We start from the raw sequence: 57,671 nt of genomic DNA on the forward strand, positions 1-57,671 counted from the left end.
AGCTTGCTGTGCATTAAGAAAGATTCGTACATTGTTTCTGTTAGGTACGCGAGACTTGCAAGACGGGCGACAAAAAATACCTGTTGTTTTTACAGCGTAATAAAATTTGTCATCATATGATGAATTATTGTGTACAATCGCTTGCCATCTTTCATCTGTCATTAAATCTTGATACTTAGGTGTTTCTTTTTGAATATTTTCATGGCGTGTTGATCTTTCGCTTTTCATATAACCACCTCTGAAATCAGTATATCCTGAATGGGGTACGTATGTACGGATTTATGAATGTAAGAGCAAGATTACAAAGATGAAATATAAAATTTTATAAATGTTATGCAAAGAAAAAAGGTGTATAAATGATAGGGACCTTTATTTGAATTTTAAAATTATTCTTAAAATAATTGTATTCTAGGCTTATATTTAATTAATAATCACTCTTATTTGATGAGGGGTTAAAAGATACTATGTGTAATAAGGGAAGTGAAGGAAATGAATTTCAATATTGACTAAGTGGAGTTCAAGCGACTAGGGAATACCATTATATGTAACCCCTATTATCACAGTGTATATAAAAAATTTTTCTTGACTTTTTATATGAACACGAGGAAAATAGTGAAAAAGGAAGGGAGGGGTAACGTTGGAGGAATATGTGCTAGATGTATATAATTTTTTGAGTACAACTGATTGGGAAGATATCATTTCAATTGTAAGTATTTTATTATGTATTCAATTCGTCCTTTTATATGCGCGAATGAATGGCGCTGAGTTTTCTTTAACGTCCCCATCCGACGTACAAGGGAAGATATCACTAAAGCAGACCAATATAAAACATGTATATTTCCCTTTAATCATTATTTTCTTTATCCGTTACATTACTGCTGTTGTAAAGAAAAAGAAGGAGACGACCACTGTAATCCGATTTGTCATTTAGATTTTAAATGAATGATAAAAGGAGGAGATTCGTATGTGGATTCGTTTTCTATTAATTGGATTCTTTTCATTAACAGCAATTTCTCTTATAAGCTTCCAAGTAATTGAGATGTTTCAAGCATATAGCGATATGTTTTTAAATAAAAACTAAAAAAGACATTATAATTTGAAATTTTTAGTGTGAAACGATACAATCCTTCTTAAGTGGTAAAAGACTTGAGGAGGATTTTTTATTTTTATCCTGCATTTGTAGATAGTAGGTCCCTTGTCTTAAGGGTTTGAGAAAACGAAAAATATAGGTGAAGATAACTACTTGTATTCGTTTGATTGATGAACATTTCACTTTATATAATTATTTCAAACATTTGTCACATTTACACTGTTGATAATATGTTAAAATAATGAAGTTACTATATACTTTAAGAAGAATAAGGGAGTGAACAATTTGACTGATCGTTCTGTTAAACAGAAGAGCTATGCTCCTGTTGTAATAACGCTTTCTGTGGTCGTCAATGCAATTATTTTGTTCTTATTTTTTGGACCGATTGGTTACAAAGGAGAAGTACATTTTGATGTAAAAATTTTGCCGATGTTAAATGCGATTTTTAATAGCTTTACATTTGTGTTTTTAATCGCAGCATTGTTTTCAATTATTAAAAAGAATGTAAATCTACATAAGGGATTTATTCTTGCAGCATTTACAACAACATTGTTATTTTGTGTTTCGTATTTAACGTATCATTATTTAGCACCAGCAACGCATTTTGGCGGAGAAGGAATCATTAAATATGTATATTTCTTTATTTTAATTACACATATTTTCCTTGCTGCTATTATTGTACCGCTTGCATTATTTTCTTTAGTATTCGGATTTACAAATCAATTGACTCGCCATCGTAAAATTGTACGTTGGACGATGCCGATTTGGTTATATGTAAGTCTTTCTGGTGTTATTGTATACTTAATGATTTCACCTTATTATTAAAAAGAGTCTCAGTTTTAACTGAGATTCTTTTTTGTATAAGCAAATATTTTTGTAAAAAGCTAAATATATGATATATAAAAGTATAGTTACTTTTTTTAAGGAAGGATGAAAAGTATGCAAAACTTTGTGTTTCGTAATCCAACAAAGCTTATTTTTGGAAAAGGTCAATTAGAGCAATTGAAAACAGAGGTGCCACAGTATGGGAAAAAAGTTTTACTCGTATATGGTGGTGGAAGTATTAAACAAAATGGAACTTATGATAACGTGATATCTATGCTAAAAGAAATGAATGCAGAAATTTTTGAGTTAAGTGGTGTCGAACCCAATCCACGTTTATCAACAGTACATAAAGGTATTCAAATTTGTAAAGAAAATGATATCGAGTTTATATTAGCTGTGGGTGGTGGCAGTGTAATAGACTGTACAAAAGCTATTGCGGCTGGCAGCAAATATGATGGAGATGCATGGGATCTTGTTACGAAAAAAGTTATTGCAACAGAAGCATTGCCTTTTGGGACAGTGTTAACTCTTGCGGCAACAGGTTCTGAAATGAATGCAGGGTCTGTTATTACAAATTGGGAAACAAACGAAAAGTATGGCTGGGGTAGTCCAGTGACATTCCCGCAATTTTCTATTTTAGATCCGAATCACACAATCTCTGTACCGCGTAATCAAACAATTTACGGTATCGTTGATATTATGTCGCACGTACTAGAGCAATATTTTCACCAAGGTACTAATACGGTGCTGCAAGATCGATACTGTGAGTCCATTTTACAAACGGTTATTGAGACAGCGCCGAAGTTACTGCACGATTTAGAAAGTTATGAGCACCGTGAGACTATTTTATATTGCGGTACAATGGCGTTAAATGGTATTTTAGCGATGGGTGTACGCGGAGACTGGGCAACGCATAATATTGAGCATGCTGTTTCGGCGGTGCATGATATTCCGCATGGCGGCGGCTTAGCAATTTTATTCCCAAATTGGATGAAACATGTTTTACATGAAAACGTAGATCGTTTTAAACAATTTGCGATTCGAGTATTTCATGTTCAAACAGAAGGTAAAACTGATGTTGATATAGCATTAGAAGGAATTGAAGCATTGCGTCAATTTTGGACATCAATCGGAGCGCCAGCGCGTCTAGCGGATTACGAGATTGGTGAAGATCAAATTGATGTCATGGCTGAAAAAGCAATGGTATACGGTGAGTTTGGACAGTTTAAAAAGTTGAACAAGCAGGATGTTTTAGATATTTATCATGCATCGTTATAAACAAACAAAAAACACTTCTTTTGAGAGGTGTTTTTTGTTTGTTAATTTTCCCACCAGGATATATTTGCGTTGGTAGAAAGCACACTGACAACTATTAAGGAAGCGCTTATTGTAATAGAAATAGCCTAATAATGAAGATTCATTAATATCAAATTAAAGATGGATGAAAAAATGGAAATTAGCGTAGAGAAACCTTTTGTTGAATAAGTTATGGGTCTGAAGTGGCAGAAAAGTACAGGATGAACCTAAAAGCCTCTTAAAAACAGTCGTAGACGAATTCTTAAACAATTAGATCAAGCTGGAAGATTATTTAGAATGGATATATCGTTCGGCCTGTCAAGATGTTATATGCGGTGTAAAACTGTGTTTGTATATATTCGGTCGTTTTTATATCTGTTTCTTCACTTGTAAGTATTGGATGAAACGAACGCAGTAAACAACTTAGTGCAAAGTATAATTCTTCCTGAGAGCAATTTTTTTCTTTTGTTGCTGTTGCTAAAATTAAATCTTCTAGTAACGAGCGAAAATCAATAGTAGCTTGTCCAACTTTCATAGTACCATCTCCGTTTTCATTTTTAACATGTATATGAAGTGATTGGACAAAACATGCAAAATAGATAATATTTTTAACAAGTGTATATAATTTCAATTACCGTAATAGGATAACTTGCATTTTGACTGTTAAAATTGGTAAGATTGGGTATAATAATCAGATGGATAACTTTAAATAAAGAGAGTTGAAGTGTATGGGAGAAGAAAAACGGGACAAAGTTATTGTTATTATTGGACCAACTGCAGTTGGAAAGACAAAGCTTAGCATTGAACTGGCAAAAGCGTTAAATGGAGAAATTATTAGTGGCGATTCAATGCAGATCTATCGTAATATGGATATAGGTACGGCGAAAGTTACGGAAGAAGAAATGGATGGAATCCCGCATTATATGATTGATATAAAAAATCCAGAAGATCCATTTTCTGTTGCTGAGTTTCAAGAACTTGTGCGCGGTCATATAGCAGATATTACAAAACGTGGTAAACTACCTATTATTGTTGGTGGAACAGGTTTATATATACAATCTGTGTTGTATGATTACCAGTTCTCTGATGAGCCGGGAGATCATGTGTACCGTAAACAGCTAGAACAAGAGGCGGAGGAATATGGTGTAGAGTATATACATAGGAAGCTAGAAGAGGTTGATCCGATAAGTGCAAAGCGTATTCATCCAAACAATGTGAGACGTGTCATTCGTGCTTTAGAAATTTTTCATACAACAGGGAAGACGATGAGCGATCAATTAGAACAACAGGAAAATGAGTTGCTATATGATGTTGCTTTAATTGGTTTAACAATGGATCGAGATTTATTATATAGTCGCATTAATTTACGTGTAGATATTATGATGGAGCAAGGTTTATTAGCTGAAGTTGAGCGTTTGTATGAAGATGGAGTTCGTAATTGTCAGTCTATTCAAGCGATTGGTTATAAAGAACTGTATGAGTATTTTGAAGGGAAAACTTCGTTAGAAGAAGCTGTGATGGCTTTGAAAACAAATTCACGTCGCTATGCAAAACGGCAGTTAACTTGGTTCCGTAATAAAATGGATGTTAATTGGTTTGACGTTACAAGCGGTGAAAAAAACATAGAAATTTTAGAGTATATAGAAGGAAAGCAACAACTTAAGTCGAATAATAAGTAAGTAGAGAAAAAGAGGAGGATTCGACATGAAGCAATCAATCAATATTCAAGATCAATTTTTAAACCAACTCCGTAAAGAGAATACGTTTGTCACGCTGTACTTATTAAATGGTTTCCAACTTCGTGGTCTAATTAAAGGCTTCGATAATTTTACTGTACTGTTGGAAACGGAAGGTAAGCAACAGCTTATTTATAAGCATGCAATTTCTACATTTGTTCCACAAAAGAACGTTTCAATCGAATTAGAATAGTAAAGAATTGTACATAGCAAAAAGAGCGAATCATTCGCTCTTTTTTTATGCTCAAAATATACAGGAATCCTAATGCGAAATCTTTTAATGGATACATAAGATAGAGAGTCTAGCTGTTGTGTCATCTATTTCGATGATTGGGAATGGATCTTTTTGATTGGAAATTTATCCCGTCCGTAAAAGCCCGATTGGTTCAACTAACCATCAGTAGTGGGGCTTCATCCCCTACGGATGGAAGTTTCACTTTATGTTGAAATGGATATTTTGAGCCGGCTTTACAGATTGTAAAGGTGTTGGCTTTTATTATACAGGTCGATGTTGAGGAATTAGATCCTGTTGGTCCTCGTTCCTTCGAAGTTTCTTATCTTCATACCCTTATTTTCCTAAAAGTTCGAGTCCATTCTGAAGTCCGAGTTCTTCTGAAAGTTCCTGTTCGTCTAAAAGTTCGAGTTCTTCTAACAATTCGAGTTCTTCTGAAAGTTCGAGTTCTTCTGAAAGTTCCTGTTCGTCTAAAAGTTCGAGTTCTTCTGAAAGTTCCTGTTCGTCTAAAAGTTCGAGTTCTTCTGAAAGTTCCTGTTCGTCTAAAAGTTCGAGTCCTTCTGAAAGTTCCTGTTCGTCTAAAAGTTCGAGTTTGCCCTGAAGGTTGAGTTCGTCTAGAAGTTCATGGTTACCTTGAAATTGGCCATTCATTCCGATTGGCGTAATTTGTAGTAAAGTTATTTGTAATTCTTCTGTTTGCTCAATGATATTTTCGAATCCATGATGATTCATCATAGATAATTTTGTAATATGCAGTGAAAAGTTGAGTAAATTTTGTAATTCAATATATACTGTATTTGCTGCAAAAGGTTTCTCGTTCAAAATGGTAATTAAATTTTCGACAATCGCAATGCCAGTTTCTTGCTGTGTAAGTGTTAAGTTTAAACGTTTCAGCCCCCCTTTTAGTATTTCTAATATGTTTATAAGTTTCTTCGTGTTAGATTGTGATGGGTTCGAAAATGCAGTTGGAATTATAGCAGTTAAGTCATTTAGTGTTTTTGAAAAAAGGTTGCCGTACGATTCTGGAGCAGGGGTGTAATGAACAGCTGGAAGTCGGTCGGATTGTTTTGGAAAATAAGGTTTTGAGATTTTTTTCTGATTGGCTTTAAAATAAGACATTGAAAGTCTCCTTCCTAATTGTGATAGTGAAAAACCTATCATAGTAGATGCAAGTAGCATATAAAAAGGAATAGGAGAACGAGCAGTTTCTATGAAAAATAACAAAAACGCCTATTATGAGGCGTTTTCTTTTTGCTTTGCATAGTTATAATATCTTTTTAATGAAATCTTTGATTTAAAACCAATTCGCTTCATAATTTCTTGTTCTGGAACATGGTTTTGGATGAGGCGTAAAATAAATGTATTTCGTAAATGTTGACCAGAAATTCCTTTTCGCAGCCCGGCGCGTGCTACTTCAAGCCGAATCATTTTTTGTACAGCAATTTCTGTTAATGCTTTTGGAGCGTCATTTTCGTATACCCAGCGGAATGTATTTCGGTTAAAATCAAAAGCTACAAATAATGGATCTGTGCTATGGTATTTTGGACGTACTGGTTCGGGAATTTTCTTGTAGTAATGATATAACTTTTTTTATCTTCTTCTGTTAATGTAATGATTCGTTCTATTCCGGATACAGCTGGAATAGATAATGTATTATTTTCAAAATGAACGTGATGCATATTTAGTGAAACGAGCTCTTGTAGTGATAAACCGTAATCAAGCAACATCATAATAATACATACGTTTCGATCCATGAGTAACGGGCGTACAGGACGTTGTTTGTCTGAAAGCCCTTCTAAAGAAGTTAAAATATATTTTAAACGCTGTTCTTCTTGTGTTGAAATAAAATCTTCATCTCGCAATGCTCGATCTGGCTGTATAACAAGTTCCATATTTTTTAGTGGGCTAGGTAGGTTTAAAAAATCATACAGTCGATTTAACACAATATAAACACGGTGCATTGTTTTTTCGGAGTAATGACGTTTCATTTTTAAGTCTGAAAAATAATCTTCATAGTCTTTTGTACAAAGAGTCCCCCATATATTATTAGAAGAAATTTTTTTGTTCTTTTGTAACCAATGAACAAAATCTTCAATGTCATAGACGTATCGCTTAATAGTTGAAGGCTTCCGACCCTTGTTGAATAAATAAGCAGAGAAAGCTTGTACTGTATCATCAAGTTCTTTTGTTGTCATAGTCCCACCACCCTAGTTTTCTTACATTATACCAAAATTTTCAGAAAAAGTTTATTTCTTGGGAAAGCGCAAATTTTGACAATAATCGTCAGTGAAATGATAAAGGTGAGGTGATTGTATGGAACAGTCGATGCGAAAGAAAAATAATAATCAAATTAACATTGTGCTAAATCACCGAAAGAAAGTTTCTGTTTCTTCGCCAGAACAAAAGCCAAATCTTTCAAACGAAACTGTTACAAAACATGAAATGTTACAACGGATTGAAGAAGAAATGAGCAAGCTTGTTGGAATGCAGGAAATAAAAAAAATTATAAAGGAAATTTATGCATGGATTTATGTAAATAAAAAACGGCAAGAAATGGGGTTGAAATCAGAGAAACAAGTCCTTCATATGTTATTTAAAGGTAATCCAGGAACGGGGAAAACAACTGTTGCTAGAATGATTGGGAAATTATTGTTTGAAATGAATGTTTTATCAAAAGGGCATTTAGTTGAAGCGGAACGGGCGGACTTAGTTGGTGAATATATTGGGCATACTGCACAAAAAACACGTGATCTTATTCGGAAAGCAATGGGCGGGATTTTGTTTATTGATGAAGCCTATTCGCTTGCGCGTGGCGGTGAAAAAGATTTTGGAAAAGAAGCGATTGATACGCTCGTTAAACATATGGAAGATAAGCAGCATGCTTTTGTACTTATTTTAGCAGGGTACTCACGTGAGATGAACCATTTTCTATCACTAAATCCGGGGCTACAATCCCGTTTCCCCTTCATTATTGAATTTTCTGATTACACGGTCAATCAATTATTAGAAATCGGAAAACGTATGTACGATGAACGGGAGTATCAATTATCAAAAGAGGCAGAGTGGAATCTTCGTGATCATTTAAATGCGGTAAAATATTCATCGCATATTACTTCTTTTAGCAACGGGCGTTATGTTCGTAATATTGTGGAAAAGTCCATTCGTACACAAGCAATGAGATTACTTCAGGAAGAAGCGTATGATAAATATGATTTAATTTCGATTTCAAGTAGTGATTTAACACTTGAAGAAGAAATACACGGTTTATAAAGTGAAATTTTTACTGCTTAAAAGTAGCAGGATAAATTGCTTAAAATAAAACACGAAGCGTAACGCTTCGTGTTTTATTTTGTATTCTTTGTTTTTGCGCGTTGTTCTAATTTACTTTTTGGGCTTTGATCTGCTACATCTGATGCAATTCCTTGTGGGTTAACGCTACTGTGTTGTCCTCGGTTGCTTTTGTTATTTCCTTTTGCCATCTTATATCACTCCTATTCTTCTTTGACTTTTTGTTGGTACTCTCTATGATATTTCTCCATTTTTTTGCTTTTTTCGTAAGCTGAATTTAAATCATGTCCAGATTGATCTACGGAACTTCTTTGTGCACCTTTATTTACGTGTTTTGTCATTTATCTCACCTCTCTTTAAGAAATAGTATTTACGGATAGGTACAAAAAACATGCAATAAAGTACAACTTCTATTAGTGGCATTTTTTTGTCACTATTGATGGTCAGCACTTTTAATTAAGATTTCATCTCTGGTTAGAGCAAAGGCGAATAGAAAAACCCTTTACAGAAGTAAAGGGTTGATTTGTTATTTATCCCGCATTAACGGGCAGTAAGACCTCCACCTTAAGGGTCAAAGAAAATAAAGAAGACAGGTGGAGATAACTTCTGATATGTGCCTGATTGGTTCAATTAATGATTAGTGTTAAATGGAATATTATCCCAACTGATTAAAGTTTCACTTTATCATTGAAATGTTCTATCTTTTCTACACTGCGATGTGGCAGATGCCATTTGTAATGAATAGAAATCATACGGAAACATACGATAAGAACGAATAAAGCGTATAATGCCCAGTCACTCGTAACGATTTTAGCTCCAATTAAAAAACCAGCTAAAATCGTCCAAAATGCATAAACCTCAGCTCGTAGTACGAGCGGTTTACGACGTGCCAATAAATCACGGATAATACCGCCGCCAATTCCTGTTAACACAGCTGCAACAATCGTTGCACTGATTGGTAAGTTTAGTTTTTGTGCATATAATGCACCTTGAATTGCGAAAGCGGATAAACCGATTGCATCAGTGATATTTTCCCAGCGTTTCCAATGTTTGATAAGTTTATTCGGGAATAAAAATATAATAGTCATTGATAAAATTGCAATTTCAAATAACATATCTTGTTTCCAAAACGCATCAATTGGATAACCGATTAATAAATTACGCAGTGCTCCTCCCCCGAATGCAGTTGCCATTCCTAAAATATAAACCCCAAAAATATCGTATTCTTCTTCCATCGCGATGATTGCTCCGCTTAAAGCGAAGGCAATTGTACCAACGATGCTAAATAAATCCCATGCCATGAAATTCTCCCTCACTAACTAGATGAAATGTTCTTACTCTGCTATTATATTAGAAGGTTTAATTTTCGAAAAGGATGAGTGAGCATATTTGATAGAAGAAAAAGAAAAAGTGATACTAGTTGGCTGTCAATTGCCGCAAGATGATGATGAACGTTTTGAACACTCGATGGAAGAATTAGCATCATTGGCGAAAACAGCACAAGCAGAAGTGTTGGTTTCAACGATGCAAAAGCGTTCTAAGTTTCATCCGGCAACGTATGTTGGGAAGGGGAAGTTAGAAGAACTTTCTCTGCTTGCAGAAGAACTAGAACCAGATGTTGTTATTTTTAATAATGAATTAACACCGAGCCAAATTCGAAATTTATCAGCACAGTTAGATGCGAGAGTCATTGATCGTACACAGCTTATATTAGATATTTTTGCTCAGCGCGCGAAATCAAGAGAAGGTAAATTACAAGTGGAACTTGCGCAGCTTCAATATGCGTTGCCTCGTCTTGTGGGACAAGGACAAGCTTTATCTCGTCTTGGTGGCGGTATTGGTACAAGAGGTCCAGGGGAAACGAAGTTAGAAACGGATCGTCGTCATATTCGTTCTCGTATCGATGAGATTAAAAGGCAGCTTTCTGGTGTGGTAGAGCACCGCAAGAGATATCGTGAACGTCGTAAAGAAAATCAAGTCTTTCAGGTTTCTTTAGTTGGATACACAAACGCTGGGAAATCTACGTTGTTTAACAGATTAACGGCGGCTGATACATTCGAGGAAGATTTATTGTTTGCAACACTTGATCCGACGACGCGTAAAATGCAGTTGCCGTGTGGATATACAGTCTTATTAACAGATACAGTTGGATTTATTCAAGATTTACCAACATCGTTAGTTGCAGCGTTTCGTTCCACGCTAGAAGAAGTAAATGAAGCAGATGTTATTTTGCATGTTATTGATTCAGCTGATTCAAATTACATCGGGCATGAGGAGACAGTGAAAAAATTACTGCAAGATCTTGAGTTTGACCACATTCCAATAATTACAGTGTACAATAAAAAAGATAAGTTACATCCGAACTTCATCCCATTCCCAAAGAATGATTTTATTATGACGAGTGCTTTTGATGCGGCGGATTTAGAGAAATTAAAAAAAGTTGTAGAAATAGAAATGATGAAGCGGATGGATTCATATGAATTAATGATTCCGGTAAGTGAAGGCAGATTGTTGACGCTTTTAAGAACAGAAACAGTATTAACAGAAATGACGTTTCAAGAGGAGAAGCAAGTATACGAATGTACAGGGTATATTTTTGCTCATTCTCCGCTAAACGGACAAATCAATAGATATTCAGCAAGAAAAGGAGAAGAGAAAGAAGATGTTTAATCGATTGAAGAATGGGGAAAAGATTGCTCCAATTGTAAAAGAAGTTGAAATGCAAATTGCAGACATACATAGACGCATTGATGAAGTAATTGAAAGTAATCAATTTCGTGTGTTAGAAAGTTTTCGTAGTCATAAAATTAGTGACTCACACTTTATTCCGACAACAGGGTACGGCTATGATGATATCGGTCGTGATACGTTAGAAAAAGTGTATGCTGATGTGTTCGGGGCAGAAGCAGGTCTTGTACGACCGCAAATTATTTCTGGAACTCACGCAATCTCTACAGCGTTGTTTGGGATTTTACGCCCTGGTGACGAATTGTTATATATAACTGGGAAGCCGTATGATACATTAGAAGAAATTGTTGGTGTTCGCGGGAAAGGTGTTGGCTCATTTAAAGAGTATAACATCGGTTACCAGGCGGTTGATTTAACAGAAGAGGGCCGTGTTGATTTTGCTGCAGTGCAAGCGGCGATTCATGAAAATACAAAAATGATTGGTATTCAGCGTTCGAAGGGATATGCAACTCGCCCGTCATTTACAATTGCCGAAATTAAAGAAATGATTGCATTTGTAAAAGAAATTAAGCCGGATGTCGTTGTGTTCGTTGACAACTGTTACGGAGAATTTGTAGAAGAGCTTGAACCGTGTCATGTCGGAGCAGATTTAATGGCGGGTTCACTTATTAAAAATCCAGGTGGCGGCATCGTGAAAACGGGCGGTTATATTGTTGGGAAAGAGCAATATGTAGAAGCATGTGCATATCGTTTAACATCTCCAGGTATCGGCGCAGAAGCTGGTGCATCTTTATATAGTTTGCAAGAGATGTATCAAGGATTTTTCTTAGCGCCTCATGTTGCTGGTCAAGCATTAAAAGGTGCAATCTTTACAGCGGCCTTTTTAGAACAGCTTGGTATGAATACATCGCCAACTTGGAATGCACCGCGAACAGATTTAATACAATCTGTTCAATTTGATGATAAAGAACGCATGATTGCATTTTGCCAAGCAATTCAATATGCTTCACCAATCAATTCGCATTTTACGCCGTATCCGAATTATATGCCTGGATATGAAGATGATGTGATTATGGCTGCAGGTACATTTATTCAAGGTGCCAGTATTGAATTATCAGCAGATGGTCCAATTCGTCCGCCTTATGTTGCGTATGTACAGGGGGCTTAACGTATTCGCATGTGAAGATTGCGATTTGTTCTGCTATTGATGCGCTTATTGAAAAAAATCTATTAGTAATTTCTTAAATGAAAGCTGCCAATTTTGGTAGCTTTTTTGTATATAAGTAGGTAATTGAGACATTTTAATAAGTGTGAAAAAATTTTTAAAAAATCATGTAAGAAAAACTAACATCTGTTGACAGGATACATAACATGATATAAAATGAGAATCAAGTTAAGGCGAAGGAGGAACTGAAGTGACACAACATGATCGACGTTCTGCCCCGCTGTTTCCAATAAGTATAGTTATGGATTTAACACAATTATCTGCGCGTCAAATTCGTTATTATGAAGAACATAAATTGATTTCCCCAACCCGTACAAAAGGAAATCGTAGATTATTTTCATTTAACGACGTAGATAAATTGTTAGAGATTAAAGATTTGTTAGATCAAGGTTTAAACATGGCTGGTATTAAGCAAGTACTACAAATGAAGGAAAATCAATCAGAAGTAATACAAGTAAGAGAAGAAGTGAAAGAAATTTCGAAATCTGAGCTTCGTAAAATTCTTCGAGATGAACTGCAACATACAGGCAGATTTAATCGAACGTCTTTACGACAAGGTGATATTTCAAGGTTTTTTCATTAATGATTGATAATTTCGAAAATGTTTAGAGGGACTAAGGAGGAATTTAAAATGGCAAAGTACACAAAAGAAGATATTTTCCGCTTGGCGAAAGAAGAGAATGTAAAGTATATCCGTCTACAATTTACGGATCTTTTAGGAAGTATTAAAAACGTAGAAATTCCAGTTAGTCAGTTAACAAAAGCTCTAGATAACAAAATGATGTTTGACGGATCGTCTATTGAAGGATTTGTTCGTATTGAAGAATCTGACATGTACTTATATCCAGACCTAGATACATGGGTAGTATTCCCATGGACTGCTGAAAAAGGAAAAGTAGCGCGACTAATTTGTGACATTTACAATGCAGATGGTACACCGTTTGATGGTGATCCACGTAACAACTTAAAACGTATGCTAAAAGAGATGGAAGAATTAGGATTTACTGATTTCAATCTTGGACCAGAACCAGAATTCTTCTTATTCAAAGTTGATGAAAAAGGAAATCCAACATTAGAATTAAATGATAACGGTGGATACTTCGACCTTGCACCGATGGATTTAGGAGAAAACTGCCGTCGTGATATCGTTCTTGAACTTGAAGAAATGGGCTTTGAAATCGAAGCATCTCACCATGAAGTTGCACCAGGACAACACGAAATTGACTTCAAATATGCAAGTGCAATTAAAGCGTGTGACGATATCCAAACATTTAAACTTGTTGTAAAAACAATCGCGCGTAAACATGGTTTACACGCAACATTCATGCCGAAACCGCTATTTGGTGTAAACGGCTCTGGTATGCACTGTAACTTATCACTATTCAAAAATGGTGAGAACGTATTCTATGATCAAAACGGTGATTTACAATTAAGCGACGATGCTCGTCACTTCATCGCAGGTATTTTGAAACACGCATCAAGCTTTACAGCGGTAACAAACCCAACTGTAAACTCTTATAAACGTTTAGTACCTGGATATGAAGCACCTTGTTACGTAGCATGGTCTGCGCAAAACCGCAGCCCATTAATCCGTATCCCTGCATCTCGCGGTGTAAGTACACGTGTAGAAGTACGTAGCGTTGATCCAGCTGCAAACGCATATTTAGCAATGGCTGTATTATTAGCAGCAGGTCTTGATGGAATTAAAAATAAACTAGCGGTACCACCTGCAGTAGATCGCAATATTTATGTGATGACACCAGAAGAACGTGAACAAGCAGGTATCATTGACTTACCAGCTACATTAGCACAAGCACTAAATGAATTAAAATCAAATGAAATTATTTGCGGTGCATTAGGTGAACATTTACTTGAGCATTTCATCGAAGCAAAAGAAATTGAGTGGGATATGTTCCGCACACAAGTTCACCAATGGGAACGCGATCAATATATGACTCTTTACTAAGAGTTTCAAACCCTTGACACATAACGTGTTGAGGTTTTTTTTGTTTTTATAACTGCCTTAATCAAAAATAGAAAGATTCTTTGGGACATCTTCATCATAAATTGTCTTTTGTAGACCCTACATCGTAGTACAGTTTGAACTATAACAAAAGGCCTTGAATTTATATCTAAATTAGAAAATATTCATTTAGTAGAAAGAGTAATTCTATTATACCTTTCGAGAGGACTCCCACCTCTAAACGTATGTGAAGGTGGCGAGGTGAATCGAAAAAGTGTATCTTATTTTCAGAAATTATAGAAACGTATGTTCCTTCTTGGTATAATCTTCTTAAGAAGGAGGTGAAAAGATGAAAAAGAATCAGGAACAACAATTCAACTATCAAACATTTCAAATTTGGATTAAAAAAGGACATCGTATGTATGCTTACTTTCAAGAATCTTGTCAGAATGCCAAGAATATGTACAATACGACCAACTTTTATATACGTCAGGTGTATACAGGACTGACACAAGAAAAAGAGTTACAGCCCCTACAAAAAGAAGTGTTGGATATTATAGATCAATATATCGAAAAGATGAATGATACGCAGCTTCTTGCCTATCGAAAGAAATTAGCAAAAGAGAAGATGAAACCGAAAGAAAAACAGAAAGAAATCAAATGCAATTTGTTTTCCAAACCTACGAAAGAAAATCCTCATGTAGATTATTATTTTCTAGATGCCTTGTTTAAAGCTATGCTTCAAAAAGATTATCGTTCTTTACCTGCACAATCCAGTCAATCCATCATGAAAACTGTATTTCAAAACTGGCATTCCTTTTTTGCAAGCTTACGAGATTATCAACAAAATCCAAACAAATATACAGGAAAACCGAGAATTCCTAAATATATTCGTTCTGTGGAAAAAGAGGTGCTGTATACAAACCAAGACTGTGTCATTAAACATCATACCTTTTTAAAATTTCCAAAGACAAAATGCCAATTAAATATTGGGAAATTAGGTTGTGCCAAAGGCAAACTGAAACAAGTTCGTGTGATTCCTAAATATCATGCATATGTAGTGGAATTGGTGGTAGATGCTCCTTCCAAAATACCATCCGTTGAAGAGAATGGACGTTATATGGGAATTGATTTAGGCATTGATAACCTTGCAACTATTGTCACAAACACAGGTATGAAACCTGTTCTTGTGAAGGGCAAGCAGATCAAAAGCATCAATCAATTCTACAACAAATTAAAGAGTGATTTTACAAGTATTCTTCGACAAGGGAAACAAACAAACGAAGGACCTTATACTTCGAAAAGATTAGAAAAACTTCATCAAAAACGTTATTTGAAAATCAAAGATCTTTTTCATAAGGCAAGTCATGAGATTGTAAAACGAGCACAGGAAGAAAGAATTTGCAAAATCGTAGTTGGTCAGAACAAAAATTGGAAACAAGAAAAGGATATGGGAAAGAAACAGAACCAAACGTTTTGTCATATCCCACACAGTGTATTGATTCGAATGATTACATATAAAGCAAAAAAAGTAGGTATCGAAGTGATTGTAATCGAAGAATCGTATACATCCAAAGCAAGTTTTTGGAGCTTGACTTCATTCCAACGTATAGAACAAATGACAAGCATGCAACTTTTTCAGGAAAACGAATCAAGCGTGGTATGTATCGTTCTGCGAAGGGAATCTGCATTAATGCAGACGTAAACGCTGTGGCTAATATTTTACGAAAAGCATTCCCGAATGCATGGACAAACGGGATAGAGGGGTTAGGTGTGAAACAGCTCACCAGTGTGTTAACTCCACTAACGTTAATCCTCCGTTAGGTCGAAACGTTAGAAACCCCCACTTCCAGCTCCGCTAAGTGGGGAGTATTCATTAGCTCCATAATGTATAAATTTTTGATGATTCATCTTATTTATCCTGTTATTCACAGACAGTGAGATCCCGCCTCAAGATTCTGAGAAAACAAAACAGATAGATGGGAGATAATTACCTGTAAGAGCCTGACTGATGAGAACTTTTCCTGAGTCGGGATGAAAACAATCTCCTACTGACGGAAGTTTTACTTTATATTGCTAATTTAATGTTTTTAAAAACTTTACAAAAAATCTATATTTGTAGAGGGTAAATACAGAGGATTATTAGAAGATTTAGGAGAAGAATTAGGTAGGAAATAAAGTTTCTCAACTTTTCGGTAAAAAATGGTAGGATAATAAAATAGAAAATGATATATTATGAGGAGAAAAGAAAGAATTTGCAGAATAATTTATATTGACTTGTTCTATATAAAGAACTAAAATCTATTTTAAATAGAACATATTGTGTTTCATTCGATGAAGTGATGTTCTTGTGTATGAAAAGTTTTTCAACATTTTTCTAAAATATCTGAATAAAAATGTTTTTATAGGGTGGAGTAGTTTGGATATTCTAAAATCGATAAGTAGTGCTTAGTATATTTATAAAAAAATTTTGCGGGGGAAACTATGGAGAAGGAAATAAACCTTAAAAATTTATTTGCTGTTATAAGAAGACGACTATGGATTATGGTTGTACTTACACTCACCATTACATTGGTAGGAGCAGCTTACAGTATTTTCTTTAAAACCCCATTATACGCATCTTCTGCAAGAATACTCATTCCAGCAAATAATGACACTGTGAACACGCTTAAAGTAATGATAAATGAACCAGTTGTGATGGAGAAAGTAGCTGCGGAATTGAACATTAACAGATCGGCAAGCGCGTTGAGTGGACAAATAAGTACTGAAAGTGTACAAAACTCGCAAATAGTAAAAATTACTGTGGTTGATACGGATTCCAAACTTGCAGCTAAAATTGCGAATTCTACAGCAGCTGTTTATAAACAAGAGGCTGCAAGTATATTAAATTTTAATAACGTTAGCATCTTATCTGAAGCAACAGCATTGAAAAATTCTGTACCAATAAACATAAATCATACCAATACGATAATGATTGCCTTCTTTGTTGGTTTGGTATTAAGTATCGGCTTCATTTTTTTACTAGATTCTTTGGATGATAGGATTAAATCGGAGCGAGCTATCGAAAAATTATTAGATATCCCTACTTTAGGAAGTATTTCTAAAATGAATAAGAAAAACATAGTAGACAAATATAGCAAAAAAGGATCTGTATCCTTATTAAGGGGGAGCAAGAATTGGTTTACAAAAGTAGAAGAAAAAGAGACAACATCAAGGAAGAAAGCCTAGTTACTTATGCTGCGCCCAATTCCAAAATTGCTGAAGATTATCGTACGATTCGTACGAATCTTCAGTTTTCATCTTTTGCCACTAAGGATAAGACCATCGTTATTACCTCTCCAAGATTTGGCGAAGGAAAATCAACTATTACGGCTAATCTTGCTGTGTCCATAGCTCAACAAGGTGAAAAAGTATTGGTAATTGATGCTGATTTACGGAAGCCAACAATACATAAAATATTCCAGCTTGAAAACACGATTGGACTGACAAATGTCTTGAGTGGCAAAACAACAATGGAAGGGGCTGTAGTGCAAACAGGAATTGGAAGGCTCTGTGTGCTAACAAGCGGTCCAGTACCGTTTAATCCAGCTGAGCTGCTTAGTTCAGCAGCAATGGAGACTTTAATTCAAAAAGCAATGGAGCAATATGACATCATATTATTTGACTCTCCGCCAATTTTAGAAGTAACAGATACCAGCATTTTAGCTGGCCGGAGTGACGGGGTAGTATTAGTAATAGGATATAATCATACTGTGAATGAGGATGCAGTGGAATCTAAAAGAATATTAGGATTCGCAAGAGGAAAATTAGTGGGGACTATTTTAAACAATAAGGTATAAGGATTATTTCGGACTATTCCGTTCTTTATAAAGAACATAAATGTTATTTATAAAAGGAATGTGGTAATGTCTCCTTACCAGTATCAATGGAGGCACTCGATCATGCTGTGGGTTGGATAAACCTTAGATGCTAGTCATCAAGAGTGTGATGTGAGGGCGGGTTAGATGCCCGAATTTTATTAGATTAAAGCTTTTAGCTATGAGTTTTTGAAAAGACCTCGTAGTTAAAAGCTTTAATTTTTTTAAAAGTAATGATTGAAAACGGGGGAAGGTTTATGACATATCAGCAGAGGCTATCGTTATTGCTTTTAGTGGATTCGTTCATTGTATTAAGTGCAATTTTCTTTAGTTATTTTTTTGTAAATGCCAGTTTCCATGTTATTACATTATCGTCAGTAATTAGTTCTATAACTTTACTACTTAGCCATCATTTTTTTGCGTTCATTTACAAGTTGTATAAAAAGGCATGGGAATATGCAAGTATAGGGGAATTATTAATTATTTTTAAAGCTATTACATTTTCTATTATCACTACAGCTTTTGTGCAACAAGTAATGATACATAAGATTTACTTTCGTTTGCTTGTTGTAACTTGGATGATGCATATTTTATTAATTGGCGGATCACGTTTTGTTTGGCGGATGTATAGAGATGCGTATTTTAAAAAGGATGATACAAAAAAGAGAACCTTAATTATTGGCGCTGGTTCTGCAGGAACAATGATAACAAGACAATTGTTAAAGAACAATGATACAGAATTATTACCCGTTGCATTTATTGATGATAATGTGAAAAAACATAATCTTGATATTCTAGGGATTCCAGTAATCGGTGGAGTGAATCAAATTGAGCGTGCTGTTCAAGAGCTAAATATCGAGAGTATTATAATAGCAATTCCTTCGCTAAGTAAAAAAAGCTTGAACTCCATTTTTAAAGAGTGTTCAAAGACGAAAGCGAAAACTCAAATTCTTCCTATGCTAGAAGATTTAGTAACAGGAAAAGTTTCAGTTAATGAATTCCGTGATGTTCAAGTAGAGGATTTGCTAGGACGAGATCCGGTTGAATTAGATATGAATAGCATTTCAGAATACATAACCGACAAAGTTATTTTAGTGACTGGTGCCGGTGGTTCAATCGGTTCAGAAATTTGTAGACAAGTTGCAAAATTTAATCCAAAGCAATTAATTTTATTAGGCCATGGCGAAAACAGTATTTACTCCATTGAAATGGAATTGAAAGAGTTATATGGTAACGCGAAGATTACATTTATTTCAGAAATTGCAGATATACAAGATAATAAGAAGATGATGTCGGTGATGAAGAAATATCGTCCGCATGTTGTCTATCATGCTGCTGCCCATAAACATGTACCGTTAATGGAACATAATCCAGAAGAAGCTGTAAAAAACAATTTAATTGGCACGATGAATATTGCAGAAGCAGCAAGCTGGCATGATGTAGAGACGTTTGTCATGATTTCTTCTGATAAAGCAGTGAATCCAACTAGTGTCATGGGAGCAACGAAAAGGCTGGCTGAAATGATTATTCAACAGAAAGATAAAACGAGCCGTACAAAGTTTGTTGCTGTTCGTTTTGGCAATGTATTAGGAAGTCGAGGCAGTGTAATTCCGCTATTTAAAAAACAAATTCAAAAAGGCGGACCAGTTACAGTTACTCATCCAGATATGGTTCGTTACTTCATGACTATTCCAGAAGCATCAAGGCTTGTTATACAAGCTGGAGCTTTAGCTAAGGGCGGAGAAATTTTTGTATTAGATATGGGAGAACCAGTAAAAATTGTCGATCTTGCCAAAAATTTAATCAAACTATCAGGAAACTCTATTGAAGAAATTGAAATAGAATTTACTGGAATGAGGCCAGGGGAAAAACTTTTTGAAGAGTTGTTAAAAGATGATGAAATCAATGAACAACAAATTTATCCGAGAATTTATGTAGGAAAGGAAACTAATATTTATATAGAAGAAATTGAAAAAGTCATTTCTACTTACTCTGAATGGGATAAAGAGGAATTGCGAACAAAGCTACTATATTTAGCTAATAATCATGATATCTCAAAAATACCAATATCTATCTCTGGTTAAATGACTGTGAAAACTGTACCTTAATTGAAAATATAGTTGAATGGGTGTGTGATCTAAGTGTCTAAGAAAGTGTTGTTTTGTGCAACAGTAGACTATCATTTCAAAGCATTTCATTTGCCATATATGAAATGGTTTACAGAGCAGGGCTGGGAGGTACATGTTGCTGCAAACGGCAATATAGAGCTTCCGTATGTAGATGAAAAATATGACATTCCTATCCAAAGATCACCTTTTAAACTCCAAAACTTTCATGCATACAAGGAGCTTGCATCAATCATCAATAAAAATAAGTACAGCATCATTCATTGTCATACACCTATGGGAGGAGTACTTGCCCGCTTAGCTGCAAGAAAAGCGAGAAAACAAGGAACAAAAGTCATATATACAGCACATGGATTTCATTTTTGTAAGGGTGCCCCGCTCATAAACTGGCTTGTATATTATCCAATTGAAAAAGGACTAGCTCCTTATACAGATTGTCTCATAACAATCAATAAAGAAGATTACAATCTTGCCGTGGATCATCGCTTTAAAGCAATGTGCATTGAGCACGTTCATGGGGTAGGGGTCGATATAGAGCAATTTAGACCGGTAAAAGAAGTGCATAAACGCAATATGAAGATGCAACTTGGTTATAAGCCAGACGATTTTTTAATGTTTTATGCTGCAGAATTTAACAAAAATAAAAATCAGCAATTGTTGATTCATTCGTTAGCTTTAATAAAAAATGAAGTTCCAAATGCAAAGCTTTTACTTGCAGGGAATGGCCTATTAATGGAAAGTTGTAAGACACTAGCTGTTCAGTTAGGAGTTGCCGAGATGGTTCATTTCCTCGGTTATCGAACTGATATTGCTTCATTATTACCAATGTGTGATCTTGCTGTTGCATCTAGTCTGCGTGAAGGTTTACCAGTTAATATTATGGAGGCCATGGCTTGCGGCCTTCCAGTTATAGCTACTGATAATAGAGGACATAGGGAACTTATTCTCAATAATGAAAATGGTTGGATCATAAGTCATAACAATCTAGATGAGATGTCCGATAAGATAAAATACCTTGCTCAAAATCCCAATTTGAGTATTCAGTTTGGGAATACCGGGCGTATTATGATTGAAAATAAATATGCCATTAATGAAGTGTTAGAAGAAAAGAAAGACCTTTATGCTATGTTCACAGGTGAAACGGAGGAGTTAAAGTGGGCTGTCCATTAAGGATATTACACGTAGTTGTGAATATGAATCGAGGCGGTGCTGAAACTCTAATTATGAATTTATATCGAAATTTAGATCGATCTAAAGTTCAATTCGATTTTCTGACCTGTAAAGAAGGCGTGTTCGATGAAGAAATAGTAGAGCTGGGCGGAAAAGTCCATAGAATTCCATATATTACAGATGTGGGGCATACGGGATACATGAAAGCTTTAGACACCTTCTTTGTATCTCATCAAGAATATAGGATTGTGCACTCGCACATGGATAAAATGAGTGGGTTTGTACTTCGTTCAGCCAGAAAAGCAAGTATACCAATTCGAATTGCTCACAGTCATAATACGAGCAGCGAGGGTGGTATTGCAGCCAAAATGTATAAATGGTACGGAGGGAAATTTATTTTATCATGTGCAACACATTTGCTAGCATGCTCAAATGCCGCTGCCCATTGGTTATTCGCAACTAAAGCAGATACAGCCAAAATCTTAAAGAATGGCATTGCATGTGATAAATTTGCGTTTTCTCCAGAAATTAGAAAAGAAGTAAGAGAGGAACTACACCTCCATCAAGATACTTTTGTAGTTGGACATGTCGGAAGATTCGCGCATCAAAAAAATCATTCTTTTCTTATAGACATATTTGCGCAATTAATCAAGTTGAAGCCGGACTCTATTCTTCTATTAGCGGGAGATGGTCCACTTCGCTTAGAGATTGAAAAAAAGTAGAAGAATTGAACTTAGGGAACAATGTAAAGTTTCTTGGGATACGAAGCGATGTAGAAAAGCTACTTCAGGCATTTGATGTGTTTGTATTCCCGTCTATTCATGAGGGATTGCCGGTTACTCTTATAGAGGCACAAGGAGCTGGATTACCTTGTATGATATCGGATGCTATTACACAGGAAGTTGATATGGGAATGAATTTAGTTGAACATTTCCCTCTGACTGACAAAAAGATATGGATAGAAAAATTAAGCAGTATATCAGTTAGAAATTTACCAAGGGATATATCAGATCAAGCATTATCTAAAAAAGGGTACGATATAAAAAATACTGCGGGATTAACGCAAGATTTTTATTTAGCAGTGTCGAGGTGAATTATTTGAAGAAGTTAACTATTTTTACCCCTACTTATAACAGGGCATACTGTCTTCACAATTGTTATGAGAGTTTGAATCGTCAAACATGCAAGAATTTTGTATGGTTAATTATAGATGATGGCTCTAATGATAGCACAAAAGAGTTGGTGAGTAGCTGGATTGCTGAAAATCGAATAGAAATAAAATATCATTGGCAACAAAACCAAGGCATGCATGGTGCTCATAATACAGCGTATGAGATGATCGACACGGAACTAAATGTATGTATTGACTCTGATGATTACATGCCGGATGATGCCGTAGAAAACATTCTTTCTTTCTGGGAGAAACATGGAAGTGATGAAGTCAGTGGCATAATTGGACTTGACTCGTACACAGATGGACGAATCATTGGTTCGAAGTTACCAGAGAATATTAAATGCTCAACACTTTTTGATCTCTATAATAAGCATGGTGTAACGGGTGATAAGAAACTTGTATATCGTACGGAATTGACGAAGAAGTATCCGTACCCAGTTTTCAAAAATGAAAAGTATGTAGGACTAGCATATAAGTATTATATGCTCGATCGGAAGTACGAGATGTTACTGATGAATGAGGTCCTTTGCTGTGTTGAATATTTGCCTGATGGATCATCAATGAACATGCTAAATCAATATCGTAGAAACCCAAAAGGCTTTGCTTTTTATCGGAAGGAGCTTATGAAATTGCCATTTGTAAGCCAAGCGTTTAAATATAGACAGGCTATTCACTATGTATCTAGCAGTCTTATATCAAAAAATAAAAGGTTTATGAGTGAGACACCGTGTAAAACTCTTACACTTTTCGCTATCCCGCTTGGGATTATGATGTATTGTTACATCGCAACAAAAACAAGAGTATCAGAAATAACATAGGATTCTAGTATTAAGTTGAAAGGAAATTACAAATGACTATACTTTGGATGAATCTTGCTATAGTATTTATATTTTCTTTTTTTGCAAGATATTTTGCTATGCATGTGACCACGGGTCCTGCATTGATAAAGCCGAATCAATTTCTGATTCTAATGGCCTCTCTATCGCTTGTGTTGGTAGCTGGGCTTCGAAATACTATCGGGGATACATACTTTTATATGCATGCGTATACTATTACTGATTTTAATTGGGAGTATATTCAAAAAAACAAAGACATGGGATTCAATATTTTTCAAATGGTTTTACAAAAGTATACAGATGATCCTCAGGTCATGGTTTTTATTACAGCATTGATAACAAATGTACTAATCGTATTCATTCTATATAAGTATTCAAGGCTAATCGATTTAAGCTTATATGTCTATATCACATCTGGGATGTACTTAACATCAATGAATGGGATTAGGCAATATTTAGCTGCAGCTATAATTTTTGCTGCCACCAAATATATCTTTGATGGTAACTGGAAAAAATACATTCTCATTGTTCTGCTTGCATCAACATTTCATCAGAGTGCGCTTGTTCTCATACCAATATATTTTTTAATTCGAAGAAAAGCTTGGTCAGCAACAACGTTTATCCTTCTTTTTTTAGCGGTACTAATCGTGATAGGGTTTAATCAATTTTCTGAATTTTTCTTTGCAGCGATAGGGGATACTCAGTATGGTTATTATAAGGATTTTCATGAAGGTGGTGCCAACATCCTTAGGGTTGCTGTTGATGCTGCACCGCTTATACTTGCGTACTTTGGTAGAGAAAGACTTAGAGAACTTTTTCCAAAGAGTGATTACATTGTAAATATGGCATTATTGGGTGTAGTTTTTATGCTTATTTCAACACAAAACTGGATTTTTGCAAGGTTTGCTATTTATTTTGGATTATACCAATTAATATTAATTTCTTGGGTTGTAAAGCTGTTTACTGAAAAGGATCAGAAGTTTGTCTATTATGCAATTCTAGTATGTTATTTTGTTTATTTTGTTTATGAGCAGGTAATCACTTTGGGGATTATTTACAAGAGTAACTTTTTTGGATAATAAAGATTCAATATATGGAATTGATTATAAGATTGGGGTGGGCTTCAATGGTTAAGACTAAAAAACCCAAGAGAGTTTTACATATTATCAGTGCTATGAATCGAGGTGGTGCTGAAACGTTGTTAATGAATATATATAGAAATATAGACAAATCACAAGTTCAATTTGATTTTGTGTCTCACAGAACTGAGAAATGTGATTATGATGAAGAAATAGCAGTATTAGGCGGTAAAGTCTATAGAATTCCAAGCCTGGGGCAAGTAGGGCCTTTTGTGTATATTAAAGAACTTACAAAGATAATGAATGATAATCGATATGTAGCTGTACATGCACATACCGATTATCAAGGTGGCTTTGCTGCGGTGGCTGCGAAAATGGCAGGTATAAAAAAAGGGTTTGTCATTCTCACAGTAATAATTGGCCTCAAGGATCTGGAATTAAAGCGAAAATTACCCTAAAGGTTTTACAATCTATTATTAAATATGCTGGAACAGATTATTGTGCGTGTAGTATTGAAGCTGCACGTTTTTTATTTGGTGAAGGAATAATTAACGATAATAGGGTAGAATTGATCAAAAATGGAATAGATATTAGCCAATTTACTGATGTGGACATAAGAGATGTTACCAGTGTGAGAAAAGAGCTTAATATACCAGATGAGGCGAAAATAATAGGTCATATTGGCCGTTTTTCAGAATCAAAGAATCATATTTTTATCCTACAAGTTCTAAAAGAAATTTTAAAGAGAGATACAAATTTTATTGCTGTTTTAGTGGGCGATGGTCCGTTAAAAAGCTCTATTGAATTGAAAGCAAAAGAACTGGGCATTTACAACAATATTAGATTTTTAGGAGTACGTATGGATATACCAAGACTTATGAAAGCATTCGATGTTTTCTTATTTCCTTCTTTATTCGAGGGTTTTGGTATTGTAACGTTAGAAGCACAATGTTCAGGTACACCTTGTGTTGTTGCAAATACGATACCTAGAGATACTGATATGGGCTTAGGGCTAATGTCATTTATTAGTTTAGAAGAAAAATTCGAGATATGGTCCGAAGAGATTTATAACGCTCTATTAAAAGAAAAACCTGAAAAACGAGAGATAATTAACAAAATATCAAAATTAGGTTTTGATATTAATAGTAATATTCCTGACTGGTTATCGTTATATGGAATAGAGTGTAAGGAATATATAAGATAATTTTGTTTCATCACTAAGTTACATAACCTAATCCTATATCTGCTAGGAAAAATAGGGAGCTATCATAAGGAATAATAGAAGTGACAATTGATTTTGTGAGGTATTTGATGATGAAAAAGAAAAAAATATTAATTTCTTCTTTTGACATGGCAATCGGTGGTGTGGAACGAAGTTTGATTGGGTTACTAAATAAAATTGATTACAGTAGATATGATGTGGATTTAATGCTGTTTAAACATGAGGGTGAATTCTTTTCTCTGTTGCCAAAGGAGCCTAATGTATTACCAGAAATTCCACAATACATGAGTTTTAGAAAGTCAATAAGTGAAATTTTACAAGATAAACAGTATAGTATCGCGTTGTCAAGAATTTTTTCTAAGATAAATGCTAATCTTATAGGGAGAATAAAAGGAACAGCAGAGCCAGGTTATTATCAAATGCAATTAATGTGGAAGTATGCTTTACCATTTCTCCCTGAATTAGATAAAGAATATGATGTAGCCATTGGTTATTTGTGGCCACATTATTTTGTTTCTGACAAAGTTAGAGCTAGGAAAAAAATAGCATGGGTTCATACAGATTATTCTATAGTAGAAACAAATGTAAATATGGACTTGAAAATGTGGAATAAATTTAATCATATTGTAGCTGTATCTGAAGCGTGCAAAAATTCGTTTTTAAAAAAATATAGTAAATTAGAAAATAAGGTTGTTGTAATAGAAAACATAACTTCTCCAGAGTTTATTAGAAAAATGGCTAATGAAAATATAGAGAACTCTATGATTAACGATAACAGATTTAAAATTATCACAGTAGCCAGGTTGTCTCATGCAAAAGGAATTGACAATGCTGTCAGAGCTTTAAGGATGTTAAAAGATAAAGGCTATGATGATATCGCTTGGTATGTTGTTGGATATGGGGGAGATGAAACGATAATCAAAGACTTGATAAAAGCTTTGAAGCTTAAGGATGATTTTATATTACTAGGAAAACAAACGAATCCATATCCATATATGCAAGAAGCTGATTTATATGTACAACCGTCTAGGTATGAAGGAAAGGCTGTTACAGTAGGTGAAGCTCAGATACTTTCAAAGCCCGTTATGATAACAAATTATGCAACTGCAAAAAGCCAAGTAAGATATGGATTTGATGGATATATTACAGAATTGTCTGTTGAGGGAATAGCGAATGGAATCGAAAAGTTGTATAAGGATACTGCTATAAGAAAAGAATTAATTAATAACTGTAGTAAAACAGATTATTCTAATAGTTATGAATTAGATAAGTTGTATGAAATGATGGGTGGCTAAAGTGAACCGATTTATTTGAAATTCGAAAATACAAATTTGAAAGGAAGTAAAGATGGCTCCAAAAGTAAGCATTATAGTACCTGTTTACAATTGCGAGGGGTATTTCTCTGAATGTTTAGACAGTATACTTAATCAAACTTACAAAAATATTGAAATTGTAATTGTAAATGATGGGTCAACCGATCAAAGTGAAAAGATAGTTAATGAATATAAAGTAAAAGACGATAGAATAGTATATTACTATCAAAGTAATTGTGGACCATCTGAAGCACGTAATAAGGGGATTTTAAATTCGACAGGAGAATATTTAACCTTTATTGATGCTGATGATACAGTTGATAAATACTATGTTGAACTTTTACTAAATAAAATGATCAGCTCGGATGCTGATTTAGTTTGTTGTGGTTATAAAGATATTTCAGAATATGGGGTATTGAATTGCATAGATTTTAATTTCAATACTAATGTCTCTCTATATTCTTTCATAGATATGGTATGTAAAGGAACAGGGGGAGTTTTGTGGGGGAAAATGTACAAAAAGGAAATAATTATTAACAATGATTTGAAGTTAGATAAAAACATATTTATGTGTGAAGATTTAGTATTTGTTTTACAATATGTATCTCAATGCGAGTCTTTTTCTTCAATAAAAGAGCCCTTATATAACTACAATAGATGTAATCAAAATAGTATAAGCTCTAATATTTCCATAAGTTATATTCAAAATTATATTACTGTTTGTAAAAAGATAGATGAGATATTTACTTCTATTAATTTAGGCGAACAAAAAATAAATGAGATAATTACAAAAAGAATTCAAGATATTGTAATAACATTAGTCGAGAAACAAAGTATTGAAATAAGAGTTATTGGTATGAAGAATGCCATTGCTAATATAATGAGAATTTTATCTATACCATATATTAAAACACATATAGGTGAATTTTCAACTAATAGTATTTTTTATAAGCCATATATTTTTTTAATTAAAAACAGGCTTATACGGACAAGTATTATTTATGGAATATATCTAAATGCGTTAAGAAATGTTAAAAGGAGAATAAAAATAGGAAAGTAAGTGAGGGTATGAAAAAAATTTGTTATTTGTGATTGATTCGCTAACTATTGGTGGAGCAGAAAAAAGTTTAATATCTTTATTGAATTTGATAAATTCTTCAAAGTACGAAATTGATTTACTGTTATTTAAAACAGGAGGGGATCTTGAAAGTTATGTTCCAAAGAATATAAATATCTTACCAGCTCCAGAATATTTTCGGTATATAAATAATGAAAAAGTCCCTCTAAGTAAAAGTGCCCTCTATCTTTATTATAGAATTAAAACTTCTTTAAGTTTGAGAGTAAATAATTACAAGAAAAATATTTTACATAGTGAGCAAGTAGTGTTTAGAAGTATAAAAAAAATAATAGCTCCAATTCAAAAAAAATATGATGTAGCTATAGCCTATAGTCAAGGAATGCCCACATATTTTGTTGCGAATAAAGTCACCGCGTCAAAAAAATAGCTTGGATTAATACAGATTATATCAATACATTGTATGACAAAGAACTTGACTATGAATCCTATAAGAAGATAGATAAAATCATTGCAGTTTCTCAGAATACTAAAGAATCATTAATGCGGCTTAGAAAAGAATATGCCGATAAGGTTGATATGGTTTTAGATATAATAGATCCAAATATGATTTATAAAATGTCCGAAGAAAATGACGTTAATGAATTCGACAAATCATTTGTAAATATTTTAACAGTTGGAAGGCTAGTGGCCGTAAAATCATATAGTACAGCTATTGAGGTAGCTGATTTATTAAAGAAATCAGGATACAAGTTTAAATGGTTTGGAGTTGGAGAAGGGCCTGAAAAAAAGAAACTTCAAGAATTAATAGATGAATACCAATTGAATGATTGTTTTATACTACTTGGAAAGAAACTGAATCCATATCTCTATATGAAGAATTGCGACATATATGTTCAAACATCTGTAAAGGAAGGATTTGGTCTTACAGTATGTGAAGCTAAGATATTAAAAAAGCCTATTGTATGTACTAATTTTTTTACAGCTAAAGAAATCATTAATCATAATGTAGATGGTTTATTAGTAGAACATAATATAAATAGTATATACAATGGAATAAAAAAGTATTTAGATGATAGTATTTTTAAAGAAAAAATAATAACAGAATTAAATTCCCAAGAACCTTATAGCTCAGTAAATCAATTAAGTAAATTCTATGAACTGATAGAAAATTAATGAGTGGTGATAATGAAATGAAAAAGATTTTTGTAGATGTCTATTTAATGTTTAATTTAGGAGATGATTTATTTCTAGATATTCTTGCAACGAAATACCCGCACTGTAAATTCACAGTTAATTATCTAGGTAAAGATTACGATCAATTTATTTCTCGATACTGCAACGTTAGTAGAAGAAAGTATACAATTCTTAATAAAATTGGGCAACATCTTAAAATATCCGATTCTATAACGAACTATGATAAGGTAGCAGAGGAGCATGATGCATTACTATTTATAGGTGGTTCTATTTTTAGAGAAGAGAAATATCATAACTCATTATATCAGGATAGAATGAGAATGGTTCAGGAATTTAAGAAAAGAGACAAACCAGTATTTATATTAGGTGCAAATTTTGGACCTTATGAGACAGAAGAATTTTTGAATGATTATAAAAAATTTTTTAAGCTATGTGATGATGTTTGTTTTAGAGATGTATATTCATATGAATTATTTAAGGATTTGTCACAGGTTAGATATGCACCAGATATTGTTTTTCAAATGAATATAGATGAATATAAAACTGTACTAAGTAAATGTACAGTTGGATTTTCAATTATAGACGTTAGACATAAACATGGGTTATCAATTTATTATAATGACTATATAAAAAGTACCGTAAAGACAATAGAGTTATTGGTAAACAGGGGATATCAATGTTATTTAATGTCTTTTTGTGAACAAGAGGGAGATTTAGAAATAATAAATACAATTAAATTATATCTTTCTCCTGAAGCATTAAAAAACATTATTATTTATAACTATAAAGGAAACCTAAAAGAAGCTATCAATCTAATAGCTTCTTTTAAGTTTTTTATTGCTGCAAGATTTCATGCAAATATATTAGCGCTATTACTAGGTACTGGAATTATGCCTGTAATATACAGTGAAAAAACCACTAATATGCTGAAAGATATTAACCTTGATCGTATTTTGATAAATATGGAAGAACTTAATTTGCAGTATGATGAAAATATTATAAACAAATCATTCCATAATAAAGCTAATCTGGAATTTATATCAAACAATGCTAAGAACCAGTTTGAAAAATTAAGTGAGTTTCTAGATATGGAAACATTTAAATTGGAGGGAGTATGAAAAAGAGGATTATATTTGTGATTATAAATATGAATGTGGGTGGAACTGAAAAAGCATTGCTTAATATGATAGCAGAGATACCAAAAGATAAGTACGATATAACGATTTTAATGTTAGAAGAGTATGGTGAGTTTTTAAACTCCATTCCTAGTGAAGTTCATGTTGAATATTTAAAAGGATATAGGAATCTAAAAGAGATATTGAATAAGCCTCCTCATATAGTTTCTTTGGATTTTCTTAAAAAAGGAAGAGTAATAAAGGCTTTCAATATAGTATTTTTACATTTACTATCGAAATTTATGAAAGATAGAAGCATTTTCTTTAAATATGTGTTGCGTGATTACCCTGTAATTGATAATGAACTTGATGTTGCAGTGGCTTATGCAGGACCCATGGACTTCATAAGCTATTTCGTTGTAAATAAAATAGCAGCAAAAAAGAAAGTTCAATGGGTACATTTTGATATTACAAAAATAGGATTTAATCAAAAATTCGCGACTAAGACATATGATAAGTTTGACCAAATTTTTGTTGTATCAAATGAGGGGGAATAAATTAATTCATACGCTACCAACCTTAAAAAATAAATTGGATACTTTTTTTAATATTATGTCGCCTGAATTCGTAGCTAAATTGGCTGATGAAGACATAGGATTTGAAGATGATTTTAGTGGAATACGGATCCTTACTGTTGGACGATTGAGCAAAGAAAAGGGACAGGACCTAACGATTCCTGTATTAGCTAAACTTAAAGAAGATGGATACAATGTTAGATGGTATTGCATAGGTGAAGGAAGTGCGAGAATAGAATATGAAAAGCTTATAAAAGAGTATTATGTTCAAAACGACTATATACTTTTAGGAGCTAATCCTAATCCGTATCCTTTTATGAAACAGTGTGATATATATATACAGCCATCTCGTCACGAAGGATACTGTATAACACTTGCGGAAGCGAGATGTTTTGACAATCCTATTGTTAGTACGGATTTTACAGGTGCAAGTGAGCAAATAATTCACGAACAAACAGGTTTAATAGTTAATTTTGATGAGCAACAAATGTATAATGCAATAAGAAAATTATTAGAGGATAAGAAATTAAGAAATAGAATTAGAAAAAATTTACAAAATGAAATTGTGGATACTACAAAAGAAATGGGGAAATTCTACAAAATAATAGATGATATTAGTTAATGTCTCGCGTTTTGCATCATGCTTACTCTAGGCATTTTTGACGTTAATAAAAATGGAATTAATGTAATGATGGGGGATAGATAATGAAGAAAGTATTATTTATGGTCAGTAGCATGAATATAGGCGGTGTAGAAAAATCACTTCTTTCCTTATTATCGGTCATTCCAAAAGAAAAATATAATATTACAGTTCTAGTATTAGAGAAGAAGGGCGGTTTTTTAGAACAGATTCCAGAGTGTGTAAAAGTAGAAGAAGCCGTCTGGTTTAAAAACGTTAAGCCTATAATCATGCAGCCACCGAAGCAAACGATTAAAGATTACTACAATAACAAAGAGTATACAAAAATTCCATCTTTCATATGTTCTTATTTTATATCTAAACAATTAAATAATAGATATGTTTATTATAAGGAAATTTTTAAAGATGTTCCTAATAATACAAATAAATATGATATTGCAATAGCATATCAGGGCCCTACTGATATTGTTGATTACTATATAGCAAATAAAGTAACTGCAGAAAAGAAAATCTCTTGGGTACATTTTGATGTTTCTAAGCATAGGATTAATGAAAAATTATATAACAAACTATATGATATGTTCGATAAGGTGTTTGTGGTTTCTAAAGAAGCCAAGAAACGTTTGATAGAGAAGATACCTACTGTTAAGAGTAAGGCAGATATTTTTCTAAATATCGTATCTTATAATCTAATAAATGAAATGTCAAAAGAAACAATAGAATTTGATGATGACTATAAAGGTATAAAGATTGTAACAGTAGGAAGGCTTTCAAAGGAGAAAGGGCAAGATTTAGCAATTAAGGTTTTATCTAGGTTACGCAAAGATGGATATGATCTAAGGTGGTATTGTATTGGAGACGGTAATAATCGAAAAGACTATGAGATGTTAATAGACAAATATAATTTAAAATATGAGTTTATCTTATTAGGATCAACGCCAAATCCTTATCCGTATATAGCAAAAGCTGACATTTATGTTCAAACATCCAGACATGAGGGATATTGTCTCACTTTAGCAGAAGCAAAGTGCTTAGAAAAACCTATTGTAACAACAAATTTCGTAGGGGCATATGAGCAAATTGAAGATGGTTATACTGGATTTATTGTTGGATGTAATGAAGAAGAACTATACAAAAAGGTTAAATATCTTGTAGATAATAAAATAGCACGAGATAAGTTATCTAATAACTTGTCAAAGTATAAATTCGATACAATAAAAGAAATACAAAAATTTTTCAACTATATTATGTAGAAGGGATTTTTACATATGAATCCTAAAATTAGTATCATTGTTCCGGTATACAAAGTAGAACAGTACATACATAAATGTGTTGATTCTATATTGGCACAAACATTTACAGATTTCGAATTGATACTTGTAGATGATGGATCACCTGATAATTGCGGGAAGATTTGTGATGAGTATGCTGTGAATGATAATAGAATAAAAGTAATGCATAAAGAAAATGGCGGACTAGCATCTGCAAGGAATGCAGGGTTAGATATCGCGGAAGGAGACTATGTAGGGTTTGTTGATAGTGACGACTGGATTGAAACAGACATGTATGAGTTGCTATATAATATGTGCATAGAAAATAACTGTGAGATAGCAAGCTGTGCTAGCAAAATTTATTATAGTGATAAAATTGTAATTACCGGTACTCACCCGCTAATTATTCATGACAGAAACGAAGCAATGAAAACAATGCTTAAAGGTGAATTATATGATGAAGTGGTATGGACAAAATTATTTAAACGAAGTCTGCTAAAGGATATTAAATTTCCAGTTGGCATGACGTATGAAGATACAGCATTTACTTATAAGGTTATCCATAAGAGTGAAAAAGTGTGTTGCATAGGAGAGCCAAAATATCATTACATAAAACGCGATAATAGTATGATGGACAAAGCTGTAAAAGATATAAAAATTGATGCTGTATTGATATATGATGAAATGTGTAAATTTATAAATCAGCATTATAAAGAATCGAGCGATCTAGTCATATTAAAGTTGGCTAATTGTGCAATGGTTGTTTTAAATTTAATATCATTGAGTGGGAAATTTAAAGAACATAAAATAAAATATTATAAGGTTACAAGTATATTAAACAGTTATTTTAATAAAACAATAAAGTTAGAAGAATATGCGAAAACTGTGAAAGTTTTATTGGCTGCCACTAAAGTTCATCCGTTGTTGTATAAATTTATAATCAATAATTTATCAAAAAGGAGACAAGCATGAAGCGGTTTTTATTTAAGGTTTATTATGTAGTCCTTAGAGTTAGAGATACTATTATCACTCAATATAATGAAGTAATATCAGTAACAGTAACGCCCTCTATAATAAAGAAACCTGATGAAACCTTAGATAAGATTGTTAATAATAAATATTCAGTAAGTCGATTTGGTGATGGTGAATTTGTACTTATCCATGGAGAAGGATTGATGTTTCAACCATACTCTGAAGAATTAAAAGTAAAGCTAATGGAAATTATTAAGAGTAAGAAAGAAAAACATATAGTATGTATTCCGAATATTTTTTAAATTGTTGTTTGTTGTGCCGAGAAGCCAAGGGATTATTGGAGGAAATATTTGAATTTAAATCGTAGTAAGATTTATAACATTCTAGATATGAAAAAAGAGTACTACGATGATTAGTTACACAATTATATAGAGCCCATCAAGATAAGAGGAAGGACGAAGAACGTTTTCAGAAGTTTAAGAGGCTTTGGAATGATAGAGATATTGTTGTTGTAGAAGGAACGCAAAGTAGATTGGGTATAGGTAACGATTTATTTAACAATGCTAGATCAATTGAAAGAATAATCTGCCCATCAAAAGATGCATTTTCAAGATAAAATAAAATTTTAAATACGGTAAAAAATCAAGAAAAATCAAAGTTAATATTAATTGCACTTGGTCCATCTGCTACGGTATTAGCATATGAATTATTGTTTTATGGGTATTAAGCTATAGATATTGGTCATATTGATGTAGAATATGAATGGTTTTTACAAAGGGCAACAGAGAAAACACCTGTGAAAAATAAGTATATTGGCGAAGTTAAGGATGGAACTAATGTTGATGAAATTAAAGGTTTAAAGTATGAGAGGGAGATTATTATCAGGATAATATAAGAAGTTTAATATTTATTATCTCAACTCTTAGTGTAACCAATCTTAGGTTGCGAAGGGGATTAATTATGAGAACGACACATTCAATAAAGAATATATATATAAGTATATTCTCTCAGATAATTATTATAATATTAGGTTTTATATCAAGAAAAGTTTTTCTAGATAGTCTAGGGGTTAATTATCTAGGAATCGATGGTTTATTAACTAATATTCTGTCTATGCTGGCATTAGTTGAAGGTGGGATAGGAGCAAGCATAGTATACAACTTGTATAAGCCACTAGCAGAGAATGATAAAAACAAAGTAATAGCATTAGTTCAATTATATAAGAAGGTATACGGAATATTAGCTATAATTGTTCTTTTTATAAGTATTATTATATATCCATTTTTAAATCATTTAATGAAAGATGGAAGTTCAATATCAAATATTACAATAATATATTTTCTGTTTGTGGCAAAAAATGTAATTTCGTATTTGAATGCACATAAGTGGTCTTTGATAAATGCAGATCAAAGAGGATATGTATTAGCTAAAATGAACCTTATGTTTCAAGTATTTACTACTATAGCCAAAATAATAGTCCTAGTTTCAACACAAAATTATATACTGTATTTGATAATAGAACTGGGTATATACATGCTTCAAAATATAATTAATGGCAAGATTGTAAACAAAAGATATCAATATATCAAAACGAATGAAAAATACTCTATAGATAAAGATACAAAAGAAAACTTAATAAAAAATGTAAAGGCAATGTTTTTGCATAATATAGGTGGTTATATTGTCTTTGGTACAGACAATGTACTTATATCTTCCTTTGTAAGTCTCGCAATGGTAGGGATTTATTCTAATTATACAATGATAATAAATCAGTTATCATCCCTAGTAAATCCTATACTAAATGGGATTGGGGCTAGTGTAGGAAACCTAATTGCTACTGAAAGTAAGGATAAAAGCTATACTATATTCAAGATAGCGTACTTAGTTAATTTTTGGATCTATTCATTTTGTGCAATATTTTTATATAACTTATTAGGACCATTTATTAGTTGGTGGCTTGGAAAAGAATATTTATTAGACCATATCACATTTATTGTAATACTAATAAATTTTTATTTGACTGGAATGAGAACAGCGATAGCAACTTTTAAAAATAAAGCAGGGTTATTTGTTCAAGATAAGTATGCTGCACTAATTGAAGCTTGTATAAACTTGACTTCATCGTTGATTTTGGTGAACTATTTTGGTTTAGTAGGAATATTTATAGGAACCACAATAAGTACAATTACCACTGTATTTTGGACTCAACCGTATATTGTTTATAAGAATGTTTTTAAGAAATCAGTTTGGTCATATTTTTTCAAATATGGAATTTATACTGTTCTAACACTTACAACTTGCTTTATAACAACAAACATATGCAATGCTCTTATAGAAGGAAACAGCTTTATGTCTTTAGTGGGAAAAGGGATGATCTGTTTAATAGTCCCTAACGTAACATACAGTTTAATATTTTTTAACAGCAAAGAATTTCAATATATAAAGAATGTTTTCAGTTCCGTACTATTAGGGTTAAAAATAAAATTAACCTCGGCGAAGTAATTTTTATGACTCAAGGGTTGGAAATATGATTGGGCACTTATGAAGAAATTTAGTGTATATCGTGGCGGTTTTCAGATATTAAACCGTCTATCCCTAACCAAACATTAGTGATTGCTAAACTAAAGCAGATAGTTTCCAACCAGCAAATTACAAAATACATTTCTCTATATCAAAAAAAGTGAATTAAGGCTTCTGATTGATAATAGTGATTCGTTTATTGAGTCACAAGCTGACAATTATTTGTGTGTGAGAAGTATAATTGGAATCCTTAGAAAACAGGAGAAATTCGTATTTCATGCACTACAAACTTTTCTAGAAATGAGAGATATAGAATTGTTTTCAACAAAGTAAAGAGAGTGGCTGAGTAGTTAAGTAGAAATTATACAAAAGTAACTTTTATAGTATATTTTAATTCGTATAAATTAGAACATCTATCCATACAATAATTAAATTTAATGAATATACTGCTACTGAGAAGTGAAGGTGTATTTTAAAGTATGGAAAGGATGAGTGGTATTTAGTGGGGAATGGTTATTATATTATTGAACTTGAGCGTTGGGGAATTAAAAATGACGGGACAGCTCCGGCAGAAACTACACAGGGATTGAATAATGCTATTTTATGGGCAAAAGATAATGGATTTCAAATAGTTGTATTACCGAAAGGAACTTATCTCGTAGCAAAAAACTCTTTTGTGAAACTTTGTAGTAATACCACATATAAATTTAATGAGTGTATATTTATAAAAGAATCTAATAATCTTACAAAATATAATATATTGTTATGCGATGGGATAAAAAACGTGAAGATAGAGGGTGCTATAGTAAAAGGGGATAGGGAAACTCATGATTATTCAAGTGGTGGTACACATGAATGGGGTCACGGTATCGAATGTAAAAACTCATGTTATAATATCTTGATAAAAGACTGTGAGGTAAGTGAGTGTACAGGGGATGGATATGTGACATCTATGGATTTTTCTGCAATAGGTGGAGTGCAACATCCGGCCGATTTTGCAAAAGGAGATATTGATAGTCAAGGGAATCTAGACACTACAAAAACTAATTATACAACAGTGACAAAGTTTTTTGATGTTACAGGAGATTTGGTGAAATCTGTTGGTTATTTTTATTACTCGGGAGACGGGTATGGTGGATATGGGAATGGAAGTAACTTAAATAAAACTATTATAAAGGTACATTTTTATACAGCAAATGGTTCATATTTAGGTTATAAAAATACAAGATCCTATGAATTTGTATATCTAGATTCAATGCCCGTAGGGACAACGAAAGTCAGATTTTCATTTCTGCAGAATTATGACTTAATGAATGGTAACTTACATTATGTAATGTGTACCAAAATTCCACAATATGTATACTTTGTTAATTGTAAATCTTACAAAAACAGAAGACTTGGAGCTTCAGTTAATGGAGGAAGATTTATAACATTTGATAGTTGTGAAATTTTTAATAATAGCAATCCTATGAATAATTCAATAGGTTGCAATCCAGGTTATGGAATTGATATTGAAGATGGATATATGACTAATCAAAAGATAACTATTAGAAACTCTAATATATATGATAATAGAGCTGGAGCGTTTATATGTGTTAGTACTAGAGGTGTTTATTTAGAAAATAATAAAATTAAAGGAAATGTTAATTTATCAGGAAGTGGCGATGACTATTTATCTGTAAATAATATGTATTATGGGTCTATTGCAGGTAAATCTATAACAAGTGGAATTGAGGCAGATGGAACATTTTGTACATTTAGAAATGATTCTATATTTGGTCAAGCTTGTAGTATCACTGGAGGAAACACCACTTTAGATAATTGCGTTTTTTCAAAAAGTACTGTTTCTTTAGGTGGAGAAACGGTGAAAGTTAGTAACTGCAAATTAACTTTTGATGATCCTGACAAAGACGGAATATTTGGTTTTAGTAACAAAAATTTAGAGATACGTGATTCGTTATTTGATATTAGAAGGGCTAAGGGGCTAGCATCAGCTAGTTATGCTCAAACTGAGAATGCTATATTTTCTCATGTAAAGTTTTTAACAAATGAATGTAGTGGTGGACATTACGTAGGAGCTAAGAATCTAATTGTAGAAAACTGTGAGTTTATTCATAGTGGTAACGTAGCTAATTATAGTCGTATGATGGCATCTGAATCCATGAGGGTTGAAAATACTATTATTAAAAATCAATCTTTTAGGTTTGATGGAGGCGATATCTATGGTATTGAGAGATTAGCTAAAAATACAGGTTATACCACGCATAGTTTTAGGAATAACCAAATTATTTGGGATGCATCTTATGGACTAGCAACCCATGAAGCAAGAGGATCGGGAGTTTCATTTATTTATATCCCAAGATTAGAGATTGCGGGTAATAATCTTGAAGTTAATGGGAAAATTAATTCTCTTGGTTCTCAGCAAACTCTTAGGGTCTTTACTGAGAATTATTTAAATCTTTCTAATAACACAATTGTTACTACCAATGATACTGGTATTAATACTATAGGGACTATTACTATAGAAGGTGCATATCGGAAACCAGGTTCAACACTAGCAATTCCAAAAACGCTTATAGTGGCACAAAATAATAACAAAATTAATTCAGATATTGTATTCACTACAAATGTAAATTCACAATTAGAAAAGAATGTATTAGGAAACATCTTGTTAGCTTCTCTAGTTTCATCAGAGCCTACATTCGGTAAATATAGTCGTGGAGAATTGTTGTACAATAGTGTTCCGACTGCCGGTGGGTATGTTGGATGGGTTTGCATAGCTGCAGGTACGGCAAATAACAGCGCATGGGTAGCGAATAAAGGATATTCAATCAATAGTTTGATGAATAGTAATGGAAAAGTTTATAAATGTATAGTAGCAGGAACTAGTGGTATAATTGCACCTTCACATACTAATGGTACAGCCACGGATGGTAGTGTAACATGGCAATATGTGGATACCTTAGCTGTATTTAAAACATTTGGATTAATTTCAAGCTAGAATAAATTTTGTTCTAGCTTTTTTATTTAAAGCAATTTGGTCATTAAAATATTACATACTGTATTCTTACCAATACCATTTTCAAGTAAATCTTATTGAAATAGGAGATAGTACATTTATATACAGGTATGGAGGAATGTATAAAAACTAAAATATAGACATGAAAGGAGTGCAACTGCTACGGAGATTTCAAAAAATGACACGAAAATGCTAAAAGGAGTAGCTATTTTATTCATGCTGCTCCTTCATTTGTTTTGTCGGAAAGAGGTTAATGGATTGTATGAGACATTTCCAATAGTTAACGGAGTGCCTTTAGTTTACTACATAGGATTATTTGGTGATGCGTGCGTTCCGATATATTGTTTCGTAAGTGGATATGGATTATTTATGGTGCATAGCAAGGAACAGACATCTAATCTATTAAAGAACTTTACACGTATTTTCAAGCTGCTGATTAACTTTTGGATCGTGTTAATCATGTTTTTTGCTATTGGATTCCTTGCTGGCAAGGCAGAATCTTTTCCAGGTGGCATAGCTGAATTTTTCCTCAATTTTTTTGTATTATCAAATTCATATAATGGTGCATGGTGGTTTTTACAAACATATATTATTCTTGTCTTTTTTGCACCTGTTCTTACTAAATTAGTCAGAAAATATAATTCCTTGAGTTTGTTAATCATTTTTGGTGTTATATATTTAGCGAGTTATATTCAGCGTATCAAACATGTCTTTGATTTTGGAGATTATATAGTTCTAAATGCGTTTGTAAATGCTATGGTGTTGGTTGGTACATCTTTACTGCCATTTATTGTTGGTTCTATTTTTGCAAAAGAAAAGGTATATTCGAAACTATACAATATGTGTTACAACTTGTCTTATAAGAATACACTTTGTGTTATTGGCATAGTCATGTTGGTAATTATCCATTCTTTTTATGAATCTATGATCATAGCGCCTTTTACAGCTATTGCGTTTATATGTTTCTTCAATTTTATGAATAAGCGTAGATTCATACAAAAGATATTTACCTTTTTTGGTAATCATTCAACAAACATATGGTTAACCCATATGTTTTTTTATATGTCAATTTTTCCAGAACTTACATTTGCACCTAGATATCCCATCCTAATTTTTAGTTGGTTGATAGTGCTTTGTCTTGGTTCATCATATGTAATAAATGTCCTATATAAGCCTATAATACGAATTATTGATAAAAAGAGTTTCCTTGTACGTGATAATGAAAAAGCAGTTGGTTAGAATTATTTCACTTAAACTATAAGATTTTTAAATAAGTGTACAGCTCAACAAACGAATTGAGCTGTTTTTTTGTTTTTTAATGCAAGAATCTAGGAGGCTTTAGGAAAAGAGGGTATTCAAAGAATGATAATAACTTTGGGAGGAAAGAATATATGAAAATCCTAATCACAGGTGGAGCAGGCTATATCGGAACTCATACGTGCGTAGAGTTGTTGAATGCTGGATATGAGATAATCGTAGTTGACAATTTTTCAAACAGCAAACCAGAAGCTTTAAATCGTGTTCGCGAAATTACAGGAAAAGATTTTCTATTTTATCAGGCAGATTTATTAGATAAGGCTGCATTAGATACTATTTTTTCTGAAAATCAGATTGATGCTGTTATCCATTTTGCAGGATTAAAGGCAGTAGGGGAGTCGGTTAATTTACCAATTTGGTATTATCATAATAACATTACAGGTACTCTTGTACTATGTGAAGTCATGAAAAAGTATGGTGTAAAGAAGATGGTCTTCAGTTCTTCGGCTACTGTATACGGAATGCCGGAATCTGTGCCTATACCTGAAGAATGTTCACTTGGAGCAACGAACCCTTATGGGCGCACGAAACAGATGATCGAAGAAATGTTACGTGATCTGTATGTGTCTGACCATGATTGGAGCGTTGCTCTTTTACGTTATTTCAATCCGATTGGAGCGCATAAAAGCGGACGAATTGGAGAAGATCCAAGTGGTATTCCAAATAATCTTATTCCATACATTACACAAGTAGCTGTTGGAAAGCTAAGTGAGCTAAGCGTTTTTGGTAATGACTATTCAACGCAGGATGGTACAGGTGTGAGAGATTATATACATGTTGTAGATCTTGCGATGGGGCACTTGAGGGCTCTTGGAAAGGTATTGGGTTCTAATGGGGTAGAAGCATATAATTTGGGAACTGGTCATGGTTATAGTGTATTTGAAATGGTTACTGCCTTTGAAAAAGCATCAGGTAAGGGAATTCCATATAGAATTGTAGATCGTCGCCCGGGTGATGTAGCTATTTGTTATGCAGATGCAACAAAGGCCAAACTAGAGCTGGGATGGGTTGCTGAAAAAGGAATCGAAGAAATGTGTGAAGATTCATGGAGATGGCAGTCAAATAATCCAAATGGTTATGAGGAAGAAGTTGATACACTAACGGTAAATGGTGTGACAGAATAAAATAATTATGGATGAGGTTTACTTTGTTTAATAGTAGAAAGTAAATGCTAATTTAATTGGAAACAGCCGAACTTTCTATATTCAATCATATTTTACGAAAGCAGGGTTAAATATGAATGTTTCTGAGAAATTAACTCAACAACAATTTCAGGAGATACTTATGCATATATACAAAAGAGGTCAAGAATCAAAAAATGTGGAAGTAAAATGTTTAATAGAAGAAATTAAGCAGCAACTTATTTCAATTATGTATACGAAAAATTAACGGAATATTCCCAAGAGATGAAATTTAAAATATTCATGAGGCTTATTATGGAATTATATAACGATAGTCTTTCATATTATTTATCTGTAAAAAGGCATTCACAAGAATCTTAGTTAGGAGTCTGGTCTAATGAAGCGACTTTTTGATTTAGTGGTTTCTTTATTTTTATTATTGTGTTTCTCTTCTGTTATCTTTGTAGTAGCTGTTTTGATTAGATTGAAACTAGGATCTCCTATACTATTCAAACAACAACGTCCGGGGCTATATGGAAAACCATTCTATCTTTACAAATTTCGTACAATGACTGACGCAAGGGATAATAATGGTGAGTTCTTATCTGATCAAGTTAGGTTAACCTCATTTGGGAAATTTCTTAGAAAATATAGTTTAGATGAATTGCCGCAGCTTATAAATGTTGTAAAGGGTGATCTAAGTTTAGTAGGACCGCGGCCCTTATTAATGGAATACTTACCTTTATATTCTTATGAACAAGCTAAAAGACATCATGTAAAACCGGGAATTACTGGGTGGGCCCAAGTGAATGGGAGAAATGCGATTACTTGGGAAGAAAAATTTGAATTAGATGTATGGTATGTAAATAATCAATCTTTTTTATTCGATATGAAAATATTATTTCTTACAGTAATAAAAGTGTTTAAATCAGAAGGAATAAACCAAGTTGGTCACGTAACAATGGAACGTTTTACAGGTGCAAAATCAGCTGTAAGAGAGGGTAGCAAATGAAAATTGTAATGATTGGACAAGGTGGTCATAGCAAGGTCGTACAGGATATTATTTTATCAAACAATGAATATGAAATCGTTGGATATTTAGATGATCGATATGAAGATATAGCTATTGTAGATAGTATTTATTTTGGGCCGATTTCATCTGCACACGAAATGATGAATTATTTTAATCAAATAAAATTTGTTATCACGATAGGGGATAATAAAGTTAGAAAGTTAATTGTTGGAAAATTGTGTTTGTCAGAAAATTATTACGCCACGTTAATACATAAAACAGCCGTTGTCAGTCCTAGTGCTAAGATAGGAAACGGTACAGTTGTCATGCCCAATGTAGTGATAAATGCCGATACTCAAATTGGCAATCATGTCATTATAAATACAGGTTCTGTCGTTGAACACGACAATATAGTAGATAATTTTGTGCATATTTCTCCTCACGTTACACTTACAGGTTCTGTCATCATAGAAGAAGGGGCACATATAGGGGCAGCGGCTACTATGATTCCAAGTGTCAAAGTCAGAGAATGGTCTATTATTGGAGCAGGATCTGTTGTAATAAATGATATTCCGCCTAATTGTACTGCTGTTGGTATTCCAGCCAAAATTATCAATGAAGTAAGTTACTAGGGGTGATAAAAATGGTAATGACACAACAAAAAAAACGAATCTATCTTTCTTCTCCGCATATGAGCGGTAATGAACAAAAATATATTCAAGATGCATTTGATACAAATTGGATTGCTCCTCTTGGTCCAAATGTAGATGCATTTGAAAAGGAACTTGCATCTTTTGTTGGAGCTAAGGATGCGGCAGCGGTTAGTTCAGGCACTGCTGCTATTCATTTGGCCCTGCGGTTATTAGATGTTCAAAAAGGGGATAAAGTGTTTTGCTCAAGTCTTACTTTTGTAGCAAGTGCAAATCCAATTGTTTATTTAGGAGCTGAACCTATATTTATTGATTCAGAGCCGGAAACCTGGAACATGTCGCCTCGAGCATTGGAATGTGCGTTATGTGATGCTCATAAAGAAGGGGAATTGCCAAAGGCCGTTATCGTTGTTAACTTATATGGGCAGAGCGCGAAAATGGATGAAATTCTTTCATTATGCAATGAATATGATGTTCCTGTAATTGAGGATGCAGCAGAATCTCTTGGTTCTACATATAAAGGAAAACCAAGTGGAAAATTCGGAAAATTCGGTATTTATTCATTCAATGGAAATAAAATTATTACAACTTCTGGTGGAGGAATGCTTGTTTCTGATGATGTTGAGGCATTACAGAAAGCGCGGTTTTTAGCAACTCAAGCAAGGGATCTAGCGCCTCACTACCAGCATAGTGAGATGGGTTATAATTATCGAATGAGTAATATATTGGCCGGTGTTGGAAGAGCTCAATTAGAGGTGTTAGAAGATAGAGTGAGAGCTAGAAGATTCATATTTGAACGGTATTACCAAGAACTATCTAGCATACCTGGATTTTACTTTATGCCTGAACTAGAAAACACTTGCTCGAATCGTTGGCTTACCACTTTAACGATTGATGAAAAAGAAGCAGGTATATCTATAGAATCACTATTGGAATCCTTGGCTGAAGAAAATATTGAAGCTCGTCCTGTTTGGAAGCCACTTCATATGCAGCCGCTTTTTGAAGGGATGAAATATTATCCTCATAGCGAAAATAATCATGTGTCTGAACAGCTATTTAAAATGGGGATTTGTCTGCCTTCTAGTTCCAACATGACAAAGGAGGATCAACTAAGGGTCATTCAATGTATCAAAAACGCTTTATAAACTAAAGCACCTTTTGAATGGTATGTGTACACTCAGAAGGTGCTTTTATATGAATTATTACTTTTGAAATGGGGTTAAATACGAATAAAAGTAGTTGGATGTATCTTCTTCTCGTGATGTTTTCTTCTTTTGTGAAGCTTTTCCTTTAGTTGAATATCAAGGCAATCTCTATAAAGAATGTAATTATAAGTATACATAATCTTATGGTAATTGCTCTTTGTCTTTTTATACGCAAGTGTTAAAAGTGAAAACATAGTGCGGAACCTCCTTGATAAACTTTATGAGCGCAAAGAAGTATGTATTCAATGATGTGTAACTCATTAGCTATTTTGCATTACTATTTCTTAATAATTTTATTTATGATGATTGTACATTTCTTTTTAAAAAATCGTATTTTTATATTGAGTTTCTTGTTACAAAAATACTTTATGACCATCAGCCTTTTATATCTTAACAGTTTTTAGAAGAAGGGTAAATCTTAGTCTTCCTTATAGGAAATTGTATGATATGAAAAAATGGGGCTAAGGAGGGGTATAAACGAATGATTGGGAAAAATATTTATCGATTTCGAAAAAATAGGGGGCTTACTTTATCTGAACTAGCAGAAAGGGCTGGAATTTCTAAATCCTATTTAAGTAATATTGAAAGAAATATAAACCAAAACCCATCTATCCAAGTGATGGAAAAGATAGCGTTGGTATTGGAGGCAGATCTCAATACATTACTCGAAGCGAAAACAAATGTAGAAAAAAAGCAACAGATTGAAAGAGAGTGGATTGATTTTGTTTATGAATTAAAAAAAGCAGGGATTGATAAAGAGGAGCTTCGGGAATATAAAATTTTAATTGATTTCATTAAATGGCAGAATTCAGGAGTAAACAAGTAAGGGAAGTGTTCGTTTTCATTATTATTACGGATTTTATGTTATGTAGTGTGTTGCAAAACTTATCTCCATATAGAAATTGCAGGTCTCTCCTTATGATAACCCGAATTTCTTATTCGCCTAAACGTGTCTTACAAAGGTTGTTTCATTATGTTGACAGTAGTGCTCTGCTCATTTTTTTACTTCTATCTTTTCAGGTTGAATATGGTAAACTTCATTTCATGTAAAATTGTAAGCGCTTTTTCTGCCTTTAATCTTACCAGTAATACCCCACCTCAAAGTTCGGAAGAAAGCAAAGAAGTTAGGTGGGGAATAAACTGCTGGTGTGTGCTTGATTGGGCGGACCTTGGTTACAGAAGGATGGAGCCCTAATGATGAAAGTTTTGCTTTTACAAAATAGAGTTTATATTGCTTCTCAACTCTCTAACGACATAATATAGTGTGTAAAAAGTTATACCCCCTCTTTTTATATAACCTTACATATTCAAAGAAAAGGTGCCTCTCCTTACTATTTGATCCCAATTCGAAAGAGAGTTCTATTTTAGAAGGCAGTACCCAGTTGTATATCGCTATCAGACGATGTTTAATTGTATCAAAATCTAAAAAGTTGAAGTAAGCAAAATTTATGTATTGCTTAAATGATTTAAATTCTCTGTCTCTGATTGCGTTGTATTCCCACCATAGATTTCCTTTTCTTTTGAGAGGGAGCTGTTTTATATTGTCTAATTGTGGAAACAAAGTATAGACGATCGCTAAAGTTCTAAGGACTCTTTTTAAAGTTTTGTGAGAAGCTGCTTCTTTAAATAAAACGGTATAATCTAGTTTGTCATGCAACATGTATATCATTTGAATCATATCTATAAAGTACTTTAAAGAATTCAAATTATGCTTCCAACCATGAAGGCAAATCATATAAAAGGTATGATAATCAGATAGTTCTTTTATATGGTTATACGGTTTTAAAGACTTTGCTTGATTCCAAAATTCTTCTATTTGAAGATTGGATGTGTTTTCTTTTAATAGATCCCAATGTATCTCAACCGTTAGCGGAATTGTTGAGCCAGGCAATATCTTACTAAGGCTACAATGGAAATGAGAAGGGATATATTCTTCTTCAACTGTAAATCCTAGCGATTTTATGCAATCAATTGCTTTTTTAAATCGGGTGCTTTGATTAACAAATCAATATCTGATGTCGATCTAGCGCCTATGTGACCAAAATATTTTTCAGCGAATACCACACCTTTAAGTGGAATAACATCAACTTCAATATCCTCAAATTTGTTTAGGATTTGTTCTATTTGATTTTTAATGAATAAATTTAGGTATAATGTCTCGTTGTATTTTTGAGTTAACTGTTCTTGAAAAAAAGGGGTGTCTGATTAAGTATCCCTTGTTGTTTTAATAAATAATAAATTTGGGAGTGAATTTCAAAAAACTCAATATCCCCCATGGCTTGTTTATAAAATTCTTCGTCAGTTGGTACAGGAATTTGTGGATTATATAATGCTTGTATCAAATGAATAATCAAGGATTTCAGCACCTTTCTACATTAGGTCAATGTCAATTTAAGCATTTAAAGTTATAGTATTGTTTTCTTTTAACTGTTGAGAAACTTGCATATGATATAAGTTACGATATAGTCCGTCCTTTACTACGAGTTCCTCATGGCAGCCTGTTTGCACAATTTTTCCTTCGTCCATTACAATAATTAAGTCAGCATTTTGAATCGTTGATAATCGGTGTGCGATGACAAGTGTCGTTCGATTCATCATTAATCGATCTAAAGCTGTTTGTACTTGCTGTTCAGTTTTGCTGTCTAGTGCAGATGTTGCCTCATCTAACAAGAGAATAGGTGCATCTTTTAATATGGCTCTTGCTATGGCAATTCGCTGTTTTTGTCCCCCGGACAGTTTTATACCTCTTTCGCCAATTTCTGTGTCATATCCATTCGGCAAAGATAGAATAAACTCATTAATATTAGCAGCTTTTGCGGCATCAATCATTTCCTCCTCAGTAATAGTAGTACCTGGACGCGCTAATAGAAGGTTTTCCCTTATTGTTCCTCCGAAAAGGAAGGTTTCCTGAGGAACATGGGCAATTGAACTTCTTAGTTCAGAAAGAGAGAGGTTTTCAATTGGCATATCATCAATCAAAATGCAGCCAGATTGCGGTTTATAAAAACCTTGCAGTAAATTAAATAGAGTTGTTTTCCCTGCACCGCTTAAACCGACAATTGCAGTTACTTTCCCCGCATGAATCTGTAAATTAAAATGATTCAATATTATTTGTTGTTCATTGTAGCTAAACGTGATGTTTTGGAACTGGAGTGACTTTACTACCGGTTTAGCTGGGGAATAGGTTGCTACATCCGTAGATTCAGTTGGTAATTCCAAAATCTTTAGGAGCCTTTCTACAGCTGTAATTGATCTTTGGAAGCCTGCCCATTGACCTGCTAGTCCTGTTAACGGATATACTAAATGATTAACTAGATTGATAAAGGTTAATAAGGAACCTACTGACATGACTCCATCTGAAACAAAATATGCCCCTAAACAGAGACTAATAAGAAATGTGAAGGAGCTAACAGCTTGGCCGCCTGCATAAAACCATCCACCTAGTTTTGTGTTATCTAATTCTAGAGAATATAGCTGTTGATTTTGCTTGGTGAATTTTTTATATAGCAATTTTTCCATTGTAAACGAACGAATCACAGAGAAGCCAAGAAAAGTTTCGTTAAGCAGGTTATTCATAGTACCTAGTAGGCTATGTATGAGTCGACTGTTTCGCCGAAGTAGTAGACCGAAAACGACACCTGCTAGTGCTGCGAGAGGCGCAACTAATACACTTAATAACGCTAATTTCCAATTGATATAAACTAAATAAATAAAAACAGTAATATAAATAAGAGGAAGTCTAATCAAGTTAATAAGACTCCTTCCTATAACTCCATTAATATTATGAATATCATTAGTAAAGTGAGATAATAATTCTCCTGAACGGAGGTTAGAAACATCTTTGGCAGGGAGCAGTAATATATGTTTAAATAACTGTTTTTTTAAATCTCTTTTCACACCGTTTGTTGCAACAGATTCGAAGTAAGTATCAAAAAAACTGACGTAATACTCATGAATGTTAGGATACATGCTAGCGGAACTAGCCATTTTATACGCTGAAAGTCGCTTCTTACAGCTGCGTCCAAAATATTTCCAAAGAGCCAAGCGAACGTTAAAGTAAGGAAGATATCAATAAATAGCAAGAAAAGAAGAACCATATATGCTGTGCGATGTCTCATAATATAAGGCCTTAATAAGGAAAAGGTTTTTTGTATGTCTTCCATTGTAAAGTATTGTTTCATTGTATTTAATATCGCCTGTTTTTTTCGTCCGATCATATGAACCTCTAATTTTATATTTTTTTATAAAATGTATTCTCTGTCATAGATATGAAAATTGATAATGTTTATGCCAGAGACTTCAATTGTAAGATTACAATGAACGCTCTGGCTAACATGTATTTACTATTTAATTGCCTTTTCCGCCGCCATTCCCAGGACGCGGACCTGTGTATGGAGGATTTGGATAGTGTATTCCTCCATTTCCATTTCCTGGGTGATCTACATTACCATGCCCTTTGTTCCAACTTTGGGCGGTTTCAAAGCGAATAGGTTGACTGCTTAATACCATAGGACGAGAATAGGATTTTTTTCTATTTTGATTCTCTGTCTTCATCGTTTTACCCCCTAAAATAAAATGTAGCGCTTGTTGTTCATTATAAAGAACGAGAGATGCGAAGTAAAGATACATAAAATGATATTTTCTAAATTTTTTATTATATTAATAAGTAATTATTTCCCATATCAAGATTGTCAGGAATCAAAGGAAATATATGTGGAATAGATACTACTGGAATGTACCGCTTTGTCATACTTTTCATCAATGAGGATGAAAAACCACCCATTGATGGAAGTTTCACTTTATACTTGTATTTCATTACTGCAAAATAGAGGATTTATTCGTGGTACTAGATTAAAAAAAGAAATGAAGGGACTAAAAAAAGGATACAAACCATATGGGAATTTTGTAAGTTTCTAAGTTGAAAAGAGTAAGGGATAGCATAGAATGTTTCAGTAGCTATATCTATTTTGAATCATATAAAAATATATTTACAAACAGAATATCGGTGTTTAAAATGAAAATAAATTCATTATATAGAACAAAGTGAAGTTTGTTGTTCATCTTAACGAATTAGATGTAAGTTTTTACTAAAGGAATTAAAATTTTGTCACACGTATAAACCAATATGAAATATAGGAGTTCATGCTATGGAAAATATATTAGTTCAAATAGGAGAACATATAGTTTCAATCTATTCTACATCTGAAAAGTTAATGGATTGGATAAAAACACATTTTCAAATTGCTGAAGGAAATCATGTTGCAAAAATTAACTCACCGAATTTATCTATTCGTATTGAAGACAATTATGGAGTTCCTTTTGTGGATTATCATGTAGAAATCTGTTCTGATTCAGACAAGATTACGTACCGACGTGCTGATTATCTCATAGATGTTAACAGTGTATATAATGAAGCAACGATTTCAGTTTATGATGAACTAGCTTTAAAACACGCTTTACATAATCTATATAGCGCTTTTATCGTTCATAATCGTTGGGGACTGTTAATTCATTCATCTTGTGTGGATCATCAAGGAAAAGCTTATCTATTTAGTGGTCAATCGGGATCAGGTAAATCGACAGTTGCTAAGTTATCAGCCCCTAGACCGCTTTTATCTGACGAAGCCACTATTGTGAAAATAGATGAGAATGAAATTAAAGTGTTTGATTCTCCATTTCGAAGTGAATTAACGACATCTTATGTTCATCAATCTTGTCATCTTTCGTCAATTTATCTTCTAATTCAATCGTTGGATGTGAAAGCTTTACCAGTGAAAAAGTCAGACGCTATGTTAGGAATAATGGATAAAATTTTTTATTGGCACCATGACTCTTTAGAAACAGCAAAACTATTGGATATGTGTAAACAATTAGTAGAAAAAATTCCAGTTTACAATATGTATTTTCAAAAAAATGATAGCTTTTGGGAGATGATATCATGAATCTAAAGTACGAATGTAAAAAAACATAAATATTGTAGAAATTGATAATGAGTGGATTGTCATGGATACAGAAAATTTTACGGTAACAAAAGTAAATGCTATCGGTGCTTATATTCTAGAGGAAGTAAGAGGACAAAGAGAGCTTGAAGACATCATTTGTAATATTGCAGATAACTACGATGTTGATTTAAATACAGCAAGATCAGATGCATTGGTTTTTCTAGAAGAATTAAAAGGGATAGGTTTAATCCAGGATGAAAGAGCATAGCCTTCCAGTTTCAGGTATAAAATATTTGCTTCAAAAGCAAGGATGGGTTGATATTCCTTCCTCTGGAGTCAGCATGTATCCTCTGATTAAAGAGGGGGATATTTGTAGGTTTATCCCTTTAGGGAGTAAGGAAGTAAGAAAAGGTGAAGTTCTACTATTTGTATCGAATCAAGGACAGTTAATAGGGCACAGATATTACGATAATTTTGTTGAAAAGGGTGTGCTTTACTATGTATGTAAGGGAGATACGAATATTTCTGTTGATTCCCCTATAAAAAAATCTCAATTAATAGGGAAGTTAGTTTTCATTAAAAAAAGAAATTTCAACTGAATTCTCAAGGTTTCATAGCTCAATTATGGGGAGGTATTGTCTTAACCTTCCCTAGTTTGCCAAGGGGTTGTAAAAAATATCTTGACTTACGGACAAGATTGAGAATATGGAGCAAATAGAAAGTTCACTATAATGAACTTAATACTTGAGAAAATATTATCTAAAAATTCCGTTTATTAATTGACTTAGAAAAGGTAAAGTGATAATTTTATCTTATATAAGTTCTTTTTATAGAACAAAATAACTATATAATAAAAAGTAGATAGTAATATTAATTCGTAGAATTTAATTGGTAATCTACTGAATAAAAAACTTTAGTTCTTTAAAAAGAACAAAAACAACGTCACACAATGCAGAAATTCAACCACATATTAACGGTTATTTATCTAAATAGGCTTTTATTTACTTGTTGCATAACGGGAGGAAAAAATGAGTGCTATAACAGGGATTTTACATTTTAATGATGAGCCTATATCGATTGAGCACGGTACAAGATTAATGAAGGATTTGCAAAAATATCCTGCTGATGATGTTCAAATATGGCACAAAGATAACGTCTTCCTCGGTTGTCACGCACAATGGATTACACCAGAGTCCATTGGTGAACAAATGCCTTTTTATGATTACGAAAGACAATTAGCGATTACGGCAGATGCTATTATTGATAATCGTGATGAGTTATTTGAAAGGCTACAAGTGGATTATGCCGATAGAAAAAGGATGACAGACAGCGAATTAATCTTGCTCTCCTATCAAAAGTGGGGGGAAGAAACTCCTAAGTATTTAGTAGGCGATTTTGCTTTTATGATTTGGGATGAGAGAAACCGGAAACTGTTTGGAGCAAGGGACTTTTCTGGGAGTCGGACTCTCTATTATTATCGTGGCCAGCAACGATTTGCTTTTTGTACGCTTATAAAGCCGTTATTTACTTTACCATATATCGAGAAGACGTTGAACGAGCAATGGCTTGCTGAATTTTTAGCCATACCAGTGAATTTCGAATCGGTAGATCCTTCTTTAACAGTCTATAAACATATAGAACAGGTACCTCCTTCACATATTATCTCGGTGAAGGACGGCAGAGTAACACTTTTGAGGTATTACACACCGGTTGCTGGAGAAATGCTCCGGCTCAAGTCAAATGAAGAATATGAAGAAGCATTTCGAGAGGTATATCAAAATGCGGTAAAGGCACGTTTACGCACGCACCATCAAGTAGGAGCTCATTTGAGCGGAGGACTGGATTCAGGTTCTGTTGTTAGCTTTGCTTCAGGAGATTTACGCAAGGAGAATAAGAAATTACATACGTTTAGTTATGTCCCGGTAGAGGGCTTTGTAGATTGGACACATAAAGGTAGAGTAGCTGATGAAAGACCTTTTATTCAATCGACTGTACAGCATGTAGGAAATATAAAGGATCACTATTTGGATTTTGCAGGAAGAAGTCCCTTATCAGAAGTTGATGATTGGCTTGAAACATTGGAGATGCCATATAAATTTTTTGAGAATACTTTTTGGTTAAAGGGGGTTTATGAAGAAGCACATCAGCAAGGAATAGGTGTACTTCTGAGTGGACAAAGAGGTAATTGGACAGTATCATGGGGCCCTGTTTTAGACTATCAAGCTATGCTTTTGAAAAGGCTGCGTTGGATTCGCTTTTTCCGTGAGCTGCATTTATATAGTAGAAACATAGGGGTAAAAAAATCGAGAGTCTTCGCAGTAGTAAGAAAAAAGGCATTTCCATTTTTAAATCAGGTATTTTCATCTGAAGAGCAATGCCTTTTTCCAGTAATAATCAATCCGGAATTTGCAAAAAAAATGAATGTTTTAGATAAACTCAAAGAGCATGATATTGATATGACTGGTTCCTCTATTTCAACTGCATATGATATGAAACAGCAACAGTTTGAGCAATTGTATTATTGGAGTATAAATGGGACGTATGGAACAAAATTATCTCTACGTTACTCTTTATGGGATCGTGATCCAACGAATGATTTACGAATGATTCAATTTTGTTTATCAGTTCCGGAAGAGCAATATGTCCAAAATGGTTTAGATCGGGCGCTTATTCGAAGGGCAACAAAAAACTATCTGCCTGATAAGGTTAGGTTAAACCAACGGGTTCGAGGTGTTCAGGGAGCAGATGGAGTGTATCGTATGGCTCCTGCTTGGAATAAATTTATTGAGGAACTTCAACACCTTAGCACAGATCCAGTAATCTCTGAATTTCTAAATGTAGAAGTAATTAAAGCAGCAATTTCAAAGATTCGAGAGGAACCGCGGCCAGAATACGCGTTTGATTTAGACTTTAGAATTTTAATGCGTAGTCTAATCGTTTATCGGTTTATAAAAAACTTTACTTGAAAGGGGGTGATACCATGAAAAAGAGTGGCAAAAACCAGTACTAGAAGTGCTTGATATGAACATGACTATGGCTGGACCTGGACATAAGGTTCCCGACGCAGTTCAGCCTGATCCTGATGATCCTGTGAAGTATAGCTAAATTATGAAAAATTTTAAAGCCCTTATATAGCTTGAAACCATATAAGGGCTTTAAAAATAACTTTGTTGAAAATGTGGAGTGAACATGATGATAAATACCGTAAGAAATGCGGCATATAAAGCTTTCGGATTAAGAATAGTAAGTGAAATTCCTCTACCAGAATTACCTCAAATGAGTGAACAGAAGGATATGGCAGATATCACAATTGAAATTGCCGATTTATCTGGACAATGGCGTAAATATACTGCTGAGCAACAACAAAGGTTTGTTGTTGAAGAAAATGTAGTGATGTTTCAGGTCCCTCATACTGCTATATTTTCTATACAAGAAGGAAAGAAAATTATTTTTTCACCTATGCCAGGGGTGGAAGAAGATAAAATACGGCTTTATCTTCTCGGAACTTGTATGGGTACATTGTTAATGCAGAGAAAAATACTCCCATTACATGGAAGTGCAATAGCCATTGATGGAAAGGCTTATGCTTTGGTAGGTGATTCAGGGGCTGGAAAATCAACTCTTGCTTCAGCATTTTTGTGTAAAGGATATCAGCTTTTAAGTGATGATGTGATTGCTGTGTCCCTTTCATATGAAAATTCTCCATTTGTTATGCCGTCTTATCCGCAGCAAAAGTTATGGCAGGAAAGCCTAAATGAATTTGGAATGGAAGCAACACACTATCGTCCGTTGTTTGAAAGAGAAACGAAGTATGCTGTACCTGTATCTTCCCAATTTTTTGCTGATCCACTACCTCTCGCAGGTGTGATTGAACTAGTTAAAACGGAGAATGAGAGCATTGAAATTCTTCGAACTGAAGGACTTGAGCGTTTGCACACCTTATTTCGGCATACATTTCGCAACTTTTTAATCCCACGATTAGGATTGATGGAATGGCATTTTGCAAATTCTGCAAATATGGTAAATAAAATTGATCTGTTCCAATTACAACGTCCGACTTCAAGATTTACAGCTCACGAACTTGTGTCTCTCATTTTAAGTTCTTTAAATAAAGGAGGAATATAGATGATTAATGCTCAAAAGATTTCCTTAGAGTGCCAGGTTGTACAAAGTAAAGGAAACATCGTTAGCGATATGGATGGAGAAAAAGTAATGTTGAATGTTCAAAAAGGAAAGTACTACAATTTGGGTGAAATGGGAGGAGAAATATGGGATCTTATTGAAGAGCCAATCACGGTTACTCGTTTGGTTACTACGTTAATATCCGATTATAATGTAGAACGGATAGAGTGTGAAGAACAAGTTCTTTCCTTTTTAGAGCTTTTATTCAAAGAGAATTTAATTCATATTGAAGATTAGTTTTATATCTTTTTACTAGATTTGTTAGGAAGGAATTCATGAATATTGTGAAAAAGTTAAGGATATTTTTATCATTGAATACGAAAACAAAGCTTTTATTTTTAGAGGCTTTTATTTTTTAGGTGGGCTCGTGTTCTTAAAAGTATACCATTTTCTAAAGTTGCACCTTCTTTAGGCGATCACATGAATGAAACACCTTTTACTCACATTCAGTTACACAGAGAGGTATTAAAGAATGTGTCCCATGCCATACATATTATGAGCCGTTATACGTTTTGGGAAAGCCAATGCCTTGTTAAGGCGATAGCTGGGATGAAGATGCTCGAGAAACGTCAAATTGAAAGTACTCTTTATTTAGGAACTGCTAAAGATGATAATGGAAAATTGATTGCGCATGCCTGGTTACGTAGCGGTCCTTTTTATGTTACTGGATCGGAAGGAATGGAGAAATTTACTGTCGTTGGAAAATTTGCAAAGAGGATAAGCGAGGAAACTATTAAAGGAGAATACAATGAGTAATGATTTTAGTATCGATGTGGAATTTATGTCTAAGGAATTAAAATTCTTGCTTGAAGTTTTGAAATTGAAAGATGACGATGTCATGCCAGTGAACAGCGATAAATGGTTTATAGACATTGATTGGAATAAATTTCTTGAACTAGTAATGCATCATCGCGTCTATTCATTGATTTATTCAAAGGTGAAAAAGATAGATGAAAAATTGATTCCTTCACATGTTGTTCAAACTCTGTATCGATGGTTTAAAAAAATACGTTTCAAATGCTGCATTTAAGTGCTGAAATGGAACAAGTAAGTAAACTGTTTACCGAAAATGAGATTCGTACCCTTTTTTAAAAGGACCAGTGCTTGCTTATGATCTATATGGAGATATCTCTTTGCGGACATCCTGTGATTTGGATATTCTGATTCCTATTCATAAGCTAGAAGAAGCGGAAAACCTTCTTTTAGAGCAGGGTTACGTGAAAGATGAGTATATTCAAACGATATTAAATGATTGGAAATGGAGGCATCATCATATAACATTTTTCCATCCTCAAAAGCAAATTAAACTTGAGATTCATTGGAGGCTAAATCCTGGTCCTGGAAAGGAACCAAGTTTTGAGGAATTGTGGGAACAAAAACGAAAAAGCACACTTACGAGTTATCCTGTGTACTTATTAGGAAGTGAGGACTTGTTTCTATTTCTTGTTTCTCATGGTGCACGTCATGGATGGTCAAGACTGCGTTGGTTAGTAGATATAAACCAAATGATGAAGCAAGAGCTCAATTGGAAAAAAATTAACGAATTATTTAAAAAATATCAATGCGGGCATGTAGGAGGACAAGCACTAGTTCTTGCTGCGGAGCTCTTAGATACAAGAATTACGGAAGAAATGAAAATGTTGACAAATCAGAGACGGTCAAGACAATTGGCGCAAGATGCGCTATTTTATATTAAACAAATGATAAATCTGCATACAGATCCTGTTCCAGATGAAGTAGCTGCGTATCACAGTCGACATTTATTTTCATTAATGTCAAATCGACAAAAGTTTTTATTTATTATGAGTTATCTTTATCCTTATCCCATTGACGCTAAAACGTTACCACTACCTAAACCCCTTCACTTTTTGTATTTTCCTTTACGTCCTTTTTTATGCTTCTGGAGGAAAACAAGGAAACACGCTTTAACATAAGGGGGGGATAAAAATGAAACATATTTTATATTTTATGAAGCAATTGCATTCTTTTTCAGGAAGAATTCTTTATGTGAATCTTTTTGGAATGGTTTTGATTAGTTTGCTTGAAGGTATAGGACTTCTTTTATTAATTCCTATGATAAGTATGAGTGGAATTGTCAATATGGGGGAGAGGATTCTCCTATTTCGTTTATTTTTAAATTTTTGCAGGAAGTTCCTAAGGCAACTAGTTTATCTTTTATTCTAGGTATATACATTTTAGTAGTCGTTAGTCAAAACCTTTTACAAAGAAATTTAACCATTCGAGATGTGAAAATTCAACAAGGCTTTACTCGGCAGTTAAGATTGGATATTTATAGTGCTATTTTGCAGGTGAAGTGGAGTTTTTTTCTAGAAAAAAGGAAAACTGATCTTATAAATGCATTAACTTCAGAATTAGCACGTGTCAGCTATGGGATTAATCTTGTTTTGCAGCTTTTAGCTTCTATCGTTTTTACCTTCATACAGATTTGCATTGCTTTCTGGTTATCTATTCAAATAACTATATTTGTTTTATTTTGTGGTTTGTTCTTTTCAATCGTTTCTCGTATTTTCATTAAAAGAGCTAGAATACTAGGGAGCAAAACATCTGAGTTAGCACAAAGTTATCTTTCAGGTATAACAGACCATTTTAATGGGATTAAAGATATAAAAAGTAATACTTTAGAAGGGTCACAGTTAATATGGTTTCGCTCCTTAACGAGAAAAATGACTGACGAACAAATTGAATACATGAAAATAAGGTCAGCTTCTCAGCTTTTT

General features: G+C 33.5%; 46 protein-coding genes and 12 pseudogenes (2 of these 58 only partly in view). 48 read left to right on the plus strand and 10 right to left on the minus strand.

Annotated elements, in window-relative coordinates; all coding sequences use genetic code 11:
- A protein-coding gene (locus tag ACEWFJ_RS10040; protein WP_473692423.1) for a bifunctional transcriptional activator/DNA repair enzyme AdaA crosses the window boundary here: on the minus strand, window positions 1-162 show its beginning. Its footprint begins 393 nt before the window's first position; 162 of the gene's 555 nt are visible here — the first part of the coding sequence; it begins with the start codon at window positions 160-162; its stop codon lies beyond the left edge, outside the window.
- Between the two features lie 475 nt (window positions 163-637).
- Here ACEWFJ_RS10040 and ACEWFJ_RS10045 point away from each other — a divergent pair, with 475 nt between their 5' ends.
- The 3 genes from ACEWFJ_RS10045 (at window position 638) to ACEWFJ_RS10055 (ending at window position 3,193) form a co-directional block, all read left to right on the plus strand.
- Window positions 638-931, plus strand: a complete 294-nt coding sequence (locus ACEWFJ_RS10045) for a hypothetical protein (RefSeq protein WP_473691904.1) — start codon at window positions 638-640, stop codon at window positions 929-931.
- Between the two features lie 444 nt (window positions 932-1,375).
- Window positions 1,376-1,915, plus strand: a complete 540-nt coding sequence (locus tag ACEWFJ_RS10050; protein ID WP_429720384.1) for a DUF420 domain-containing protein — start codon at window positions 1,376-1,378, stop codon at window positions 1,913-1,915.
- A 114-nt stretch (window positions 1,916-2,029) separates the two neighbouring features.
- Window positions 2,030-3,193 carry an iron-containing alcohol dehydrogenase gene (locus ACEWFJ_RS10055; protein WP_473691906.1) on the plus strand — a complete coding sequence of 388 codons (1,164 nt, stop codon included), beginning with the start codon at window positions 2,030-2,032 and terminating at the stop codon, window positions 3,191-3,193.
- A gap of 310 nt (window positions 3,194-3,503) precedes the next feature.
- On the opposite strand, the gene ACEWFJ_RS10060 is transcribed toward ACEWFJ_RS10055, so the two are convergent.
- The gene (locus tag ACEWFJ_RS10060; protein WP_230575832.1) at window positions 3,504-3,746 is read right to left on the minus strand and encodes a hypothetical protein; all 243 of its coding nucleotides are present in this window, start codon (window positions 3,744-3,746) and stop codon (window positions 3,504-3,506) included.
- A 193-nt stretch (window positions 3,747-3,939) separates the two neighbouring features.
- On the opposite strand from ACEWFJ_RS10060, the gene miaA reads away from it, so the two are divergent.
- Together miaA and hfq are read left to right on the plus strand one after the other, a co-directional pair.
- The gene (gene miaA / locus ACEWFJ_RS10065; protein ID WP_473691908.1) at window positions 3,940-4,890 is read left to right on the plus strand and encodes a tRNA (adenosine(37)-N6)-dimethylallyltransferase MiaA; all 951 of its coding nucleotides are present in this window, start codon (window positions 3,940-3,942) and stop codon (window positions 4,888-4,890) included.
- Window positions 4,891-4,915: 25 nt separating this feature from the next.
- Window positions 4,916-5,140 (plus strand): RNA chaperone Hfq, encoded by a 225-nt coding sequence (hfq, locus tag ACEWFJ_RS10070; RefSeq protein ID WP_000813896.1) that lies wholly within the window; start codon window positions 4,916-4,918, stop codon window positions 5,138-5,140.
- Window positions 5,141-5,515: 375 nt separating this feature from the next.
- Here the strand turns inward: hfq and ACEWFJ_RS10075 are convergent, their stop codons facing one another.
- Window positions 5,516-6,298, minus strand: coding sequence for a collagen-like repeat preface domain-containing protein (locus ACEWFJ_RS10075; protein ID WP_473691932.1), 783 nt, complete (start codon window positions 6,296-6,298; stop codon window positions 5,516-5,518).
- A gap of 114 nt (window positions 6,299-6,412) precedes the next feature.
- Window positions 6,413-7,374 (minus strand): annotated as a pseudogene (locus tag ACEWFJ_RS10080) (tyrosine-type recombinase/integrase).
- Between the two features lie 118 nt (window positions 7,375-7,492).
- Here ACEWFJ_RS10080 and spoVK point away from each other — a divergent pair.
- On the plus strand, window positions 7,493-8,449 hold the full coding sequence (spoVK, locus tag ACEWFJ_RS10085; RefSeq protein WP_473691934.1) for a stage V sporulation protein K: 957 nt from the start codon (window positions 7,493-7,495) through the stop codon (window positions 8,447-8,449).
- A gap of 74 nt (window positions 8,450-8,523) precedes the next feature.
- Here spoVK and ACEWFJ_RS10090 read toward each other — a convergent pair whose 3' ends face one another.
- The 3 genes from ACEWFJ_RS10090 to ACEWFJ_RS10100 form a co-directional block, all read right to left on the minus strand.
- Window positions 8,524-8,658 (minus strand): hypothetical protein, encoded by a 135-nt coding sequence (locus ACEWFJ_RS10090; RefSeq protein WP_255258187.1) that lies wholly within the window; start codon window positions 8,656-8,658, stop codon window positions 8,524-8,526.
- A 12-nt stretch (window positions 8,659-8,670) separates the two neighbouring features.
- Window positions 8,671-8,808, minus strand: coding sequence for a hypothetical protein (locus ACEWFJ_RS10095; RefSeq protein WP_176524747.1), 138 nt, complete (start codon window positions 8,806-8,808; stop codon window positions 8,671-8,673).
- Window positions 8,809-9,135: 327 nt separating this feature from the next.
- Window positions 9,136-9,768, minus strand: a complete 633-nt coding sequence (locus ACEWFJ_RS10100) for a trimeric intracellular cation channel family protein (RefSeq protein ID WP_473691937.1) — start codon at window positions 9,766-9,768, stop codon at window positions 9,136-9,138.
- Between the two features lie 91 nt (window positions 9,769-9,859).
- Here ACEWFJ_RS10100 and hflX point away from each other — a divergent pair, with 91 nt between their 5' ends.
- The 32 genes and pseudogenes from hflX to ACEWFJ_RS10260 all read left to right on the plus strand — a co-directional run bounded on the left by hflX (window position 9,860) and on the right by ACEWFJ_RS10260 (window position 45,635).
- Window positions 9,860-11,137 (plus strand): GTPase HflX, encoded by a 1,278-nt coding sequence (gene hflX, locus ACEWFJ_RS10105; protein WP_473692425.1) that lies wholly within the window; start codon window positions 9,860-9,862, stop codon window positions 11,135-11,137.
- Window positions 11,130-12,400, plus strand: a pseudogene (locus ACEWFJ_RS10110) (methionine gamma-lyase family protein). Before hflX ends, ACEWFJ_RS10110 begins: the two are co-directional and overlap by 8 nt.
- A gap of 221 nt (window positions 12,401-12,621) precedes the next feature.
- Window positions 12,622-12,963 carry a MerR family transcriptional regulator gene (locus ACEWFJ_RS10115; protein WP_098311113.1) on the plus strand — a complete coding sequence of 114 codons (342 nt, stop codon included), beginning with the start codon at window positions 12,622-12,624 and terminating at the stop codon, window positions 12,961-12,963.
- Window positions 12,964-13,011: 48 nt separating this feature from the next.
- Entirely contained in the window at window positions 13,012-14,346 is a 1,335-nt protein-coding gene (gene glnA, locus ACEWFJ_RS10120) for a type I glutamate--ammonia ligase (RefSeq protein ID WP_429714024.1), read from the plus strand.
- A 346-nt stretch (window positions 14,347-14,692) separates the two neighbouring features.
- Window positions 14,693-16,167, plus strand: a pseudogene (locus tag ACEWFJ_RS10125) (RNA-guided endonuclease InsQ/TnpB family protein).
- A 660-nt stretch (window positions 16,168-16,827) separates the two neighbouring features.
- Entirely contained in the window at window positions 16,828-17,571 is a 744-nt protein-coding gene (locus tag ACEWFJ_RS10130) for a YveK family protein (RefSeq protein ID WP_473691940.1), read from the plus strand.
- Window positions 17,520-18,182, plus strand: coding sequence for a CpsD/CapB family tyrosine-protein kinase (locus ACEWFJ_RS10135; protein WP_473691942.1), 663 nt, complete (start codon window positions 17,520-17,522; stop codon window positions 18,180-18,182). The genes ACEWFJ_RS10130 and ACEWFJ_RS10135 overlap by 52 nt, the downstream gene beginning before the upstream one ends.
- A 275-nt stretch (window positions 18,183-18,457) precedes the next feature.
- A complete protein-coding gene (locus ACEWFJ_RS10140; protein ID WP_473691944.1) occupies window positions 18,458-20,284 on the plus strand; it encodes a polysaccharide biosynthesis protein in 1,827 nt (608 codons plus the stop codon).
- A 57-nt stretch (window positions 20,285-20,341) separates the two neighbouring features.
- Window positions 20,342-21,496, plus strand: coding sequence for a glycosyltransferase family 4 protein (locus ACEWFJ_RS10145; protein ID WP_473691946.1), 1,155 nt, complete (start codon window positions 20,342-20,344; stop codon window positions 21,494-21,496).
- Window positions 21,481-22,589 (plus strand): annotated as a pseudogene (locus tag ACEWFJ_RS10150) (glycosyltransferase family 1 protein). The gene ACEWFJ_RS10145 and the pseudogene ACEWFJ_RS10150 overlap by 16 nt, the downstream one beginning before the upstream one ends.
- 5 nt (window positions 22,590-22,594) lie before the next feature.
- Window positions 22,595-23,488, plus strand: coding sequence for a glycosyltransferase family 2 protein (locus tag ACEWFJ_RS10155; RefSeq protein ID WP_473691948.1), 894 nt, complete (start codon window positions 22,595-22,597; stop codon window positions 23,486-23,488).
- Between the two features lie 32 nt (window positions 23,489-23,520).
- Entirely contained in the window at window positions 23,521-24,585 is a 1,065-nt protein-coding gene (locus ACEWFJ_RS10160; RefSeq protein ID WP_473691950.1) for an EpsG family protein, read from the plus strand.
- Between the two features lie 47 nt (window positions 24,586-24,632).
- Window positions 24,633-25,789: pseudogene (locus ACEWFJ_RS10165) on the plus strand (glycosyltransferase family 1 protein).
- Between the two features lie 110 nt (window positions 25,790-25,899).
- Window positions 25,900-27,102 carry a glycosyltransferase gene (locus tag ACEWFJ_RS10170; protein ID WP_473692428.1) on the plus strand — a complete coding sequence of 401 codons (1,203 nt, stop codon included), beginning with the start codon at window positions 25,900-25,902 and terminating at the stop codon, window positions 27,100-27,102.
- A 52-nt stretch (window positions 27,103-27,154) separates the two neighbouring features.
- Entirely contained in the window at window positions 27,155-28,180 is a 1,026-nt protein-coding gene (locus ACEWFJ_RS10175) for a glycosyltransferase family 2 protein (RefSeq protein ID WP_473691952.1), read from the plus strand.
- Window positions 28,181-28,199: 19 nt separating this feature from the next.
- Window positions 28,200-28,625 carry a hypothetical protein gene (locus ACEWFJ_RS10180; protein ID WP_473691954.1) on the plus strand — a complete coding sequence of 142 codons (426 nt, stop codon included), beginning with the start codon at window positions 28,200-28,202 and terminating at the stop codon, window positions 28,623-28,625.
- A gap of 29 nt (window positions 28,626-28,654) precedes the next feature.
- Complete coding sequence (locus ACEWFJ_RS10185; RefSeq protein WP_473691956.1) at window positions 28,655-29,371, plus strand: glycosyltransferase; 717 nt, start codon at window positions 28,655-28,657, stop codon at window positions 29,369-29,371.
- 17 nt (window positions 29,372-29,388) lie between these two features.
- Window positions 29,389-30,510 carry a polysaccharide pyruvyl transferase family protein gene (locus ACEWFJ_RS10190; protein WP_473691958.1) on the plus strand — a complete coding sequence of 374 codons (1,122 nt, stop codon included), beginning with the start codon at window positions 29,389-29,391 and terminating at the stop codon, window positions 30,508-30,510.
- Window positions 30,507-31,704, plus strand: a pseudogene (locus tag ACEWFJ_RS10195) (glycosyltransferase). The gene ACEWFJ_RS10190 and the pseudogene ACEWFJ_RS10195 overlap by 4 nt, the downstream one beginning before the upstream one ends.
- 83 nt (window positions 31,705-31,787) lie before the next feature.
- Window positions 31,788-32,975 carry a glycosyltransferase gene (locus ACEWFJ_RS10200; protein ID WP_473691960.1) on the plus strand — a complete coding sequence of 396 codons (1,188 nt, stop codon included), beginning with the start codon at window positions 31,788-31,790 and terminating at the stop codon, window positions 32,973-32,975.
- Between the two features lie 15 nt (window positions 32,976-32,990).
- Window positions 32,991-33,965, plus strand: coding sequence for a glycosyltransferase (locus ACEWFJ_RS10205; RefSeq protein ID WP_473691962.1), 975 nt, complete (start codon window positions 32,991-32,993; stop codon window positions 33,963-33,965).
- The gene (locus ACEWFJ_RS10210; protein WP_473691964.1) at window positions 33,962-34,267 is read left to right on the plus strand and encodes a GT-D fold domain-containing glycosyltransferase; all 306 of its coding nucleotides are present in this window, start codon (window positions 33,962-33,964) and stop codon (window positions 34,265-34,267) included. Before ACEWFJ_RS10205 ends, ACEWFJ_RS10210 begins: the two co-directional genes overlap by 4 nt.
- Before the next feature lie 173 nt (window positions 34,268-34,440).
- Window positions 34,441-34,860 (plus strand): annotated as a pseudogene (locus ACEWFJ_RS10215) (GT-D fold domain-containing glycosyltransferase); the annotation flags it as partial.
- Window positions 34,861-34,925: 65 nt separating this feature from the next.
- Window positions 34,926-36,467 carry a lipopolysaccharide biosynthesis protein gene (locus tag ACEWFJ_RS10220; RefSeq protein WP_473691966.1) on the plus strand — a complete coding sequence of 514 codons (1,542 nt, stop codon included), beginning with the start codon at window positions 34,926-34,928 and terminating at the stop codon, window positions 36,465-36,467.
- A gap of 520 nt (window positions 36,468-36,987) precedes the next feature.
- On the plus strand, window positions 36,988-39,486 hold the full coding sequence (locus ACEWFJ_RS10225; RefSeq protein ID WP_473691968.1) for a right-handed parallel beta-helix repeat-containing protein: 2,499 nt from the start codon (window positions 36,988-36,990) through the stop codon (window positions 39,484-39,486).
- Window positions 39,487-39,693: 207 nt separating this feature from the next.
- On the plus strand, window positions 39,694-40,743 hold the full coding sequence (locus ACEWFJ_RS10230) for an acyltransferase family protein (RefSeq protein ID WP_473691970.1): 1,050 nt from the start codon (window positions 39,694-39,696) through the stop codon (window positions 40,741-40,743).
- A 152-nt stretch (window positions 40,744-40,895) separates the two neighbouring features.
- On the plus strand, window positions 40,896-41,945 hold the full coding sequence (gene galE / locus ACEWFJ_RS10235; RefSeq protein WP_473691972.1) for a UDP-glucose 4-epimerase GalE: 1,050 nt from the start codon (window positions 40,896-40,898) through the stop codon (window positions 41,943-41,945).
- A gap of 112 nt (window positions 41,946-42,057) precedes the next feature.
- Window positions 42,058-42,210 carry a YwzD family small protein gene (locus ACEWFJ_RS10240; RefSeq protein WP_473691974.1) on the plus strand — a complete coding sequence of 51 codons (153 nt, stop codon included), beginning with the start codon at window positions 42,058-42,060 and terminating at the stop codon, window positions 42,208-42,210.
- A 129-nt stretch (window positions 42,211-42,339) separates the two neighbouring features.
- Window positions 42,340-42,954: a sugar transferase gene (locus ACEWFJ_RS10245; RefSeq protein ID WP_473691976.1), complete on the plus strand. Its 615-nt coding sequence runs from the start codon at window positions 42,340-42,342 to the stop codon at window positions 42,952-42,954.
- Window positions 42,951-43,586, plus strand: coding sequence for an acetyltransferase (locus ACEWFJ_RS10250; RefSeq protein ID WP_473691978.1), 636 nt, complete (start codon window positions 42,951-42,953; stop codon window positions 43,584-43,586). The genes ACEWFJ_RS10245 and ACEWFJ_RS10250 overlap by 4 nt, the downstream gene beginning before the upstream one ends.
- Window positions 43,587-43,597: 11 nt before the next feature.
- On the plus strand, window positions 43,598-44,749 hold the full coding sequence (locus tag ACEWFJ_RS10255; RefSeq protein WP_473691980.1) for an aminotransferase class I/II-fold pyridoxal phosphate-dependent enzyme: 1,152 nt from the start codon (window positions 43,598-43,600) through the stop codon (window positions 44,747-44,749).
- A 541-nt stretch (window positions 44,750-45,290) separates the two neighbouring features.
- A complete protein-coding gene (locus ACEWFJ_RS10260; protein ID WP_473691982.1) occupies window positions 45,291-45,635 on the plus strand; it encodes a helix-turn-helix domain-containing protein in 345 nt (114 codons plus the stop codon).
- A gap of 420 nt (window positions 45,636-46,055) precedes the next feature.
- On the opposite strand, the pseudogene ACEWFJ_RS10265 reads toward ACEWFJ_RS10260, so the two are convergent.
- From ACEWFJ_RS10265 to ACEWFJ_RS10275, 3 genes and pseudogenes are all read right to left on the minus strand, one after another.
- Window positions 46,056-46,945, minus strand: a pseudogene (locus ACEWFJ_RS10265) (nucleotidyltransferase family protein).
- Window positions 46,946-47,200: 255 nt separating this feature from the next.
- A complete protein-coding gene (locus tag ACEWFJ_RS10270) occupies window positions 47,201-48,796 on the minus strand; it encodes an ABC transporter ATP-binding protein (RefSeq protein WP_473691984.1) in 1,596 nt (531 codons plus the stop codon).
- A gap of 360 nt (window positions 48,797-49,156) precedes the next feature.
- A complete protein-coding gene (locus ACEWFJ_RS10275) occupies window positions 49,157-49,363 on the minus strand; it encodes a hypothetical protein (protein WP_473691986.1) in 207 nt (68 codons plus the stop codon).
- A 593-nt stretch (window positions 49,364-49,956) separates the two neighbouring features.
- On the opposite strand from ACEWFJ_RS10275, the gene ACEWFJ_RS10280 reads away from it, so the two are divergent.
- The 10 genes and pseudogenes from ACEWFJ_RS10280 to ACEWFJ_RS10325 form a co-directional block, all read left to right on the plus strand.
- Complete coding sequence (locus ACEWFJ_RS10280; protein ID WP_473691988.1) at window positions 49,957-50,751, plus strand: hypothetical protein; 795 nt, start codon at window positions 49,957-49,959, stop codon at window positions 50,749-50,751.
- A 61-nt stretch (window positions 50,752-50,812) separates the two neighbouring features.
- Entirely contained in the window at window positions 50,813-51,019 is a 207-nt protein-coding gene (locus ACEWFJ_RS10285; RefSeq protein WP_473691990.1) for a PqqD family protein, read from the plus strand.
- A complete protein-coding gene (locus tag ACEWFJ_RS10290) occupies window positions 51,006-51,350 on the plus strand; it encodes a S24/S26 family peptidase (protein ID WP_473691992.1) in 345 nt (114 codons plus the stop codon). The genes ACEWFJ_RS10285 and ACEWFJ_RS10290 overlap by 14 nt, the downstream gene beginning before the upstream one ends.
- A gap of 429 nt (window positions 51,351-51,779) precedes the next feature.
- Window positions 51,780-53,717 (plus strand): lasso peptide isopeptide bond-forming cyclase, encoded by a 1,938-nt coding sequence (locus ACEWFJ_RS10295; protein WP_473691994.1) that lies wholly within the window; start codon window positions 51,780-51,782, stop codon window positions 53,715-53,717.
- 16 nt (window positions 53,718-53,733) lie between these two features.
- A pseudogene (locus ACEWFJ_RS10300) lies at window positions 53,734-53,856 on the plus strand (paeninodin family lasso peptide); the annotation flags it as partial.
- A gap of 87 nt (window positions 53,857-53,943) precedes the next feature.
- Window positions 53,944-54,876: an aldolase gene (locus tag ACEWFJ_RS10305; protein WP_473692430.1), complete on the plus strand. Its 933-nt coding sequence runs from the start codon at window positions 53,944-53,946 to the stop codon at window positions 54,874-54,876.
- A complete protein-coding gene (locus ACEWFJ_RS10310) occupies window positions 54,877-55,170 on the plus strand; it encodes a lasso peptide biosynthesis PqqD family chaperone (protein ID WP_473691996.1) in 294 nt (97 codons plus the stop codon).
- A gap of 38 nt (window positions 55,171-55,208) precedes the next feature.
- Window positions 55,209-55,689: pseudogene (locus ACEWFJ_RS10315) on the plus strand (lasso peptide biosynthesis B2 protein).
- A pseudogene (locus ACEWFJ_RS10320) lies at window positions 55,682-56,867 on the plus strand (nucleotidyltransferase domain-containing protein). The pseudogenes ACEWFJ_RS10315 and ACEWFJ_RS10320 overlap by 8 nt, the downstream one beginning before the upstream one ends.
- 13 nt (window positions 56,868-56,880) lie before the next feature.
- A pseudogene (locus ACEWFJ_RS10325) lies at window positions 56,881-57,671 on the plus strand (ABC transporter ATP-binding protein) (it continues 1,011 nt past the right edge of the window).

The organism is Bacillus sp. EA-CB0995 (assembly GCF_055814245.1).

What these genes read in the sequence shown, in the direction of transcription:
- ACEWFJ_RS10060 (WP_230575832.1), bottom strand. Translation starts at nt 3,746, where the DNA reads ATGAAAGTTGGACAAGCTACTATTGATTTTCGCTCGTTACTAGAAGAT.
- miaA (WP_473691908.1), top strand. Translation starts at nt 3,940, where the DNA reads ATGGGAGAAGAAAAACGGGACAAAGTTATTGTTATTATTGGACCAACT.
- ACEWFJ_RS10175 (WP_473691952.1), top strand. Translation starts at nt 27,155, where the DNA reads ATGGCTCCAAAAGTAAGCATTATAGTACCTGTTTACAATTGCGAGGGG.
- galE (WP_473691972.1), top strand. Translation starts at nt 40,896, where the DNA reads ATGAAAATCCTAATCACAGGTGGAGCAGGCTATATCGGAACTCATACG.
- ACEWFJ_RS10250 (WP_473691978.1), top strand. Translation starts at nt 42,951, where the DNA reads ATGAAAATTGTAATGATTGGACAAGGTGGTCATAGCAAGGTCGTACAG.
- ACEWFJ_RS10205 (WP_473691962.1), top strand. Translation starts at nt 32,991, where the DNA reads ATGAATCCTAAAATTAGTATCATTGTTCCGGTATACAAAGTAGAACAG.
- ACEWFJ_RS10230 (WP_473691970.1), top strand. Translation starts at nt 39,694, where the DNA reads ATGCTAAAAGGAGTAGCTATTTTATTCATGCTGCTCCTTCATTTGTTT.
- ACEWFJ_RS10245 (WP_473691976.1), top strand. Translation starts at nt 42,340, where the DNA reads ATGAAGCGACTTTTTGATTTAGTGGTTTCTTTATTTTTATTATTGTGT.
- ACEWFJ_RS10115 (WP_098311113.1), top strand. Translation starts at nt 12,622, where the DNA reads ATGGATTTAACACAATTATCTGCGCGTCAAATTCGTTATTATGAAGAA.
- ACEWFJ_RS10075 (WP_473691932.1), bottom strand. Translation starts at nt 6,298, where the DNA reads ATGTCTTATTTTAAAGCCAATCAGAAAAAAATCTCAAAACCTTATTTT.
- ACEWFJ_RS10255 (WP_473691980.1), top strand. Translation starts at nt 43,598, where the DNA reads ATGGTAATGACACAACAAAAAAAACGAATCTATCTTTCTTCTCCGCAT.
- ACEWFJ_RS10095 (WP_176524747.1), bottom strand. Translation starts at nt 8,808, where the DNA reads ATGACAAAACACGTAAATAAAGGTGCACAAAGAAGTTCCGTAGATCAA.
- ACEWFJ_RS10305 (WP_473692430.1), top strand. Translation starts at nt 53,944, where the DNA reads ATGATAAATACCGTAAGAAATGCGGCATATAAAGCTTTCGGATTAAGA.
- ACEWFJ_RS10260 (WP_473691982.1), top strand. Translation starts at nt 45,291, where the DNA reads ATGATTGGGAAAAATATTTATCGATTTCGAAAAAATAGGGGGCTTACT.
- glnA (WP_429714024.1), top strand. Translation starts at nt 13,012, where the DNA reads ATGGCAAAGTACACAAAAGAAGATATTTTCCGCTTGGCGAAAGAAGAG.
- ACEWFJ_RS10285 (WP_473691990.1), top strand. Translation starts at nt 50,813, where the DNA reads ATGGATACAGAAAATTTTACGGTAACAAAAGTAAATGCTATCGGTGCT.
- ACEWFJ_RS10290 (WP_473691992.1), top strand. Translation starts at nt 51,006, where the DNA reads ATGAAAGAGCATAGCCTTCCAGTTTCAGGTATAAAATATTTGCTTCAA.
- ACEWFJ_RS10130 (WP_473691940.1), top strand. Translation starts at nt 16,828, where the DNA reads ATGGAGAAGGAAATAAACCTTAAAAATTTATTTGCTGTTATAAGAAGA.
- ACEWFJ_RS10140 (WP_473691944.1), top strand. Translation starts at nt 18,458, where the DNA reads ATGACATATCAGCAGAGGCTATCGTTATTGCTTTTAGTGGATTCGTTC.
- ACEWFJ_RS10190 (WP_473691958.1), top strand. Translation starts at nt 29,389, where the DNA reads ATGAAAAAGATTTTTGTAGATGTCTATTTAATGTTTAATTTAGGAGAT.
- hfq (WP_000813896.1), top strand. Translation starts at nt 4,916, where the DNA reads ATGAAGCAATCAATCAATATTCAAGATCAATTTTTAAACCAACTCCGT.
- ACEWFJ_RS10055 (WP_473691906.1), top strand. Translation starts at nt 2,030, where the DNA reads ATGCAAAACTTTGTGTTTCGTAATCCAACAAAGCTTATTTTTGGAAAA.
- ACEWFJ_RS10275 (WP_473691986.1), bottom strand. Translation starts at nt 49,363, where the DNA reads ATGAAGACAGAGAATCAAAATAGAAAAAAATCCTATTCTCGTCCTATG.
- ACEWFJ_RS10310 (WP_473691996.1), top strand. Translation starts at nt 54,877, where the DNA reads ATGATTAATGCTCAAAAGATTTCCTTAGAGTGCCAGGTTGTACAAAGT.
- ACEWFJ_RS10170 (WP_473692428.1), top strand. Translation starts at nt 25,900, where the DNA reads ATGAAAAAGAAAAAAATATTAATTTCTTCTTTTGACATGGCAATCGGT.
- ACEWFJ_RS10295 (WP_473691994.1), top strand. Translation starts at nt 51,780, where the DNA reads ATGAGTGCTATAACAGGGATTTTACATTTTAATGATGAGCCTATATCG.
- ACEWFJ_RS10270 (WP_473691984.1), bottom strand. Translation starts at nt 48,796, where the DNA reads ATGGCTAGTTCCGCTAGCATGTATCCTAACATTCATGAGTATTACGTC.
- spoVK (WP_473691934.1), top strand. Translation starts at nt 7,493, where the DNA reads ATGGAACAGTCGATGCGAAAGAAAAATAATAATCAAATTAACATTGTG.
- ACEWFJ_RS10280 (WP_473691988.1), top strand. Translation starts at nt 49,957, where the DNA reads ATGGAAAATATATTAGTTCAAATAGGAGAACATATAGTTTCAATCTAT.
- ACEWFJ_RS10210 (WP_473691964.1), top strand. Translation starts at nt 33,962, where the DNA reads ATGAAGCGGTTTTTATTTAAGGTTTATTATGTAGTCCTTAGAGTTAGA.
- ACEWFJ_RS10100 (WP_473691937.1), bottom strand. Translation starts at nt 9,768, where the DNA reads ATGGCATGGGATTTATTTAGCATCGTTGGTACAATTGCCTTCGCTTTA.
- ACEWFJ_RS10090 (WP_255258187.1), bottom strand. Translation starts at nt 8,658, where the DNA reads ATGGCAAAAGGAAATAACAAAAGCAACCGAGGACAACACAGTAGCGTT.
- ACEWFJ_RS10240 (WP_473691974.1), top strand. Translation starts at nt 42,058, where the DNA reads ATGAATGTTTCTGAGAAATTAACTCAACAACAATTTCAGGAGATACTT.
- ACEWFJ_RS10160 (WP_473691950.1), top strand. Translation starts at nt 23,521, where the DNA reads ATGACTATACTTTGGATGAATCTTGCTATAGTATTTATATTTTCTTTT.
- ACEWFJ_RS10220 (WP_473691966.1), top strand. Translation starts at nt 34,926, where the DNA reads ATGAGAACGACACATTCAATAAAGAATATATATATAAGTATATTCTCT.
- ACEWFJ_RS10200 (WP_473691960.1), top strand. Translation starts at nt 31,788, where the DNA reads ATGAAGAAAGTATTATTTATGGTCAGTAGCATGAATATAGGCGGTGTA.